Below are 57,671 nucleotides of genomic sequence, written 5' to 3'. Positions count from 1 at the left end.
AATTTCAGCCTGCCAACCAGCATTACACCGGGCTTTCGACCAATAGGGCACCTTATCAAAGCACGGTTCATTACGGCTGATCAAAAACCCATATTGCACTGCTTGATAGCGCGATAGCTGAACGCTACTGGTTTTCAATGCAGGCTGACCTGAGAACGCATCCGTTACAGGTGGCACCAAAGTATCAACCCGTGCCTTGCCTGAGAATTGATCCGTCCAGTGCATTGGCACAAAGACCGAACCGCTTCGTTGACGATCCGTAATCAGCGCACGCACGATAATCTCACCATTATCATTTGAAACTCGAACAAGGTCCGCATCCCCAATGCCAAGGCTTATCGCATCCTTTGGGTGAATTTCAACATAGGGCTCAGCCATATGTGACGATAAGCGTGCCGTTTTACCAGTTCGCGTCATAGTGTGCCAATGATCGCGCACACGGCCTGTGTTCAATATAAAGGGATGCGATGGCGTGCTATAATTTTTCGGTTCAGCGGCAACAGATAAAAAGCGACCTTTGCGATCAGGCGTATAAAAATCACCCTCAGCAAAAAAGCGCGTTTCCTTGAGCCCCTCCCCTAATGCTTGCGGCCATTGAAATGGTTCAAGCTCATGATAGTCTTTGGTATTGATTGCAGCATAAGCGCCAATATCAAAGTCTCGTTCACCCTCATTCTTGTAGGCGGAGAGCGCTGCAAATTCTCTGAATATTGCTGCACTATTTTCCCACTCAAAAGCCTCTTGAAAACCCATCCGTTTAGCGACTTCGGCCATGTGCCACCAATCTGCTTTCGCGTCTGCGGGAGCGCTCAGAAAAGATTTCTGATGCGAGATGCGCCGCTCTGAATTGGTCACAGTGCCATCTTTTTCGCCCCACCCCATCGCTGGCAATTTAACATGTCCATGACGCACCGTATCTGTGGTGGCCGCTACATCTGAGACAACAACAAAAGGACAATTTTTGATGGCTTCTTGCACACGGTCCGCATCCGGCATGCTATCAACCGGATTGGTCGCCATAATCCAAAGCGCTTTAATGCGACCATCCCCAACAGCCTTAAACATATCGACCGCTTTCAGGCCTTGCCTATCCGCGATTGTCGGCGATTGCCAAAATTCTTGAACCAAATCGCGATGATCCGCATTTTCAATATTCATATGAGAGGCCAGCATATTCGCAAGCCCGCCCACTTCACGCCCACCCATGGCATTGGGCTGACCTGTGATCGAAAACGGCCCCATGCCAGGCCGACCAATGCGCCCCGTTGCTAAATGACAATTGATGATCGCATTGACCTTATCGCTGCCACTAGAAGACTGGTTCACGCCTTGAGAATAAACCGTCACCGTCTTTTGTGTGGCGCTCACCAAGTCATAAAACGCATTCAATTCATCCAGCTCAAGGCCAGTGTGTTCACACAGTTGATCTGATGACATACCCGAAGCAGCGACCAAAGCATCTTCAAAACCCGATGTATGAGCCTCAATATAATCATGATCGAGCACGCTGCTCTTAGACAGATGCGCCAAAAGCCCATTAAACAAAGCAACATCGCCATCAGGCTTAATTGCCAAATGATGGTCGGCCAGATCAGCGGTCATTGTGCGGCGTGGGTCAATCAGCACAACCTTCATCTCAGGGCGCGCTTCTTTCGTCGCAGCAATACGCTGATAGATAACCGGATGGCACCACGCCAAGTTCGAACCAACCAGAATGATAAGATCGGCAAGCTCTAAATCTTCATAGGTGCCGGGAACCGTGTCTGTCCCAAAGGCACGACGATGTCCCGCAACCGAAGACGCCATGCAAAGTCGCGAATTAGTGTCGATATTGGCCGAACCAATAAAGCCTTTCATCAGCTTATTGGCGACATAATAATCCTCGGTCAGAATTTGACCGGAAACATAAAAGGCAACGCTATCAGGCCCATGCTCGGCAATCGCTTTAGAGAACTTATCGGCCACAAGATCAAGCGCTTGATCCCAAGAAGCTCGCTCCCCGCTTATTTCCGGATAAAGCAGACGTCCTTCCAAATCGAGCGTTTCGCCAAGGGCTGAACCTTTCGAGCACAAACGCCCAAAGTTGGCGGGATGATCCGGGTCGCCTTTGATGCTGACAGAACCATCCGCTTCACGTGTCGCAAGAACTCCACAACCAACGCCGCAATAAGGACAGGTGGTCTTCGTAGTGGTCACCGAATGACCCCCATATCAAGCAAGATCGTGTCGCCATCCATCTTGATTGGGTAGCTCATCGTCGCGCCTTCATCAGCACCTTGTGCTTCACCCGTTTTCAGAGAGATCACCCAATTATGCAGCGGACAGGTAACGCATCCATCATGCACGATACCATTGCTAAGCGGTCCTGCTTTATGCGGACACTTATCTTCTAGCGCAAAGACTTGATCTTCTGCTGTCCTAAAAATCGCAATTGTAATTTCACCCGCTTTAACACAGCGCGCACCAAGACGCGGAATGTCGGTTATGTCTCCAACACTCACCCAGTTTTCTGTTATTGCATTCATTTCAATTACCTCACCCATTATTCAGCAGCTTCTAAAGGCAAAGTCGCCATCGGGTTAAATTCATGTTTGTCCTTGCCTGAAACGCGCTCACTCCACGGATCGACCTGCGCAAATTTTTGGCTGAAGACAAAGCGCTCATAGTAAGCTTTGCGTTTTTCTGGCTGGTCCATAATTTGTGACCGGATTTCATCAAGACCAATACGCTTGGCCCATTTGTAAATCCGCTCCAGATAGAAACCCTGCTCTCGGTACATTTGGGCAAGCGCCACAACATGTTCCATCACCTCATCCTCGGTTGTCACATTGCCAAGAATCTCAGTGCCTTTAATGTCAAGACCAGCGGCTCCCGCGAAGTGAAGTTCAAAACCTGAATCCACGCAGATAACGCCAATGTCCTTGCAGGTTGCTTCCGCGCAATTGCGCGGACAGCCAGAGACGGCGAGCTTCAGTTTTGCAGGCGTCCAAGATCCCCACATAAACTTTTCAAGCTTGATACCAAGGCCCGTAGAATCTTGCGTCCCAAAGCGACACCAATTCTCGCCAACGCATGTTTTCACTGTGCGCAACCCCTTCGCATAGGCTTGGCCAGAAACAAACCCCGCTTTGCCAAGGTCAGCCCAAACACCGGGAAGGTCTTCTTTCTTGATGCCCAACATATCGATACGCATACCACCCGTACATTTCACAGCAGGGATTTCGTATTTATCAACCACGTCAGCAATGGTGCGCAGTTCATGGGCAGACGTCATACCACCCCACATACGCGGGACAACAGAATAGGTGCCGTCTTTTTGAATATTCGCATGCACCCGTTCATTGATGAAGCGTGACTGATAATCATCAGCATATTCATCCGGCCAATCACAGACCAAATAATAGTTGAGGGCGGGACGACATTTGGCACAGCCGTTTGATGTTGACCACTCAAGCTCTTGCATAACAGCCGGAATCGTTTTCAGCCCCTTTGCCTTGATCAAACGGCGCACATCACCATGGCCCAAATCAGTACAACCACACATGGGCTGCACCGCTGCGGGGTTGTAATCATCGCCCAAGGTCAATGACATAATTTGTTCAACAAGACCGGTACATGTGCCACACGAAGATGATGCTTTCGTGTGGGCGCGCACATCGTCAAGATTGGTCAGACCCATGTCTGTAATCTTTGAGACGATTGCGCCTTTACAAACGCCGCTACAGCCGCAGATTTCCGCATCATCCGGCAAGGCTGCAACGGCCGCCATAGGGTCCAGGGGGGCACTCCCCTGATAGGCTTGACCGAAGATTAATGTCTCACGCATTTCGGAGACATCGGTTTGTTTTTTAAGAAGATCAAAGAACCAAGGTCCATCTGCGGTCTCTCCATAAAGGACAGCGCCGATAATTTTATTATCCTTCAAAACAAGCCGCTTATAGACCCCGCTTGAGGCATCGCGCAGAACAATTTCTTCGCGCTCATTGCCTTCAGCAAAATCACCCGCAGAATAAAGATCAATCCCTGTTACTTTGAGCTTCGTAGCGGTTACCGAGCCTTCATAGATCGCTTCACCACCGATAAGATTTTCAGCAATCGTGCTGGCCATTTCATAAAGCGGCGCGACAAGCCCATAACATTGATCACGGTGCTCGACGCATTCCCCAAGCGCATAAATATCAGGGTCAGATGTGAGCATATCATCGCTCACTAAGACCCCGCGATTGGTTTCAATACCCGCCTCTTTCGCCAAATCCATGCTCGGGCGAATACCAACAGCCATCACCACCATTTCACAAGATAGCTCTGTACCATCCTCAAGATGCACCGCAGAAACTTTGCCACCCTTGCCGATGATCTCTTTGGTGTTCGCCTCAGTAATCACTCGAATTCCAAGATCATCAAAGGCCTTTTCAAGCAAATAGCCTGCCGCCGGATCAAGCTGGCGCTCCATCAAGGTTGGCATCAGATGCAACACCACCACATCCATGCCTTGCGCTTTCAAACCGGCCGCCGCCTCAAGGCCTAAAAGACCGCCACCGATAACAACAGCAGTCCCCTCGCCTTTGGCAACCGTAATCATGCGCTCCACATCATCCAAATCGCGATAGGTGAGAACACCATCAAGATCATGACCGGGGAGCGGAATGATAAAGGGGTTGGAGCCCGTTGCCACCACCAGTTTGTCATAGAGCTCTGTAACCCCAGCCTCAGACGTCACCGTCTTTGCCTCACGGTCAATTTTTGCAATCCGCGCCGCCTTATGAAGCGTCACATTATGCTCTTCATACCAAGCATCATCATGCGTGATGATATCTTCATATGTCTTTTCGCCAGAAAGCACAGGCGACAACATAAGACGGTTATAATTCACACGTGGTTCAGCATTAAAGATAGTGACATCATAGGCTTCAGGCGCTTTATCGAAGAGATCTTCAAGCATCCGTCCAGGCGCCATGCCGTTGCCGATTATTACAAGTTTTTGGGCCATTATTCTGCAGCCTCCGTAACAGCCATACGCTGACGCTCGATGCGAGCTGCGCGCTTGGCTTCAATCGATTTAAGTTGATCCTCGCTTGGATCAGCACCGCCTTCATACGCTTCAAGAAAATCAAGAAGCTCTTCGCGGTAGGCGTAATAATCTGGGTGGTTCAACAATTCCTTGCGCGAGCGCGGACGCGGTAAATCGACTTCCATAATATTGCCGATTTTAGCATTCGGACCGTTCGACATCATCACCACACGATCAGCCAATAAAATGGCTTCATCCACATCGTGGGTGACGCAAATAGCCGTCACCTGTGTGCGCTTCCACACATCCATCAACACATCTTGCAGCTCCCAACGTGTCAGGCTATCAAGCATGCCAAAAGGCTCATCAAGCAGAAGAAGTTTTGGCGACAAAGCAAAAGCACGGGCAATACCCACACGTTGCTTCATACCATTGGAAAGGTCAGATGCTGCCTTTTCCATGCTGTCACCAAGGCCAACTTTTGACAGATAATATTCGCACACATCACGCTTTTCAGCCTTTGAGGCATCCGGATAAACTTTATCCACGCCAAGCGCCACATTGTCATAAGCGCTCAACCAAGGAAGTAGGCTAGGTGCCTGAAACACAACAGCCCGGTCAGGCCCCGCCTTCGTGACATGTTTACCATCCAAAATGACCGAGCCTTTAGTGATTTCATTCAATCCCGCCACCATGGAAAGCGCTGTCGATTTACCGCAACCAGAATGGCCAATCAAGGTGATAAACTCACCCTTTTTCATCTTCAAATCAACATCTTCAATCACCGTCAACGGACCTTTTGGCGTTGGGTAAACCTTGGTCAGTTTAGAAAATTCAAGATATTTATCTTCCGCAATAGTTGGCGCTTCTGCCACGTCTTTATAGGCTTTTGGCAAATCGTCTTTACGGAAAAACGGCGTCACATTCGGCAGCGTAATATCTTTGTCGAGATCAGCACCGCGCTCCAGCCCAACTTCCATCAAATAGGCCGTCACATCTGCACGCAACTTCATAAAAGTTTCATCTGAATTCATCGCCCCGCGATCGCGTGGCCGCGCAAGATCGACTTTGAATTCTGGTCCAAAGGTCGCCTTAGGACCTGGCGTCAATGGAATGATCCGATCGGCCAGCAAGATCGCCTCATCCACATCATTAGTGATGAGAATGATCGTCTTTTTCTCTTTTTGAGAAATGTCCGCAAATTCATCTTGCAGTTTCGCGCGGGTCAGCGCATCCAATGCCGACAGGGGTTCATCAAGAAGCAACACCTCAGGCTGGATCGCAAGCGCACGGGCAACCGCCACACGCTGGCGCATGCCGCCGGAAAGCTCCGATGGCATCCTGTCTGCCGCATGACTTAAGCCCACCATATCGATATATTTATCGACGATCTCTTTGCGCTCAGCTTTTGGTTTTTTCTTAAAAACCTCGGCCACTGCCAAATCCACATTGCCGCTCACGGTTAGCCACGGCATCAAGGAATATGACTGGAACACCACACCACGATCAGAACTTGGTCCGTCGATTTCTTTACCTTTGAAAATGATGCCACCACGATCAGGTGTGATGAGGCCCGCCAGCGCGGAAATTAACGTTGTTTTACCTGAACCAGAAAATCCGACGATGGCAATAAACTCGCCATCCTCAACTTTAAGATTTATGTCGCTTAAAACATCAGTGCGGGCAGCGCCCTCACCATAATGTTTAGAAAGGTCTGTAATTTCTAATAAACTCATGTCACAGCCCTCAACGGTTCGCAGAAAAGGTAAAGGCGCGCTGCAGAGCAAACATCAAGCGATCCAGCATAAAACCGATGATCCCGATGGTCAGAACAGCCACCATGATTTTGGCAAGCGAACTTGAAGAACCATTTTGGAATTCATCCCAGACAAATTTGCCAAGACCCGGATTTTGCGCCAGCATTTCAGCCGCAATCAGCACCATCCAGCCCACACCCAATGACAGCCGCAGACCCGTAAAGATCAGCGGTAATGAAGACGGCAGAACAAGCTTGGTAATCGTCTTCCATGTGGGCAGTTGAAGCACGCGCCCGACATTCATCAAATCCTTATCAACAGACGCCACACCGAGGGCTGTATTGATAAGGGTTGGCCACATCGAACAAAGCGTCACGGTCACAGCTGAAATCAACAATGATTTTGGCATCCACTCCCATGGGCTTGCATAGGTCGCAGAAATAATCATCGTAACAATAGGCAGCCACGCAAGTGGCGAGACCGGTTTAAAAATTTGAATCAAGGGATTGATGGCGCCATTGAAAGTGCGCGATAAACCAGACGCAATGCCCAAAGGCACAGCAATGGCTGTCGCAATGATGAACCCAAGCGCCACAGTGAACAATGACGTAACGATCTGGTCAATATAGGTCGGCTTACCTGTATAGCTACGCTGTTTTACCTTATCTGCTTTACCCGCAGCAATCAGCTTTGCGTTACGCTTTTCTTGCCGCTCAAAGAACTTCTCAGCCTTCTCGCGCTCACGCACATGGTCTTGCCACAAATTGCCAACCTGCTCCCAAACTTGCACGGGGCCGGGCACAGAACCGAGCGACGTCTGAACTTTTGGCGCAAGCACACCCCAAGCCAGCAAAAACACCATAATGCCAACAAGTGGGATCACAAGCACACGCTTTAATTCGCTGAGCTGCTCTTTCGGGCTATCACCAGCCGCCATTTTTAACATGGGCGTCAACCATGAAAAACCGAGCGCCTCTAACCAGCTGCTCGCTTTATTAATTGCAGTAAAAATTTTCTCTCGTCTTTCCGTCTTTTCAGCAGAAAGAGTATTGGATGTATCGGCCATTATTTTGGTCCTATGTGTCGTCAGTAGTTAAGTTATGAAAATGGAACTATGGGATATGAAGAGAGCGGAGTGAGGCCAGTAGCTTTCTGGCCTCACCCCTGTTTGCCGTTAGCCTTAGCCTCCGACGACCTCGCTACCTTCAACCTTTTGAGCACCCTTCAAGCCAATATTCAGGCTATCGATATAGGCGTTTGGTTTTTTACCATCATAAGGAATGCCATCAATGATATCGCCAGCAGGCGTCGGCTCTTTGTAGCCATCCGAATCCCATGGGAACTCCGCCTTATCGGCATGACCATCTTCAACCACTAGCTCGGCTGCTTTCAGGTAAATATCCGGACGATAAACAGATTTAGCGACTTCATCATACCAGCTATCAGGTTTGGCTTCCGAAATCTGACCCCAGCGGCGCATTTGTGTCAGATACCAAATGGCGTCTGAGTAAAACGGATATGTCGCGAAATAACGGAAGAAGACGTTAAAGTCTGGAACCGAGCGCTTATCACCTTTTTCATATTCAAAGGTACCCGTCATAGAGTTGGCGATCACTTCTTCATCAGCACCAACATATTCAGAGCGAGCAAGAATTTTCACGGCCTCCAAACGATTGGCATTATCATTTTCATCAAGCCATTTACCCGCCCGTATCAACGCTTTGGTCAAAGCAAGCGTGGTGTTTGGATTTTCTTCCGTGAATTTTTTGGTCAGACCGAAAACCTTCTCCGGATTATTCTTCCACATTTCATAGTCAGTGATAACCGGAACGCCGATGCCCTTAAAAACAGCAGCTTGATTCCATGGTTCACCAACGGAATAACCAAGAATTGTTCCAGCTTCCATGGTGGCTGGCATTTGCGGTGGCGGCGTTACAGAAAGAAGCGCGTCTGCCTGAATTTGGCCAGACACATCTGTTGGTGAATAATATCCAGGGTGAATATTACCGGAAGCCAACCAATAGCGGATCTCATAGTTGTGGGTCGAGACTGGGAAAACCATACCCATATTAAACGGCTTGCCTTCGTCTTTAAATTTCTCAACCACAGGCTTCAAAGCATCAGCCTTGATCGGGTGAACCGGCTTGCCATCTTTATGAGGAATATGCGGCTTCATTTGCGCCCATATATCATTGGAGACGGTGATCCCATTACCATTCAGATCCATGGAAAACGGCGTTACAATGTGCGCCTTTGTGCCGAAGCCAATCGTTGCTGCAATCGGCTGACCAGCCAACATGTGCGCGCCATCAAGCTCGCCTGTGATCACGCGATCAAGCAGCACTTTCCAGTTTGCCTGCGGTTCAAGAGTGACGAAAAGCCCTTCGTCTTCAAAATAACCAAGCTCTGCCGCCACCGCGAGGGGCGCCATATCGGTTAATTTTATGAACCCTAATTTGAGTTCATCTTTTTCTACATCAAGTGGCTCTGCATGTGCTGGCGTGAACACAGTGGTGGCAAATAAAATTGCGGCCCCAGCCATTAACATTGTTTCTTTTGTTCTTTTCCAAAACTTCATCCTGTGTACTCCTATTTACGGCAGCATGAACTGCACTAAAAAAGCCGCTTTTGCGCCCTGATGCCAAAGAGAGGGAGGTGGCAAAGGAACGTAAAAGCGGCTGCGCTTATGATTTGCCCGTCATTAGGCAAAAGTTGTAAGGGCTTCGATAAAAGCTTAATAAAATGTTGCAATCATTGTGCCAGTTTGAAAAAATTAGATAAGGCATTGAAATAAATAGCTATTATTGAAATAATATTATTTCTCAATATTCTTATTTTTGAATTTGACTGCTTTATAGGCAGGCATAATAGCTGTGCTGATTTATTGTGCGGTGCATATAATATCTATTTGGCAAAACACTTTGTATAAACATCCAATAGCCAGAAAAAATTACCGCGTGATATTATCCAGCAAAGCTTAAGCGCTTACAGATGATATAAAGAGACATATAATCGCAACGGCTATTTGCTCGTTCAACGGACTCATATTCCTATGGCGCCAACAAATTTTTCGCCATAACCAAACCTTCAGCGACCTCGTGAAGTTTGCGATTTTGGTTCATCGCGGTCTTGCGCATCAAGGCATAGGCCTCATCTTCGCTCAACCCTTTAGTGGTCATAACAATGCCTTTAGCACGGTCAATCACTTTGCGTTCTTCCAATGCAGAACGCGCATCTTCCAGTTCTCGAGCCATGCGAGAATAAGCATTAAAACGACTAATCGCCATCTCTAATATAGGTGTGACGCGTTCTTTCCTCAGCCCATCAATGATATAAGCCGAGACGCCGGCTTCAATCGCAGCTTCCGTTGTGGCTTCGTTCGTATTGTCCACGAACATGGCAATTGGTTTTTTTACCGCGCGGGAGAGTTGAAACGTGTTTTCCAGCATATCCCTATTTGGATTGCCAAGATCAATCACAATAACATCGGGCTTCACAGTATCTATCAGTTTGGCAACGCCAGCCATATTATTCGCAATAACTAACTGCTCATAGCCAGCCTCACGTAGGCCAGCTTCAATGACAGCACTGCGGACAGAATCAGAATCAATAATGAGAATGGTAAGGCTCTTTGATAGCATGGCACAATTTCACCCATGCAGATAAATTGTGCAATGCAAAATATTGGGCACAAGGTGCTTATTTCTTAGGCAGTTTTCAACTGTATGTCGCAAAAGCAAACATGGTCCACGTTAAAACTAATCAAAATAGTTTCGACGTGAACCATAATATAGCCTGACTATATGTCAGCCGGAGACTTTGAGTATTAAGAACGACGTCTTTTATTAAAGACGCTGTTCAGTTTTCTTATCAAAGAAATGCACTCTATCTTGTGCCGCCTTGAAATGAAGTTGAGTGCCCCGTTTCGTTGATGAGAAAGATTCTGCCTTAGCAATAAAATCAACGCCATCATCTGTAACCATATGCGCGATGATATGGTCGCCAAGTTTTTCAACCAAATCAAGTTTAGCGCTAATAATTGAATCTTTCTTATCGCAAGCCGTCAGATGTTCTGGGCGCAAGCCAACATACATTTCATCAGAAGAACCACCTTTCGGTTTGGAAAGGGTTTTTGTTCCACCCAATGAAATTCCCTTAGCCGATGCCTTAACCTCAAACATATTCATTGCAGGGCTACCAATAAACTTGGCAACGAATAGATTGGCTGGCATGTTGTATAAATCCATCGGCGCACCAATTTGCTCGACCAATCCGTCGCGAAGGACAACAATCTTATCAGCCAATGTCATCGCTTCAACCTGATCATGGGTCACATAAATCATGGTCGCGTCAAGACGCTCATGCAGACGAGCTATTTCAAGCCTTGTTTGTCCGCGCAGTGCGGCATCAAGGTTGGATAAAGGTTCATCAAAAAGGAAAACTTCTGGTTCACGGACAATAGCACGACCAATTGCAACCCTTTGGCGCTGACCACCGGACAGAGCACGCGGTGTACGCTCCAGGTAATCTTCAATATGCAGAATTTTAGCAGCCTCATTAACCCGACGCTCGATTTCATCTGGCGGGGTTTTGATCTGTTTCAAACCAAAAGCCATATTGTTATATACTGTCATATGCGGATAAAGCGCATAGGTCTGGAACACCATAGCAACACCACGCTTGGATGGTCCCACATCATTTACAACACGGTCCCCGATGGATATTTCACCACCTGAGATATCCTCTAGGCCTGCTACCATGCGGAGCAATGTGGATTTACCACAACCTGAGGGGCCAACAAAGACGACAAATTCACCGTCCTCAATATCTATATCGACACCATGCATTACTTTTGTATCACCATATGATTTGGATACATTTTTAATTGTTAAACCTGCCATTTGTCGTCCATTTCCTTAATAGCTGAAACAAGATTATCTATAAAATTTGAGTATTGTTCTGGAAGATCCGCCCATAATTGTTTGTTGCGCGCAAAGTCTTCTTCAGCTCCCATAGCCAATAGAGGCTCGAGCTGATCCCAGTAGGGTTCTTGGTAGTCAATTGGCATCTTTCCCGCAGCAAAATGACGTGCATATACATACCAACTTGCAATACATTCATAACAATATTTTGGTACTATATTTTGCCGCAAACAAGATTCCAGCGTTGGACGAATATAAATGGGTATTTTAGAATACCCATCCATACATATCCGTTCCAACTGATCTGCTATTGCCCTATTTGAAAAGCGGTCAACAACATCAAGAAGGTAATCACTCTTATTAAAAGGCAATGAGAGATCAAGACCAGGCAAAACTTCTTTTGTTTGAAAATTATCAAAAAAAGCTTTTAGCGACGGGTCACGAATCGCCTGATCAAATGTTTTGTGACCCGCAAGGGCTCCAAGATAACAAATGCCTGTATGCCCACCATTGAGAATACGAATTTTAGCCTCTTCATAAGGATCAACATCAGCAACAAACTCAGTGCCAACCTTAGGCAAATCAGGCATTACTGCTTTGAAGTTATCTTCAACTACCCATTGTTTAAAAGATTCGCTGTTGATTGAATTGAGGCCGACAGCTCCGAAAAGTTCAGTTATTTCCTGAGATAAAGCCTCACTGGTGCGCGGTGTGATCCGGTCAACCATAGAACAGGGAAAACAAGCATTCTCGTCTATCCAGCCAAGCAGATCATGTTCACCCGTAACCTCAAGGTATTTCTTGAAGTTACGTTCCAGCATCTTGCCATTCGAGCGGATATTATCGCAGCACAAGATGTTAATCGGCAAACCATTTGCTTGATACCGCGCACGCAAGGCAAGTGACAGATAAGCATAAATCGATTGTTGGCTAATACCTTCAATTTCCTTGGCAATGATTGGATCATCTATATTCAAAGTGGCATCATCATTGAGATAATAACCGCTTTCGGTCACTGTAATCGTAATCATATTAACGGATGATCGCGCGACGATATTTTCTGCCTCTATGGCATTTTTTGACCAATCCAAAAATTGACAATGTGACCTGACTAGGCGCATCTCTCTCACATCATCAGGAGTTGTTGTCGTTAGTAAATATCCATTTTCAACTTTTTGTACTTGCTCAAAAGAGCCCGCTTCAGAAGCCCTCAAATTAACCGCAGCGATACCCCATCGCAAATCGTTAGTGCACTGCATATAGTCATCAATATAAACCGCCTGATGTGCTCTATGGAATCCGCCATAACCCAGATGCACAACGCCAATGTCGCACTTCGCCCGATCATAATTGGTCGCGTATAGCGCCTCATTGTTTTGACTGATGGATGCCAGCATCATGCGCTTACCTGATTTTTTGGTGCCAACTCACTAAGTGCCAGATCACGGTACTGGGTAGGTGTGACTTTTTTTGTTTTTAAGAAATGACGGTTAAAGTTAGCTAGGTTTTGAAAACCAACAGCAAAACATATCGTCGAAATTTGGTCGTCAGTTGAATAGAGCATCGAACAGGCTTGGCTGATACGAACACGATTGACAAATTCAACGAATTTATTGCCCGTCACTCTTTGAAAGTTTCTTGAAAAAGCCGCTGCACTCATACCGGCCATATCGGCAGCAAGTGTCACCGAAATATCTTCTGCGTAATGCTCCGTGATATAATCGATCACATTGGCAATACGCGCTTGTTTGGATGTACCTTCAGGTTGGATCATGCCAGCAAAAGACAAAGGTCTTTTTTCCGCATGCTCATTCACACGCACAAGGAATCTAAGGAAAGCGGCTATGCGTTCTGCGCCTTTAGTGCTTCTGATACGTTCAAAATGACCACGAGCAAATGTTGGGTTAAAGCCAGTAAATTCAACCCCCGATTTAGCCAGTTCAAACATCTCATCCATCTCTTTGAACTCAGGAAATGCTTTTGAGAGTTGATCAAGACTTTCTTGGCTGAATTGAACCAGCATATCGCGCATTTCGACCGGCTCAGGATGAGCAACTTCATCTGTCGTCCAATTATGAGGAACATAAGGTCCGATTAGATATAAAGATCCCGGTATAAATTCGCCTATGTAATCACCGACAAAGGTCTTGCCTCGCGTCTCGACGACAAGATGCAGTTCATATTCTGCGTGACTATGCCAACGGCACAGATCAGTCGGCCAGCCATGCTGAAGATAGCGTATCGTCTCGGTCGCACGGTCAACATACTCAAACTCGGGTTGGATTATTGACATCGACTACCTCAACACATTGCCACCATCCACACTCAAAATTTGAGCGGTGATGTATTGAGACTGCTCGTATGCGAGAAACGCGGTAACCCGCGCGACTTCCGCGGGTTTACCCATATAGCCTAGAGGAACGGCTTCACAGGCGTCGCCATTGGCACCGGTGATAAAACAGCGCTTACCGGACAAATCCGTTGGAGCCGCACCCGAAATCATTTTACCGCACCGAATGTCAAACCTTGAACCAACTGCTTTTGCGTCAGCCAACCGAAGATAACAATTGGGGCACAAGCCAGCGTCGAAACTGCTGACAACTTCGCCCAGAACAAGCCCTCAGGACTTGAGAATGAAGCAACAAGCGCCACAAGCGTTCCTGCATTTGATGAGGTCAAATTGATGGACCAAAAGGCTTCATTCCATAACAGAACAACCGACAACAAAGCGGTGGAAGCAATACCACCCCAAGCCAAAGGCATAACAACCTGAGTGATTTCACCATAGGTTGAAGCGCCATCCATACGGCTTGCTTCCAAAATCTCTTTTGGAATCTCTTTGAAATAATTGAAGAGGATCAACATTATAATAGGCAGGTTAATCATAGCATAAATGACCACCAGCGCGGTTTTTGTATCGAGAAGTCCAAACTTTTGGCAAATCAAATAGATCGGCAGCAAAACACCAACAGCTGGCAGCATTTTTGTGGATAGCATCCATAGCAAAATGTCTTTTGTCCAGCGCGTCGTGTTGAATGCCATTGCATAGGCCGACGGTATTGCAATCAGCATGGCAAGAAGAGTTCCACCAATACTCGTTACAACCGAATTCCATGCAAACTTAAGGTAATCAGTACGTTCTTCAACTAATACGTAATTTTCTACTGTTGGCTCAAACACGAACAAAGGTGGCACAGCAATAGCTTGAAGCTCCGACTTGAAGCTCGTCAAAAACATCCAAAATATAGGAAAGAAGAAGAGTATTGCTACAGTCCAAGCACCGAAAGTTGAAAGGTTGTTTAAAAATTGCTTTTTTTGTCTATCTGTCATGATTACACCGTCAAACTCTTTCCAACAATTCGGATAAGGAATATCGCCACAATATTTGCAAGTATGATCGCGAACACACCACCTGCAGAAGCAACACCAACATCAAAGCCTTGCAGGGCCTGAGTAAAGATCAAGAATGCCAAGTTGGTTGATTGAACCCCTGGCCCACCAGATGTCGTAACAAAGATCTCTGCAAAAATAGACAGATGGAAAATCATCTGGATCATAATCACAATAGCAATAGGCCGCGCCAAATGCGGAATGGTTAAATTGAAGAACTGAGCCCAGAATCCAGCCCCATCAAGCGTGGCAGCTTCTTTTTGCTCTCTATCCTGACTTTGCAATGACGTCATGAAAATAAGGATCGCAAAAGGTGTCCACTGCCAACTAACAATAATAATAATGGAAAACAGAGGAAAATCAGAAAGCCAATCTATGGGATCTAAGCCAAACGAAGTCGAAATAAAGGCAAACAAACCGTATATCGGGTTCATCAGCATGTTTTTCCATACTAACGCATTGACTGTCGGCATGATGAAAAATGGAGATATCAACAAGACCCGAACTATACCCCTACCAAAAAAGTCGTGATTGATGAGAAGAGAGATCGCAAGCCCCAAAACAACCGATATCAATAAGACTGAACCAACCAAAATGAGTGTGTTGAGAATAGCGGGCCAGAATGAGGGGTCCGTATAAAAGAATTCGTAGTTAGATAATCCAATAAAGCCAGTTCGATCTTGATAGAGGAGATGGTATCGAATGGTCGAAAAATATATCGTCATCGATAACGGCACTATCATCCACAGTAACAATAATATTACACTGGGCGCCTGAAGCCATTTAGCGAGTGTCGGGTTCATCGCAATTCACTTTTCTGAAATAAAAATAAATATGAAATAGTGTGAGATTCGCTCCTGAATAAACAGGAGCGAATCTCCGTCTCTTGGGAGGTCTTAGTAGTAACCACCCTTACGCATTTCGCGATCAGCAGCTTTCTGAGAAGCAGCAAGTGCGTCCTCTACAGAGATACTACCAGACAATGCCGCAGTCATTTGCTGACCAACAGCAGTACCAATTGCCTGGAATTCCGGAATAGCCGCGAACTGAACGCCTACATATGGAGACGGGTTCAAGGTTGAATCTTCCGGGTTAGCAGACAAAATAGCCTTCAACTCAGCTTCATCAAATGTAGCAGCTTCCTGGAATTTAGGATTGCTGTATGTTGAAACACGTGTACCAGTTGGAACACTTGCCCAGCCATTTGTTTTAGCAACAAGCTCAATGTAAGACTTAGATGTAGCCCATTCGATGAACTTCTTAGCATCACCGGCCTGCTTAGTGCCTGCTGGAATTGCCAAAGACCAAGCCCATAGCCAGTTTGCACCTTTAGTTGTCGCTTTTTGTGGCGACTGTGCAAATGCCATTTTGTCAGCAACTTTCGACTGTTTTGGATCAGTTACAAAAGACGCAGCAATTGTAGCATCAATCCAAATTCCGCATTTACCTTCGTTGATAAGCGCAAGAATTTCGTTGAAAGAGTTGCCTTCAGAACCTGGAGGTCCGTATTTAGTCAACAGGTTAACATAGAAGTTAACTGCTGCATTCCATTCTGGGCTATCAAGAGCTGGTGTCCAGTCTTCATTAAACCATTGAGCACCAAATGAGTTCGCCAAAGTTGTGATGAACGCCATGTTGTCGCCCCAACCAGGCTTACCACGCAAGCAGATGCCGAAAACGCCATCGTCTGGCTTGTGTAGAGCCGCTGCGACTTTTTCCATATGATCCCAAGTTGGGTTATCTGTAATGGTCAAGCCAGCTGCATCAACCAAGTCCTTGCGGTACATGATCATGGAGCTTTCACCATAGAATGGCGCAGCAAACAATTTGCTATCATAGCTCAAACCAGCACGGATTGATGGAAGAATATCATCAACATCATAAGATGCATCAAATTCCAACGGTACAAGCCAGTTGTTTTTACCCCAGATAGGAGCCTCGTACATACCAATTGTCATAACATCAAACTGACCACCTTTTGTGGTGATGTCTGTTGTTACACGACTGCGCAAAGTACCTTCATCCAAAGTAACCCAGTTCACTTTAATGTCTGGATTGGCTTTCTCAAACTCAGGTGTGAGTTTTTGCATTTCAATCATGTGACCGTTATTCACAGTCGCAATTGTAATCTCACCAGCATTTGCTGATAGAGCAGTAGTCGCACACAAGGCCATAGCCAGTGCACATTTGCGGATAATTTTCATATTTTCCTCCCTAGAAATTAAAGGCAATCCAATCGCCTATGGTAATAGTCAATAGATCAAGCCAACTAGTCTAATACTTTTACCTCGAATTAATGTACATTCCCGCCTACCGTGCATAAAATTTATACAAATAATATGACTTTTGTATCGGAATTATATTAATTCAGATAATTTATATTGGCCTGAATATTTCAGATCGTCTTGAAATCGTTACTCCCGTCACAACGAAATGGTCTAAAATATGACCAATGATAAGCCTAAAAAATTATCATATGCAAGACACTTAAGCGCACTTAGTGGTTTTCATTATAAAATTGATTAATTCACAGGCCACATGATTCTATCATTTATGAAGGCCTAAAAGGCTCCTAGAATTGGCTCTTCTATTGGCTTGTATAAGGATATGAGCGGCTCATTGAGCCAGCCGTCGGCCCTCTTGTCCCGCGGTACAATGATCCGTCTGTTGTGCAGGTGGCGGGTATCTCTATTTCATCTGCAATGGTGCGGGCCAATGTATTAGCGTCTTTGTTTGCGCGTGCATCAACAAGACCAATAACGCAGCCAATGCCTTTATTTTCTTCAGTGGCAACAGAGCTGACAACTAGAACCTGTCCTTGTAATTTCTTACTTGCCCCACCCGTTTCAGGGTCAATGTTATCAAGAAAAGCGCGGTGAATTACAGCCATCGGTTTGCCCTTTTTAAGGCGCCATTCAAATGTGGTGCTTGCCGAATTCCAGACATTAAAACTTTCCCACGCGCTATCAATGAACGGCTGGCTTAAATTGCCAAAATGAACGCTTTCACGCAGATCGCCATATTTGATGTAAATAGGATATGTGCCGTAACCTTTACATCGCAAGATCCCGCCCTGTTCGGCCTCTTCTTCGGTAATCCCATCAAGAAGCATACAATCAGTATCTAAATTTAACTTGGTGTAGGTGGACGTGACTTTATCGCTATATGCATAAGCGGTGAGCGCTAACAAAATGATTAATGCTACTGGTATTTGGCGTATCTGAGTCATTTTGAGCTCCAAGACAGTTTGATGAGCCTATTTTAAATGGTTTCTACTTTCAAAGGACGGGAAAGAAGTTGCGTCATTGCTTCAGTAATATCTATTTTTTGAGATAGAACACTGTCAACTGCGTCGATAATTGGCGCATCTATATTGGCATCGCGGCATAACTGAGCTGCAATGCCAGTCGTGTGCACCCCTTCTGCGAGCTTCATAGAACTCAAGTTATCCCCCGCACCCATAGCCATACCATAGGCAAAATTGCGCGATTGTGGGCTTGAACATGTGAGCATCAAATCGCCGAGACATGACAGACCCATTAATGTCTCCGGCTGTGCGCCGAAATATTGTGCGATGCGCGCAAGCTCCGCAAAGCCGCGCGTTGTAAGGGCTGCCTCTGCACTAGCGCCAAGCTTTTTTGCGCGTGCAATACCAATGGCAAGGGCAATAATGTTCTTGAGAGCGCCACCAAGCTCCACACCGATTATATCATTTGATGCGTAAAGCCGTAATGCTGGGCTTGAAATAGCTTCAGCAAGCCTAGCTGCCACCTCAAGGCTAGGGGCCGCCAATGTAACCGCCGTTGGTAAGCCACGAGCAACATCATCGGCAAAACTTGGGCCTGACAGCACAGCAATAGGATTATTCGGCATAACTTCGCGCGTGATCTCGCTAACGCGCTTGCCTGTGGTGCTTTCAATTCCCTTAGCACAAAGAACCAATGTTGCAGTTGGTTTAATTATCTCACGAAATTTCTCAAGGATGCTTCTAATTGCCTGTGCTGGAATAACCACAAGTAAAATATCAGCTCCAGCCATGTCAGCAGGGTCTGCTGTCGGCTGAATACCCGCCGGAAGTGGAATGCCTTCTAAAAATTTTATATTTTGGTTTTGTTGGCGTATATCTTCAATAACACTGGTGTCACGCGCCCACAAAGTGGGGTTTTGACCTTTACGCGCGATACTGGCGGCAAGAGCTGTCCCCCATGCGCCGCCCCCAATAACAGAAATATCAGTCAAACTTTTGCCCCTCGTTTGCCGTGTCCTACCAGTGCCTCACTCATTGTATCAAGGGGCCAGCGCGGGCGTGGTGTAAAGTCCATATCACCCTCATTGCCAATAGCAATATGCTCAGCAGCAGCCCATGCAATCATCGCGGCATTATCTGTGCAAAGCGCAAGAGGTGGTGTTGAGAGCGCCCAGTTTTCTTTTTCACATATCAGTCTAAGGCGCTCAGCAATCATTTTATTTGCTGCCACACCTCCAGCTACAACCATCGTGGGACTTTTAAGATCTGGAAACTCATCTCTAAAATGTATGAAGGCTCGCGCAACACGGTTTTCTAAAACATCCGCCACAGCAGCCTGAAACGAAGCACAAATATCGGCAACATCTTGGTTATCTAAAGGCGCCGCTTTTTCTGCCGCCAGTCGCACAGCCGTTTTTAAACCTGAAAGAGACAAATTAAGCGTTTCATGGTTTTGCATCGGACGAGGAAACTTAAATCGTTCTGCATCCCCCCTTAATGCGGCTTTCTCAACGGCTGGACCGCCGGGATGATCAAGACTCAGCATTTTTGCAGTCTTATCGAAGGCCTCCCCTAATGCATCATCAATTGTCGTGGCCAGCCTGCGATAATGCCCTACACCGTGGACAATCAAAATTTGAGTATGCCCACCAGAGACCAAAAGCAACAAATAAGGAAAGGCAATGCCATCGGTTAGGCGGGCGGTAAGGGCGTGACCTTCCAAATGATTGACAGGATAAAAAGGCTTGCCGAGTGCTTTGGCCATCACCTTAGCTGTCATTGTAGCAACAAGCAGTCCGCCGTTTAATCCCGGGCCACAAGTAGCAGCAATAGCATCCACATCATTGGCTTCCAATTCTGCCTCACTCATTGCCGCGCGAACAATGCCGTCCATCGCATCAACATGGGCGCGTGCAGCAATTTCTGGCACTACACCACCATAAGCCGCATGTTCATCAATTTGACTATACACAATATTGGATAAAATTTCGCCTTCACCATCACCAATCCAGCGCACAACACTTGCCGAGGTTTCATCACAACTTGATTCAAGCGCTAGCACAAGGCGCTCACTCGGCGTGGCGCTTGAGGCAACATTCGTTCTTTGGTTTTTATTTTCTATCATGACAGACGTTGAACCAGAGCGATAAATGGGTAAGGTGCGGCATTCTATCTTCGACTATCACCTGAGCAGAACTTTTTGCAAATGAAACCTCATCTCTTCTCCAATGAAAATCCAATCAAAATTGGCACGCGCGGCAGTGATCTCGCCTTAGTACAAGCACATGAGGTGAAAAACCTCCTAATGCGCGCTCATGGACTGGATGCAAATGCGATCTCTATCAAGCTCATAAAAACGACCGGCGATATCGTGCAGGACCGCCCTCTCTCAGAAATTGGCGGCAAAGGACTTTTCACGAAAGAAATAGAACAAGCCCTAATAGAGGGTGAGATTGATATTGCCGTTCATTCATCAAAAGACATGCCGACAGTGCTGCCTGATGGATTGGTGCTTGATGTGTTCTTAGAGCGCGAAGATGTGCGCGATGCTTTTATTTCCAATGAGGCGGAAAACCTTGGCGCGCTATCCCATGGCGCCACGATTGGTTCTGCTTCCTTGCGCAGACAAGCGCAACTGAAACGCTTTCGCTCAGACTTCAATGTCATTATTTTTCGCGGCAATGTACAAACACGTCTGCGCAAGCTGAATGAAGGGCAAGCCGATGCGACTTTATTGGCGGCCGCTGGTTTGAGCCGGCTTAAAATGACGGATATTATTGCGGACTATCTCGACCCAGATATTTTCCTTCCTGCCTGCGCCCAAGGTGCCATTGGCATTGAAACGCGGGGCGGCGATGATACAACCCATGATTTCATTATGCCATTGCATGATAGCATTACCGCAGCGGCAATCCATGCCGAGCGGGCATTTTTGAAAGTCTTGGATGGCTCGTGCCGCACGCCCATTGCTGGCATTGCTAAAATTGACAGCGGTAAGCTTATTTTCAAAGGCGAGGTCCTGCGACCCGATGGCAGCGAAAGCTTCGACATTGAGGGCGTTGGCAACATTGATGATGCGATTGCTATTGGTGAAGAGGCAGGCTTACGGTTAAAGTCACGACTGAGTGCAGACTTTCTGGAAAGCCTGCATCAGCGATAAGCGAGAACGGCCATGCGCCTTTTGATGACACGACCACAACCAGATGCCAGTATTTCTGCTGACAGATTGCGTCAGCTTGGTCACGAGGTAATTGTCAGCTCCGTTTTAAATGTGACTTTTTCAAACAACCCTCTCTCATGGCATCAAGACATGGGCCTTGTGGTTACAAGCCGCAACGGAATAAGAGCACTTTCAACGCTTTCCACGGATGAAATGCGGACAAACGCAACTTTATTTACCGTCGGCGATGCAACAGCAGCACTTGCAAAAGAAGCCAAATTTAAGAATATAATTTCAGCATCTGGTGCCGTCGATGATCTTGCTTCTTTAATTGCAGACAAAAAACCAGCCAGCACACTCTATATTTGTGGCCGTGACAGAAAAAGCGAGCTTGACACTAAACTTCAAACACGAGGCATTCCCGTTGAAATAGCGGAACGTTATCACGCAGATTTTGCCACATCCCTCACGAAGGAAGCAATAAACGCGTTTGAAAAACAAACCATAGACGGTGTACTTCATTATTCAGCAAGATCAGCAGAAGCCTTTATTCTTCTCATGAAACAGCAAATAGTTAGTTATTCAACTAAACAAATAACACATTTCTGCCTTGCAAAAGCCATATCATCTGTGCTGGATAGAAATATTGGGATACACGCTGTGGTTGCGGAGCGTCCTAATGAGCAATCTTTGTGTGATGCCATTGAAGCCTCCGCAAAGAGGTATCGAAATTGAATGCTGACTGGTTCGGCCTTTTGTGCTGAGCCTACTAAGAAGTGAGTGCTTATAATGACGTCTAATGGTAATGATGACAAACCTCAAAATACACAAGGCTCGAAGTCGTCAGGGACAAAGCGAGGAACAAGGCAGAGCGCCCGTGCGCGTGCACGCAATGCAAAGAAAAACGTCACCATAGATCTTGAAGCCAAAGATGTGACGACAAAATCTAAGACAACGAGCACAAAACCAGCGGCGGCATCTACAAGCAAAAAAGCAGAAACAAAAACCAGCCCCACTCAATCAACTAAACCATCGCCATCAGTGATTGGGTCAACCTCGCCAAAAAATACGACAACATCAAAGGCGTCTACCAACACAAACGAACCGTCAACAGCCAAGACACGCACCACATCTGCAAAACCAAGTGAGGACAAAACGCCCGCGAAAAATAACAACGGGATTTTCAAAACTCTGATATCTGCGATCATTGGCGGCGTAATCGCGATACTTGGCTTTCTCCTGTTACAGTTTGCAGGATTGATCCCCTCTATGACCGCCACATCTGATGCGCCTGCTTTAGATGCTCTTGAACAACGCCTCGCCATTGTCGAAAATTTGCCGACGCCAGAAGGTATCGACCCAACTCAAATCGAAGGCCTCGCAAAGCGCATTGGCTCCGTTGAAACAGCACTTGATACACCAAATATCCCTGAAGAAGTGGCGGCACGATTAACCGCACTTGAAACACGCCTCTCCCAGATGGAAGCATCAAGACCAACGAATTCAAAAGAAGTGACGGCGGCCATCGCCAGTGCGGTACCAGCTGGTTTGTCCGACCGTCTAGCCGCGATCGAGACGCGCCTAAGTGCTGCAACAGAAAATAGTGGCGAAGGACAAACGACGAGCGAAGAGACCAAAGGTATTATTACTGGGTTATCCGCAAAGCTGGAAACGCTAAAATCAGAATTTGACGTTTTAAAAGGCAACAGTACTGAATTTGTTTCACAACTTTCTGCACTCTCGAAGAAAGTAGACACCACAGAAAAATCGCTCGCCAAACAAAGTGACTCAAGCAATGTACTGCGCAACGTTGCGCAAACCGTCGCGCTTGATAACCTAAAGCATGTTGCTCAATCAGGAGCACCATTTGCTGAAGCGCTTCAAGCATTGAAAACGACAGGTTTCCCATCGCAAAGCATAGCGCTGATTGAACCCTATGCTGATCAAGGCTTGCCTGATACAGGCACCCTGAAAACACAACTTGATGAGCTGATCGGCACGGCCACAGCACGAGCCGAGCCAGTTGCACAAACCACTGAAGCACCTCAATCAGCTCTTGAAAAATTATTGAGTAACGCACGGTCTGTCATCAAAATTAGAAAAGTGGACGCGAACAACACACCCGCTGAAGGTGCACTGAGTGACATGCAAGAAGCATTTGGCGCGAGCAATCCTGAAGCATTTAAGAAAGCCATGGATGCCCTAGAAGATGGACAAAAAGAGTTGTTTTCAAATTGGGTAACCAACTGGCAAGCACGTCTATCTCTCAAGACACTTCATTTAACGCAAGAAAAGGCGGAGAAAAGTCCTCCCCCTCAAGGTTCAGATGAGCCTGCTTCTTCCGACAATAAAACGAAATAAGGAATTTTTTGATGTTTGGTTTAATCATTTTTCTCATCATTGTATTCCTCATGGCTGCAGGCTTTGCATGGCTTGCTGACCAACCTGGAAGCTTGCTTATCTTAAAATTTGGCGGATTGGAGTTTGCGGAAGAAAATCTTGCCGTCATCGCCGCCATCGCCTTTGCTATTTTACTCGCAATTATCTTCATCTGGATTATCATTACGATGGTGTGGAAGACGCCGGGCAATATTGGCAGTTTCTTCAAAAACCGTCGTCGAGAAAAAGGATGGCGAGCAATCGCTGATGGCGTCATTGCCGTTGGGGCAGGTGACATCTCTGCCGCGAGACGCGCCGCTAAACAATCCAATAAATACTTGCCAGAAGAACCGGTCGCGGGGCTATTAACAGCTCAGACCGCACAAATGGATGGCAAACAAGATGTCGCACGACAAGCTTTTGAGACGATGCTGGCCAAACCTGAAACCAAGGTTCTCGGTCTGCGAGGGCTTTATATGGAAGCCGAAACAACAGGTCAGAAAGAAGCTGCTCGCCTTCTAGTCGAGCAAGCCGTTACCGAACAACCAGGTCTTGAATGGTCGGGTAAAGCGCTTCTATCAATGCAGGCTGCCGATGGTGATTGGGACGGTGCGTTGATAACCCTCGATCAAAATGCAGACGCAAAATTATATGACAAGAAAGAAGCAAAACGTCTTCGCGCGGTTTTACTTACAGCCTCAGCACTTCAGCTTGAAACAAGCAATCCACAAAAAGCCAAATCACAAGCCTTGGAAGCGCATCGTCTCGCTCCAGACTTCGTGCCAGCGGCTGCAACCGCGTCGCGGGTTCTAGCCAGATTAAGCGAATTACGCAAAGCGACAAAGGTGGTGGAAACATGTTGGAAGTTAACACCGCATCCAGAATTAATGGACGCTTATACGCATGTTCGTTCAGGAGATTCAGGGATAGATCGTCTCAAACGAGCCGAAACCTTGAGCAATCTACGACCTAACCATGCAGAAGGATTGATGGGTGTTGCCCGCGCAAAAATGGACGTGCAAGATTGGGATGGCGCAAGGCTGACCCTTGCAAGTTTATTGAACTCTGCACCAACAGAACGTGTTTGCCTGATGATGTCCGAAGTGGAAGAGGGCCAATATGGAGATCGGGGCCGTGTGCGCGAATGGTTGTCTCGTGCCGTACACGCACAGCGCGATGCTGTATGGACAGCCGATGGATATATAGCAGATGAATGGGCGCCAATTTCACCTATTTCTGGCGAGCTAGATGCTTACGAGTGGCGCGTGCCCGTTGAAAATCTTGGTGAAGATCGCGATTTACTATTGGAAGAAATACCGGAAGGACCGCGTGAATTGCCTGTCGTTACTATTGCCGAAAGTGCTGCGACGCTTGCCACGACCATCAATGAAGACAATGTAACAATTCTAAGCGAGCAAACAGATGATTTGGCTGAGAGTGATGACCCCTCACCTGCCGACAGTGAAGTTGTAAGTGACGAGAATGAAACGGATGTGGCATCTAAATCAGCCAATGAAGACGCTCCAAAAGTCGAGGTTATTGCTGATGATCAATCCGCCTCAGATAATGTAAAAGACGTTGGAGACGACCCCATCACTCAAGGCGCAATTGATGATCCCGGCACCAAAGAAGCCGAACCTACCCGAAAACGATTCAAACTCTTTTAAGAGTGACAAGAGTCGTTTCCCCATAAAAAAACCACCGGATAGTATTCTGTCCGGTGGTTTTTAATTTTAATATCGTATGAGATCAACCAATCACAACGAGACGTGCTCCAACATTAACACGCTTGTAAAGGTCAACAATGTCCTGATTCCATAGTCGGATACAGCCGCTTGAAAGTGATTTGCCGATGCTGCTTGGGCTGTTTGTACCATGGATGCGATACAATGTGTCGCGACCACCTTGGTAGATATAGAGCGCCCGCGCACCAAGTGGATTTGTTAAGCTTGGCGGCATGCCTTTAGCCCATTTTTTCAACTGAGGCTCACGGCGGATCATCGCAGCAGGCGGTGTCCAAGTTGGCCATTCACGTTTAAAACCTATGCGTGCACGTCCTGACCATCCAAACCCTGCGCGGCCAACACCAACGCCATAACGCAACGCTTTTCCATTGGCTTCCACGAGATAAAGGTAGTGGTTATGCGGCTCCACAACAACAGTTCCAGGTTTTTCCTTCGTCTTATAATCGACGCGCTGACGCAGTAACTTCGGATCTATTTTCCCCGTATCAATCAGTGGTAACGGGAATTTTTCATCTGGTTTTGCCGCATATGCAAGCGCATGATATCTCTTTGAACCGACTACTGCCGGTCCTTGAGCTGTTAAATTCGTCGTTTGGCAGCCAGCTAAAACGGCTACTGATGCTAAACTACCACCAGCAAAAGCACGGCGTGATAGTAGGCTAATTTTCTTAGTATTTGACATATATCCCAAGCCCATCTTCCAAGATCACAACGATCTTGATATTAAAAATAGATCATTTCGATCTTACAAATTCAATCTTCTCTTGCCGCCGAATCAGAAAATACAACTTTCAGGTGCAAGCATTCATTAACCATGTGATAGCTATTTGTTAGTTTACATACAATTAAAAGATCAGGAAAAAATGCGTAATGATTTGCAGTTGTTGCAAAATAATCTCTATTTTGAGGCCTAAGTGACCTTTTTGTGATCGATTTGATGTTTCGAGGTTATTAATTTGACGCCTTTTGCATCAATCTCGTTCAAACAATGACCGTTCAAATGAATCAATCCCAAAGGCTATCCATCAAAATAGGCGACCACCTATTAATTCTATAACCGTAGGTGCCGCCCTGACGATAAACGCGGTTAAAAGCGTTGCTCGGTTACGCGCCTAGTAAAATTTCCAAGTTAAACGGGTGATCATATGATGCAGGTCTATTAAGCAGCTCCCAAATTCGCTGCATTTTCTCAAACCCTATGAGAGCACCCACCTTGTTCATAATTTTTTCTTCACGCACTTTATAATCTAACAGCTGATCGAGATCATGATCTCGCCGCAGGTTTTCGCCTGAATTCAGTTGGATAGATACGCCCGCCGCTGTCTCCGGTAGGGTATCATCCGTCTTAACCATCACTTTTTCAGCAATTTTTAAAATCTCAGGCATCGAGCACAGCTCATCTGAAAATGTGTCCAAAGCACCCGTGTTGTAACCAGCAAGTTTCGCGGCCGCCGTAACGCAATAACTAAACTTAGCTTCCAGTCCTGTTGTCGGCTTTTTAATATCGCAGACCGTCAGCCAGCGAGAATGTACGGTGATTTCGATGTTCGCGATTTTGTTTAAGTCGATAGTATGTTGAGCAGCGAGCGCATCAAGTGCTTCCAATGTCGCGTGCGTGCCATGACAGCAGGCATGAAATTTATGTTGAATAGAATCGAACACAAAACTATTTCGCGGCTCATCGAAGGATTTATTTTCACCAGCATGGGTTGGACCAAAACCTTGCGGCCCTTCCAATCCATCAACTTGAGATATAAATCCACCCTTAGCCAGAAGTGCAGCTTCAACTCCGTTTGATGCTGCCATGCCCGCATGGAAGGGTTTGCCCATGGTGCCAAATTGGGATTTCAAACCTGACGCGCGGGTGCTAGCAAGGCCCAGCGCATGTTGTATTGTCGCATGTGATAAGCCAAGCAACCTTGATGCCGCGATTGTGGCTCCAAAAGTACCAGCACTCGCCGTTTGATGAAACCCATGTTGATAATGATCACGCCCAAGCCACATCCCAATACGGCAACTGGCTTCACAGCCAACCAATGCGGCCTCAAGAGTTGATTGTCTACTTGCTCCGATCATTTCTGCAATAGCGAAGGCAGCGGGTAGTATGGCAACGCTCGGGTGTCCAATATGGGCAAAATGCGTGTCATCATAATCAAGCGCGTGCGAAGTAGTGCCATTCACAAGGGCGGCAGCGCGAGCGGGAAGTTTATGGCGCGTACCTATCAAACTTGCTTGCGAAGCACCTGCTTCACTAAGTGCAAATTTTCTAATATTCCGGCTCACAGGCTCATCCTTACCCGCTAACGCAACACCTAACCAATCAAGCATAGACAAGCGCATGACGGCGATGCTTTCAACGGGAATATGTTTCATATTAGTCAACTGAATGATGGATTCGGTTATCGATATGTCATGCGTCATCAGAAAAAACCGCCGTGGCCCTCATAATCAATCGCCCCTCCTCCCCTCGCGCCTCAAGCGATAAACCATGATCCGCTTTACTGGCAATCAATCGCAAGGGACGCCCACTAAAAGCAGGACTTGCCCCACGAAATTGAAAGCTCAAAAGCCTGCGCCCTGGTTCACACTCAATTGCAAAATGCATCAAAAAAGTCGCAATCATCGGGCCATGAACAACAAGGTCAGGATAGCCCTCATCATTCGTCGCATAAGGATAATCATAATGAATACGGTGTCCGTTGAACGTGAGAGCTGAATAGCGAAACAACAACACCGAATCTGGATAGAGGGTTCGCTCGCTCAATATCTCAGGCTCTGCGAGCATGGTTGGTGTGCCAGCACCACTGCTATCCTTATAAACGAGTGTTTGCGTCTCGTATAAATATTCCTCTTCACCCGAGGTGAATTGATGCCCAACATCAACAAAGATCAACGGGCCTGCAGTCCCGTCTTTCAATTTAACATCGAGAATTTCAGAACAACGGCTGACGGGTTGATTAAGAGGGAGCGGTTTTTGAAAATTAATTTTTCCTGATGCCCACATGCGATAAGCCAAGGGAACAGGCGGCAGAAACCCCCCTCTTTTGGGGTGCCCATCTTCTCCAACGTCACTGATAGAAACCGTGGGTGGGGATAAGCACCAATGAATACCTGCTGTCGGTGCACCACTTATTACCTCATCCCGCAAAAGCGTTTTGTTGAAGCGATCGAGCAAACCCTCAGTGATAAGATCAAGCGCTGTCTCTTTGCGCCCTATCCAGCTTTTGAGATATTCAATATCCATTTTCAGCTCCCTCTCAGCCTTGACCTAATATGATCTTGGCAGGCCCAAAACATGTTCCGACAGATAGGATAAAATCAAATTTGTTGAAATAGGAGCTACTTGATAAAGCCGCGTTTCTCGAAATTTTCGCTCGATATCATATTCTTCAGCAAACCCAAAGCCGCCATGGGTTTGTACGCACACATTCGCCGCCTCCCAGGCAGCATCTGCTGCCAGCATTTTTGCTATATTGGATTCTTCACCGCAATCCTCACCAGCTTCAAACAATTTGGCGGCCTTATGAACCATTAATTCTGCTGCCCGCAGCGCCGCATAAGCTTTTGCAATAGGAAACTGGATGCCTTGATTCTGTCCGATAGGGCGATCAAAAACCTTGCGTTCATTTGCATAATCCGTCGCTTTTTCAATAAACCACTTTGCATCTCCGACGCATTCCGCCGCGATTAAAATTCGTTCAGCGTTCATACCAGATAAAATATACCTAAAACCTTTGCCCTCGACACCGACAAGATTTTCAACCGGTACTTTCACCTCATCAAAGAAAACTTCGGTGGTGGCGTGATTCATCATTGTACGGATAGGGCGAATGGTCATCCCGTTATTTTTGGCTTCATTCATATCGACTATAAAGACTGAAAGCCCATCAGAGCGTTTCACTGTCTGGTCTTTCGCCGTGGTGCGGGCAAGCAGCAACATCAGGTCAGAATATTCCGCGCGGCTGGTCCATATTTTCTGACCACTGATGATATAATTATCACCCTCTCTACGCGCAAAAGTTTTGATCGACGTAGTATCAGTGCCGCTTGTTGGCTCAGTGACACCAAAGGCCTGCAAGCGCTTTTTGCCGCTAGCAATATCTGGAAGATACCGTTGCTTTTGTTCCTTACTGCCATGACGAAGCAGAGCGCCCATGATGTACATTTGAGCATGGCATGCTGCACCATTAGCGCCTTGCAGCTGAATTTCTTCCAAAATTGCCGCAGCCCCACTTAAGGGAAGTCCAGCACCGCCATATTCTTCAGGTATTAAAGCCGACAAGTAACCAGCACTGGTCAGGGCCTGTACAAATTCCTGCGGATAAGCGCGTTCACTGTCCAGTTTCCTCCAGTAATCACCTGAAAATTTTTGGCAAAGTTTTGCAACTTGCATGCGAATTTCATGATGTTCGTCTTGGCTATTTTCAAACATTCAACTGCTCCCCAACTTGTGGGATGCAGCCTATCCAAGCGACAGCCATTTTGAAACTGAAATCGTTAGAGGTTTTTACCTATATCAAGGAACCGATCACGACGATGCTGACGCAGCTCATCAGGGGAAAGACCTGAGAGTTCTTTTAAAGACGCCTCAATCGCATTACCAACTTGATGGATCGTCTGGGTTGGCTCGCGGTGGGCGCCCCCAATTGGTTCAGAAATGACGGAATCAATAACACCAAGAGAGGAAAGATCCTCCGACGTGATTTTCATTGTGCTTGCGGCATCTTTTGCGCGTGCAGAATCGCGCCATAAAATAGAAGCCGCTCCTTCTGGGGAAATCACACTATAAATGGAATTTTCAAGCATCATAACGCAGTTGCATGTGGCAATAGCAATCGCACCACCAGATCCACCTTCTCCAACGATCACGGCTATATTGGGAACACCAAGTGAAAGGCAAGCATCTGTTGAGCGAGCAATCGCTTCTGCTTGGCCACGTTCCTCTGCGCCCACACCAGGGTAAGCACCCGCCGTATCAACGAGAGAGATAACAGGTAAAGAAAACCGGTCAGCCATTTCCATAATCCGAACTGCCTTGCGGTAGCCTTCAGGACGGGCGGAGCCAAAGTTATGGCGAATACGGGTTTCTGTATCGTGGCCACGCTCATGGCCCATAACAGCTACAGACTGGCCACGGAAACGGCCAATCCCTGCAATAATAGCTTCATCATCACCGAATTTCCTGTCGCCAGAAAGAGGCATAAAATCTTCGATTAAGCCAGCTGCATAATGAGAGAAATGTGGCCTATCAGGGTGCCGCGCGACTAGAGTCTTTTGCCACGGTGTAAGCTTTCCATAGATATCAGCGAGCGCCTGATCTGCTTTTGCTTCAAGTCTTGCGATCTCATCTTTGATGCCAACAGCATCGCCATCATCACCAAGGGCAAGCAGTTCTTGTACTTTACCAGCAAGGTCTGCGACAGGTTTTTCAAATTCGAGATATTTCATCATTGCATTCTCTTAAACAAAAGACGCTTTTCGTTCAAGCGCTGTAATGTGCTGTGTCATTTCAGTAGCAAGACTTTGTGTCAAGAAAATACAGAATGTAAATAAAAATCATAATCCATATGCAAAGAGGTGCGAGTAATCCTCACACCTCTTTGTTCTAAGGGTTTTTAATGTGCTTAAAGCAAGCCTAAAATAGAAAGGCCAATAGCTATCTGACACATCCAGCTTACAGCAAATGTGAGTGTGCGTGCACCAGGAATACCAAAAACATAGACCACAAAATGAGCAAGACGCGCTAAGAAATAAATCACTGCAGCACCCTCTGTCACAGCATTTGAAACACCGACAGCATGTCCTGCCAGTATAAGGGCTGCAAATATAACCAAATTTTCAACAGCATTTGTGTGAGCAGCCAAGGCTCTTTCAGCCCAAGGCGAATGCGGCTTATCTGTCGCTAATGGATTGCCCATTGCTCGTAATAAACCGCGCACAACGATACGGTTCAAAACATAAGGAAGCCAGAAAATCGCTGTCATTAATGTCGTCAGAATAAGCCAATAAATTTCTGTGGTCATTTTTAGTATCCTTTTGAATATGATGGATTGATGGCAGGAAATGCCCTGCCATCAAAGTTATATTTTATTTAAGAGCTGCAACGCCAAGTGGGACGTCGAATTGTGAGCACCAAATATAAAATTCGTTGAAGTCGGCCGGATTAATGTTTGCAGGCACAGCATAGACTTGTAGACCATCTTTTGATGCCAATTTAGAAAATTCTGCTGCCTTGTCATAGGCGCCATCTTTACCAAAGCCTATTGTTGGTGCTGGTGCACCATCAAGACTAAAGTCTTTTTCTAAGATTACAACATAACCAGTATTCAGCTTCACAACAGAAACGCCACCCGTTGTTATATGATCGCTGCGGCCTTCAAATGTGCCGGACTGTTCCGCTGACGTTGCCTTTTTTGCGAGGGCAGGTTCGGTGGATGCACCAATTGAAACTGCGCTGACACCAATGATCAAAGCGATTGCTACGATAAGTTTCTTAAACATAATTTTCTCCTACTCGCTATTTTTGATAGCGTAAATGTGAATTGTATATTCTTGAACAATAGGTCAAGAACAGGTCATGTAGAGCAATAATGGAACGTTTGGTCAAGAATTATATAATCACATAAATGTGAAGAGGAAACAGCGATGGCAAGGACGAGAGAATTTGATGCATTGGCTGCTGTAAGCGCTGTTGAGGGTATTTTCTGGGAAAAAGGGTATGATGGAACTTCTTATGCCGATTTGACCAAAGCCACAGGGCTTGGCAAAGGCAGTATTTATGCCGCTTTCGGCAATAAAAAATCTCTCTACATAAAGGCGCTTGAAAATTATATCATGCGCGAAGTTGAGGCGCTTGGCGCCCTAATCTTACAAAAATACGAAAATGACCCGTCACAATGGCGTGCATGTTTGATGGATTTTTTCAATGTCGCCATTGATGCCGTTCAAAAACGACAAGACCGTCGCGGGTGTTTTCTGTGCAATGCTGCCGTTGATCTCGCGCCCTATGACAAAGAAGTCGAAGCAACGGTAATGGAGGCATTGGGCAAAGTTAAGTCGGCCTTATCTGTCGTACTGGAACACAACGTCGAAGAGCAAAAGCGAGACGGGATAGCTGAATATATTCTCTCGATTTATCTTGGCATGCGTGTGATGGCGAAAGCGGGCACCACGCCAGCGCAATTAACGGTGGTGCGCGACACAACAATAGCCAGCCTCTAAAGGGATGAATCACTCAAGGGGTGATGGCCCTCAACCAAAGCCCGCAGGCGCTCATCAAGAACATGCGTATAAATTTGCGTTGTTGAAATATCAGCGTGGCCTAGCAGCTGCTGAACCGCTCGCAAATCTGCTCCGTGATGCAAAAGGTGGCTTGCAAAGGCATGACGCATCACATGAGGCGATACTTTCGATGGCTCAATGCCAATGCCGATTGCAAGATCTTTCAAGTCACGACCAAAAGCCTGACGGGTGAAATGGCCACTTTTACCAGATGATGGAAACAGCCATTTTGACGGCGCTTTACGATACATCTGTACGCGCTCCAAATAATGCCCCATTGCATCACGCGCACTATCGGTTAGAGGTACCATGCGCTCTTTTGAGCCTTTGCCAACAACAGATAAAAACCGATGCTCTCGCCCAACCGCACGCGCTGGTAGGCTAACGAGTTCACTCACCCGCAACCCAGTCGCATAAATCACCTCTAACATTGTATAAAGCCGCGCTTGGCGCAATTTTTCTGCGTCACTGCCCTTTGATTGTGCAGCAAGAGATTGTGCACCCTCAATAAGCGCTGTCACCTCTTCTTCCGATAAAATTTTAGGCAGAGGGCGCCCTTGTTTAGGGGCATCTATTGGTCCGGTCGGATCATCTTTTCGCAATCCTTCTGCGAAAAGAAATTTATGCAATTGTCTAATCGCAGACAACCGCCGCGCAACCGAAGAAGCCGCTAACCCTTCATCAGAACAAGAAGCAAGATAAGCGCGAATATCCTCGCTTCCTGCTTTATCCATGATCGTGCGTCTCGCTTTTAAAAAGCCGCTATAGGAGCTTAAATCGCGAGCATAACTTTCAAGAGTATTTTGTGCAGCACCTCGTTCAGCGCTGAGCATTTCGAGGAATAATTCCACTCGGCTGCTGTCCGTCACGGATTAATCCGTTTAGCAGGAACAGAAATTGTCATATTTCGTTCATTCGGCTCAACCAAATAAGCAAGAGCAATCATGCTGGCATAGCCAATCCCAGCCAGCAAAAGAATAGTAAAAAGGAACTTAAAAAGACTAGGCATAATCTCTTGATCATGGTTGAAATTGAATTCAAAGCCAAATGGCACTCAATCGCGCACTTCATTGCACGATCCTATATTTATTACAAATACAAGAACATGTCTGCACTATATTATAAATTCCATAGATAGAAAAAACAATGTTGTTCTGTGTTTGCGCTCTCTTCTCGTTGGGCCTTGCTCTCATGCGGCGCCTATTCTAGGGTCGCGACTGAAATCAGGGGGCGAAACAAGAAATATCGATGAAAAAGTGTATTGATCCAAATGACGCTTATCGTGTGCGCAGCGCGCTTAATGGGCGTAACATTGTGTTTGTCGGTATGATGGGTTCTGGCAAGTCAGCGATCGGCAAGCGCTTGGCATCCAATCTAGAATTACCCTTTATTGATGCTGATTCAGCTATTGAAGAAGCCGCAGGCATGTCTGTTGCTGATATTTTTGAATCTTACGGCGAAGTTTATTTCCGTGAGGGCGAACGCAAAGTCATTGCACGTTTAATGAGTGAAGGCTCTACGGTATTATCAACCGGCGGCGGGGCTTTCATGAATGATGAAACCCGTACACTTATTAAAGAAAAAGCGACCTCGATTTGGTTGAAAGCCGACTTTGATACATTAATGGAACGCGTAAGCCGCAAAGATAACCGCCCTCTTTTAAAAACCGACGACCCAGAAGCAACAATGCGCACCCTGCTTGCAGAACGCGAACCCTTTTACGCCAAGGCAGATTTAACCGTTGAATCACGCAATGAAACGCATGAAAAAGTCGTCGAAGCCGTCAATGATGCGCTCCTTGCTCACCTTGAATAGGTAAAACCGCAGACATTTCCACATACTATGAATTATTTAGAAGTGCATGGTTCATCATTGCGCATGAAAAAGCTACAAAGGCTGAATGAGCCATTGATTGCTCTACTATAATCTATAATCAGGTGACCTAATGACCATACAAAAAGTTGCACTTCTCACAGCCGGCGGATTAGCGCCATGTCTTTCATCTTCAATCGGGCATCTGATCCAACGATACACCGAGGTTTCTCCACAAACGGAAATAATCTGCTATTTCGATGGCTATAAAGGCTTGCTCTTGGGAGACAGCGTTGCGGTATCTGCCGAGATTCGGGCAAATGCTAAAGTCCTTTTCGAACATGGCGGAAGCCCCATAGGGAACAGTCGGGTAAAACTCACCAATGTTAAAGACTGTGAGGAACGAGGACTGGTCAAAGCAGGAGAGAACCCACTGGAAGTCGCGGCCAAGCAACTCGTCAAAGACGGCGTTGAGGTACTACACACAATAGGCGGCGACGACACGAACATGGCCGCTGCCAGTCTTGCTGATTATTTGGCAAAAAATGATTATGCCCTTCATGTGGTTGGGCTGCCAAAAACCATCGATAATGACGTCATTCCCATCAAACAAAGTTTAGGGGCGTGGACCGCCGCCGAAGAAGGGGCACGATATTTCACAAATGTGGTGGCCGAACATGGCGCGAACCCACGCATGTTGATCATACACGAAGTGATGGGCCGCCATTGTGGCTGGCTGACGGCATATGCTGCAAAGGTTTATCAAGACGACCTAAAGAAACTAAACTTTTTGCCCCAAATTGGCTTAAGCAAAGAACGCCGATCAGTGCATGCTGTCTTCGTACCGGAGATGGAAATAGACATTGCCGCCGAGGCTGCGCGCTTGAAACAGGTCATGGACGACGTGGGCAACGTCAACATCTTCATTTCTGAGGGGGCCGGTACAGAAACGATTGTCAAAGAAATGGAAGCCGCAGGTGAAGAAGTGCCACGCGACGCATTTGGACATGTCAAATTGGATGTTGTTAATCCTGGTGCTTGGTTTGGAAAGCAATTTGCCAATATGCTTGGCGCCGAGAAAGTACTCACACAAAAATCAGGCTACTATTCACGGGCAGCGCCGTCCAATGAGGTTGATTTGAAACTCATCAAAGCGTGCTGCGAAAAAGCTGTGGAATGCGCCATGGCGGGCATTAGTGGCGTGATTGGTGAAGACGAAGACCAAAATGACGAACTACGTGCAATTGAATTCGCGCGCATTGCAGGCGGCAAACCCTTCGAGATTGATGTTGCATGGTTCGATGATTTGCTCGCAGACATTGGCCAGCCCAAGCTCAACAAAGTTAAAACCGCACATTAAAGCATCTCACCAAGCGCGCCCTTTAAAAACCTGCTAATCTCAGCTAAACATAGCGCCAATGTTTGCAAGAAAGGGCTCTGCGCTCAGCTTAGAGCCCTTTTTCTTTTCTCATAACCCGCTTGCCAGACAATTATTGTTAGAATATTGATATCCTAAAGCGGATTTGAACTATCAATCTAAGCGTGTTTTGATGCCCCAAAGGCTTGTCAATAATATCTCAATGGAAAAATCATGAGTTTATACAGCGACTACCTCACCGAAATAGATGACCGTAAAAAGCAAGGGCTAAGCCCAAAACCGATTGACGATGGCGCCTTGGTCTACGAGCTGATCGGGATTATCAAAGATAGCGATCATGAGCATCGCAAAGATGCACTTCATTTTCTGATCTATAACACCCTGCCCGGTACAACCAGTGCCGCTGGTGTCAAAGCTGAGCTTCTCAAAAAGATTATCCTTGGTGATTTTCCAGTAGAAGAAATATCCACCACTTTTGCTTTTGAACTTTTGTCCCATATGAAAGGCGGCCCATCGGTTAAAGTTTTGCTTGATCTCGCTCTAGGGGATGACGCGACAATTGCAAACGCTGCGGCTGACGTTCTGAAAACCCAAGTATTTCTCTATGATGCAGATACCGATCGCTTGAAAGAAGCTTTTGAATCAGGAAACCAGATCGCAAAAGACATTCTGACAAGCTATTCAAATGCCGAGTTTTTCAACAAGCTTCCTGACATTGAGGAAGAGATTGAAGTGGTCACATATATCGCCGCTGAGGGTGATATTTCCACTGACCTTCTTTCTCCGGGCCATCAGGCGCACTCACGTTCAGATCGAGAATTGCACGGCCAGTGCATGATGTCGGAAAAAGCACAAAAAGAAATTGAAGCGCTCAAACTGCAACACCCAAACAAACGGGTAATGCTGATTGCTGAAAAAGGCACAATGGGTGTGGGTTCTTCACGTATGTCCGGCGTGAACAATGTCGCGCTTTGGACTGGCAAACCAGCTAGTCCCTACGTTCCTTTCGTTAACATTGCCCCCGTTGTGGCTGGTACAAATGGTATTTCCCCGATCTTTTTAACCACTGTCGGCGTAACCGGCGGCATTGGTCTTGATTTGAAGAATTGGGTCAAGAAAGTAGATGCTGATGGCAAGACTATATTAAACAATGATGGTCATCCCGTATTGGAGCAAAAGTACGCGGTGGAAACCGGTACAGTTTTAAAAATCAACACCAAAAAGAAGAAACTCTACAATGAAGATGGCTCACAAGAGCACGCAGACCTATCCAATGCTTTCACGCCACAAAAAATAGAATTCATGAAGGCTGGTGGGTCCTATGCGATCGTCTTCGGTAAAAAGCTTCAGACGCTTGCCTGCGAAATTTTAGATGTTGAATTGAAATCTGCTTTCGCCCCATCCAAAGAGATATCGCATGAAGGCCAAGGCCTCACTGCTGTTGAGAAAATTTTCAATAAAAATGCACTGGGAGCAACACCCGGCAAGGTCCTGCATGCAGGGTCCGACACGCGGGTCAAAGTCAATATTGTTGGCTCACAAGACACAACCGGTTTGATGACGTCACAAGAGCTTGAAGCTATGGCTGCAACCGTTCTTTCCCCAACCGTCGATGGGGCTTATCAGTCCGGCTGTCACACTGCCTCAGTGTGGGATTTGAAAGCACAGGCCAATACGCCACGACTTATGGCTTTCATGCATAAATTCGGCTTGATTACGGCTCGTGACCCCAAAAATGTCTATCACTCTATGACAGATGTGATCCACAAAGTATTGAACGATATTACGGTCGATGATTGGGCCGTTATTATTGGTGGTGACAGCCATACAAGAATGTCAAAAGGCGTCGCTTTTGGTGCAGACTCCGGCACAGTGGCGCTCGCACTGGCCACAGGTGAAGCAACCATGCCGATCCCAGAATCCGTCAAAGTCACGTTTAAAGGTGAAATGGCAGATCACATGGATTTCCGTGATGTGGTTCACGCAACCCAAGCGCAAATGCTGGATCAATTCGGTGACAATGTATTCCAAGGCCGCATCATAGAAGTCCATATCGGCACACTATTGGCTGACCAAGCATTCACTTTCACAGATTGGACCGCAGAAATGAAGGCTAAAGCCTCCATCTGCATCTCAGAAGACGAGACACTTATACAATCGCTTGAGATCGCCAAATCGCGAATTCAAGTGATGATCGATAAGGGCATGGACAACGACGTGCGTATGCTCAATGGATTGATCGAGATCGCTGATAAGCGTATTTCTGAAATCCGTTCTGGTGAAAAACCCGCTCTCACTCCAGATGACAACGCAAAATATTTCGCCGAAGTTGTCATTGATCTTGGCCTGATCAACGAACCAATGATCGCCGACCCCGACGTCAATAATGTCGATGTTTCAAAGCGTTATACTCATGATACGATCAGACCTATTTCTTACTACAATGCCGAGAAAAAAATCGATTTAGGATTTGTTGGGTCGTGCATGGTGCATAAGGGTGATATGAAAATTGTCGCCCAGATGTTGCGCAACATTGAAAACGAAAACGGCAAGGTCGATTTTAAGGCACCCTTGGTTCTTACTGCCCCAACCTACAATATTATTGACGAGTTGAAAGAAGAAGGCGACTGGTCTGTTCTGCAAAAATATTCCGGCTTTGAATTCGACGATAATGCGCCAAAACAAGAAGCCCGAACTGAATATGAAAACACCCTTTACCTTGAAAGACCCGGCTGCAACCTATGCATGGGCAATCAGGAAAAAGCTGAAAAAGGGGACACAGTACTCGCCACTTCAACGCGCCTGTTTCAAGGTCGAGTGGTTGCCGATTCTAAAGAGAAAAAAGGTGAATCACTCCTTGCTTCAACGCCCGTCGTTGTGCTGGCAGCAATTCTTGGAAGAACGCCGACAATTGATGAATATAAAACGGCCGTCGATGGCATCAACCTGACCCAATTTGCACCGCCGGTTATAAAGCCTATTGATACAAAATCAGTTCACTTCTAGGCCGTTGAAAGTTTCTAGGCGGTGTTGACCTCAATCAACACCGTCCGTGCAGCTTAGAAGCTGCTCTATGCTCGCACGTAGCGCCAACCGGCAATCTGCATTTCATCAAGCGCAACGATTGCTGCGGGAATTGTTTTTATATAAGGCGGCGCTTTGAGATTTTGGGCGATCAAGCTATTTTCGCAAAGCAGTAAAGCGCCATCCGTTTCCTGATCTGGCACGTCAACAACAGTTCTTGCTGCTGGCCCATTGGCCACAATGACAATCTCACCATCTGGATTCAACTTACGATAATTGCGGTAGTTGGATCGCGCACGTTTCAATGCGCCCTCAGTTGGAGCGTGGATAATTAAACCGGTCATTTAGGACTCTAAAAATTCGATTAAGCGATAGCCTTCGTCGCGTAATATGATATCGCGCCGATCACGCGGCCGTGGCACTGAGACCACTGTCTCCTCAACAATACCGGCTGGTTGTCCACCCAGCACAATCACACGGTCAGCCAGATACAGCGCCTCATCAATGTCATGCGTGATAAATATAACAGCAGCTTTTGTTTGCCGCCAAATCAGTGCCAGTTCAGTTTGCAAGCTATGGCGTGTGAGAGCATCTACTGCGCTGAAAGGTTCATCCATAAGTAAAACAGCAGGTTTTACCGCTAGAGCGCGCGCAATGCCAACACGTTGGGCTTGCCCACCAGAGAGCTGATGAGGCCAACGATCCGCATAATCGTTGAGTTGGGTAAGCGTCAAGACTTCTTCAATACGAGACGCCTTTTCTTCAGGGCTGATGGTCAAGCCTTCCAACCCGTAGGCTATATTATTATACACATTGCGCCATGGCATCAGGCGACCGTCTTGAAAAACGAGCGAGCGTCGGCGCTCCCCAGGCACTTTTTCTGCATTCACTGAGATATTGCCTGCAGTCTGTTCTAAAAGTCCGGCTATAACCCGCACCAATGTCGATTTACCGACACCTGAACCACCGACCAAAGCGACGAACTCATTTGGTTGCACTTCGAGTGACACGTCTTTCAGCGTCCAATTATCCGCTCCGGGATAATGTACACCAAGGTTTTCTATTGTGATGATGGGCGCCAACGCAAAATCCAGTTCTCAATAGCAGCAAAAATCATATCGGATACGGCATAGACGGCCGAGATTGCCAACATATAAACCACAACGGCCTCATAAGCACCGACGCCTGCTGCAGAATTCATTTCTTGTCCCATGCCAGGCACACCCAAAAGTTCTGCGGCGATCAATGTCATCCAAGCTTGCCCAACCCCTGTACGTGCACCACTTAACACCCCCGGCGCTGCGGCTGGAAAAGTTACCTTAAACGTACGATTTAAATATCCATCTCGGCCAAAAGCCTTAGCCAATTCATAGTAGCGCGGATCAACGTTTCGCACCCCACTGTAGGTTGCAAAATAATTTACCCAGAACACACCAATGGCAATAACAAACGCGGCACCAGCATGACTTACCTGAAACCAGGCGATTGCAAAGACGACCCAAGCGAGCGGTGGAATTGGTCGTAGAATACGCGCTAAATAAACATGAAGCTCATCCAAAAATCGCGTTGTTGCCGCGCCTGCGCCAACAATAATGCCAAGAAATGTACCAAGTCCTAGTCCCCAGAAGTAATGGATGAGGCTTGATCCGATAGCTGGGAAAAATCGGCCCGATGCGATCTCATCCCTCATGGCGCTCGGCACTAAAAACGGGTCCGGCATAGTCCCACGCCGAAACCATTCAAAGGAGTGCGAGGCTTTCCATAGGCCAATGAAAAGCACTAAGCCCAAAAGGCCAAGCCCAATCTTTCTAATATTGAAAGATTTTAGACGATCCAAAGATATGCCCCCGATTAGACGTCGTCTTATTTAATAGCCTCATAAAAAGACAGATCAAACAAGGCATCTATATCGACTTTAGCTTTCAAAGTACCAATTTCCTCTTGGAAATCGTGCATCGTGCGGGTGCCATCCAAGATAAAATTAGGGTCAGCGACGAAATTGTCTTTTGAGCCTGCGATCGCTTTTTTGATCAATTCTTCGGATAGGCGACCGCCGCCAACATATTTCTGTACCGCTTTCACAGTCGATGCATCTTCATTATTCAGCATTTGGGTCGATTTTTTATGAGAAGCAACAAGCGTTTTTACCAAATCTGGCTTGTCGTTGATCAGCCCTTCGCGCACAGCAAGGATTGCACCAGGTTGACGTGGAAAGAGTTCCGCCCCCCGCGCCACAACTTTTGCATCACTGTTTTTCGATGTGACGATTGTAACAGCTGGCTCGAGAATAGCGGCACCATCCACTGCTCCAGTCAAAAGAGCCTGTTGAACTTGTGCGGCACCTTGATAAATGATGTCGATCTCATTTGGATCAATGCCCAACTGCTTACGTAGCCAGTATTGCAGAACAGTTTCCGGCACAGAGCCAACAGGGAAAGTTGTGATAACCGGTTTTCTACCCGTATCAGCTTTGAACCGTGCAAAAGCGGTTTTATGATCGCCATTTTCAAAATACGGAGCAAGCTTTCCAAGCGTAACGATGCTGATCTGCTCTACAATCGAAGACGCAACGACTTTGATATCCGCACCCTTCCCTCTCGCTACCATGGCAGGGCCAATACCGAAATGAGCAACATCAAGCTGACCACCCAGTATTGCTTGAACCATTGCTGGCCCATTTTGAAATTGGACAAGCTTCAGTTCAACATCGAGCTCATCCAGAAACCCTTGATCCAAGCCAACAAATAACTGCGAGACCGGCAAGATCGGCATATATCCAATCTCAAGCGTATCTTTTGCGTAAACTTGACTAGAAATTGTTGCTGCGAGCAGAACAATCAGGACGCGAAAGCGTGAGAAAAATGAACCTAACATCGAAAAATCCTTCTATTTTTATAGCACAGTAACACGATTTTAGATAAATGTAACATGCATGCGCTCGGCGAAACACAGCGTTTTTTCTAAGCTTGCAATCGGATGAAGAAATAATTTTCACCTCATTGCCACCTGACACGCATCTGAGTGTTGTTGACATTTTATCGACACCATCGGAACTTAGTATTCTATGTTTCAGAGAGGGTATTATGCTTTTTTCAAAAAAAATCCGAGGACATGTGCTGCCAGTGGTCGTTACTGCCCTTGGTTTGGCAGGCTTTACATTTTCACCGCAAGAAGTATCGGCACAAAAAGTTGAATTTCAGATTGGCGCTTCTTCAGGGGCTGCAAAACGTAGTCTTGTTGCTAATGGATATGATCAGATTGAGATTTATCATCAGGGTTTTAAGTCTATAAAAGCGCGCGCTTGTAAGAGTGGCAAACGTTTTGATGTTAAGCTTGGTGCGCGCGGAAATTTAAAATCAGCACGACCGATTGGTAAATGTCGTTCAACTTTGTCAGGCAAAGCGATTGGGCAACGGTTATCTAAATTAGGTTTAGAGCGTTTTTCCCTTGATGAGCAGAATGGATATTATGTTGCCGTTGGTTGCTTGAAAGGTGAACGTGTTCGATTGGTCGTCAATCAATTTGGTGAAGTTGAACGACGGCGTGGGTTTGGACAATGCGATCGCATTTTTGAACCAAGTGATATTCGTCCACTTTTGAATAAGGCAGGCTACAACAGGGTCATATTCAAAGATCGGCAATTGCCTTGGTATGCGGCGCACGCTTGCAAGAATGGCCAGCGGGTCGAACTTCTTCTTACTCGTTTTGGCGAGATAAAGCGACAAAGGAAGATTGGTCAATGCGCACAGCCCCTCAATCCGGCGCATATCGAAGCACATCTCAAAAATAGCGGATATAATGGTATTTATGTCTTTGACCGGAAGCTGCCCGGGTATCGCGCGGAAGCCTGCCAAAACAATCGACGCTTCGAGGTTGTTTTAAACCGGTTTGGCGAATTGAAAGGGCGCAATCCTTTAGGCCCTTGTGCTGTATCCTTGTCTGAAAAAGATGTCACAAAACATCTGCACAAAGAAGGTTTTAAACGCATTCGCATTGTGAGGGCAGGAAAAACCGCCAGTTATAAATTTAATGTAGATGCTTGCCTGAATGGTCGTCAGCATGAACTATCGCTTTCTCAATACGGTGATGTTTTGAATGATGTTGATCGCGGACTATGTCGGTCACATCCTGTTGCAGACATTAAAAAACGCCTTGAAAAAAGAGGCGTACGCGGTGTCAGCTTCTTTGCTGATGGATGCTATCGCGGAACGAAGTTTCGCTTTCAGTTTGATGAATATGGCGATCGTATAAATCGTAAGAAAATAGGCAAGTGCTAATAGTCTGCTCATGCTATTAAACGACGATAGTACATCAGCCATAACGGGCTTGCTGACTTCAGGTATAATTAAGTCTGCGTTATTGTCATTCGAGAGGAGTATTGCAACTCCATATCGAATGTTGGCTTTCGGAAAATTGAGGTCGAACAAGCAAGTTTAAAATGAGCTTCATTTTTTCGTCTTTAGGATTTTTTTTCGCCACCTATTAAATGAGTCTCAATGGCGAAATCAGGAAGAACTTCGCTGCGCCTTTCGGGATTTTCTAAAACTGTTTGCACCCTTCTTCTCTAATAAATCGCGTGGTGATAGGCTTTATTGATCTCCCGCATAGCCAATGTTACGAATTAAACTATTAATTAGGGGGACGCGATGTCATTTGATCAACCGACTTTATTGATTGGTTCTATCACAATCATTCTCGGGATATTTTCATTATTAAATTCCTTTGTGGTGGCCTTCATAAGAAGAAGAATTGATCGCCATTCGCGCGTTGCTGATTTATACAACGAATACTATTCAGCCGATAATTATCGAAGGGTCGTATTACCGATAACAAGAATTGCGCTGAAATGGCGTTACTTACCCAAGAAAAAACGCGAAGAGTACAGGAAGGCTATCAGGCGCGGCTGGCTGATCGATGAGACAGACCCTACGCAGCTTTTAAAGACATTCGTGAGTCCAGCTGAATTAAATCTTGAACCGACCAAAGCACATTTTCATGAAACCCATTCAAGTAGTGCATATACCGAACATGAAGCACTCACCGTCTTTCTATACTTCTGGACAAGATTATACGAAATGACCCGCTCAGATTTGATTGATGAGAAAAAAGCGAAACGCTTATTGAAGCGGTCGTATGGTTATACTCAAGAATTTGTCCAAGAATTCCGTGAAGACATCAAAAGCCATGCCGAAAAAGGGCAAGAGCCCGTCTGGGTACATGCAACGATAGAATTAGAGCGGCTTTTTGATTAAAGCCATCTCGCTACCTATGAAACTGGACACTCATTGAACGAAGAAAAGAGAAGTAGCTCAGTAACATTTATAGTTCTCGTGTTGTTGACCATCGGATGGTTGATCGCACTTGGTTATTTCACGTTCAAGATAGTGCCGAACGGGCATGAACCATTTTTGGATCGCTTCCTAGCTGAATTAGACGCCAATGAATTAGGTGACTATCTTGCTGGTGCTTTTGCGCCCCTAGCTTTTATTTAGCTCGCGGGTGCCGTTCTTATTCAATCTAAGGAGCTTCAGGCACAACGTGATGAATTGCGTGCGACTAAAGAAATATACATTCAAGAGATTGAACTGATAAAGGCTCAATCGGAGGATATGAAAGCCAATACTGAACTTATTCGACTACAGGTAAGTGCTAACGAAAGATCTACAAAAAGAGCGGATGATCAAGCACATGAGGAAGACTTTAAGAGAGCGATCGATCTTTTTGCGGCTTGGTTAAAAGAAAACTGCCCTCATGAAGTTTCATGGACACCAGAAGGTTCAAATTCCTACGTGCGTCGAAATTTTGGGAAATGGGGTGATGACGGCATGTCTTGCGTTGCTAAATTCACGAAGATGGTCAAATATATCTTGCAGAAAAACCTGTAAAATGGACGTCGGCATCACTTTTCAGAAGTGAGGACGCGTTAATACTCAATAACCATTTGAAGCGGGTTCTGTCATATGATGAGTCAGGTTTCTTGGATAAAGATTTAATTTCATGGCTGAGGATGGCTGAGGAGATTAACGAAGAGGTCCGCGCTGAAATGTATTGATCATAGAATACCATTTTCGCATAAAATCTCACTATTAAACACGCAGCAACTGCCGCGTAGCTTTGCTGCTTGGCATGATTTTCTAAAATTGATTCACTGGATCAATTTTTCGGCTATCTCTCCGAAAATCATGGCCCCCGCCGGAATCGAAAGTTTTTCATAGTGCTTTGAATTTATGTAATTTTCTTAATTCGATTTTGGAAAGAACCAACAAAAAGACCAACAAATTTGGTTTTCAACAAATTACCATGAAAACAAGTTACTAAGCCATCAAACCTAATATTAGCAGACACAACCAACCAGTTTAAAATACTAATTATTTGAAACATAATACCGAAAGACGCTCCATTGTGTGCTTGGTGACATTATTGGAATATAATAAATTAGGGGGATACATACTTAACTAGCCAAAAATAACTTGAAATGTTTGGCTAGTTATCTTACATTAGTGTTGTAAGGAGCAATACTAATGACTGACACCCTATCTAAGTTTGAGTTTTTCCAAAAATTCCCCAATGAGGAATCAGCGCGTCATTACTTTGAAGGTAAACGTTGGGGTGGTGAGGCTGTTTGCGGTCATTGCGGTTCTACAGATGTATCAGAGTGTAAAGACCACAAGCCTATGGCTTATCGCTGCAAATCGTGCCGCAAGCATTTTAGCGTTCGTACTGGCACTGTATTGGCTGAAAGCCGCCTTCCACTTCAAAAGTGGTTGCTAGCCATTTTCATGCTTACAAGCGCTCGCAAGGGTATCCCTAGCACTCAAATGGCCCGCGAACTTGGTATTACTCAAAAATCAGCTTGGTTCCTCGCTCAGCGCATCCGTGAAACTTGGATGAAGAGCGGTTCTGACAACGATATGGATGGTCACGTCCAAGTGGATGAAACATACATTGGCGGGAAAGAAGCTAATAAGCATTCATCTAATAAATTGAGAGCGGGCCGTGGTGCTGTTGGTAAAACGGCGGTTGTTGGTATGCGCGATCAAACTGGCAACGTCTATGCATTGCCAATCAATAATACCAAAGCATCGGCTTTGCAGGGCTTTGTGATGCAACACGCACCATCGGGCGCAACGGTTGTGACTGATAACTTTCCAGCTTACCGTGGCCTTTCAAACCGTGGCTATAAGCACATCACCATCAATCATTCTGTTGGTGAGTATGTAAAAGAAATGGCGCATACAAACGGTATCGAAAGCTTCTGGTCACTGCTTAAGCGCGGTTACATCGGCATCTATCACTTTATGAGTGCAAAGCACTTACACCGCTACGTGAATGAATTTTCATTCCGCCACAACACTTCGAATTTTGGAACAATGGATTTTATTGGCGCAACCATTGCTCGAATGGGAGGCCAGCGCCTCACATATAAGGAACTAATAAATGGATAAGAAAAAGGGCATGATTGCGCCAATCGACGGAACATTTGATGATGTAGTTGGGTCCATCGCCCCCAAAGAAGAAGGAAAGGAAATCACTATTTTAGATAGAAAAATCAATAGACTAGCTAGAGTTCGAGGCAAAAAGGAAATCACCAAAGAACAAGGTGTTTTAGACTTAGGTATTGACAAAGAAAGAGATGTAGAGGGCATCGGAATGGGCGTGCTCTCAGATGGTACTCCCTACCTCAATCAACGAGGCCTTGCCGCTCTTTGTGGCGTTCAAAACGCGCACATAGGCACAATTAGTAGCCAATGGACTGACGAAGTCCAGAAGCCTCGGATAACAACCATTAAGGGTATTTTGAGTGAGGGCGGAGTTGAACTAGATCTCCCGCATATAGAGGTGGCCCACAAAGGGATTACTCATTTTTGTTACCCCGCAGAAGCTTCTCTCGCAATACTTGAATATTATGCACTTGATGCTGGCAACAATATAAGACCTGAAGCTCGTAAAAATTTCCGACTTCTCGCGGGTTCCAAACTTCGAGAGTTAATTTACAGTCAAGTTGGATATGACCAGACGGGTTCTATAGAAGAGCCGCTTCGTAAGTGGCACGAACGTATCGAGCTAAACCATAAAAGCGCTCCGAATGGTTATTTTAGTATTTTCAATGAGGCTCATACTGTACTTTATGAACTAATCATGGCGGGAGCTGATATAGGCGAAAAAATGGTGCCTGATATTTCTATAGGTCAACATTGGGCGAAGCATTGGGACGCTAATGATTTCAACACTAGGTTCGGTGATAGAGAAAAATTTCCCCACCGCTATCCAAAAGACCACCCGCAAGCTAGATCCAACCCTCAGATAGCAAACTGTTATCCACTTGATGCATTGGGTGAATATCGCCGTTGGCTTCAGGAAACTTATTTAGATGGCGGGAAGTTCAAAAACTATTTGAAAGGTAAGAAAGAAATTCCACCGTCAGTGGCCCAGCTCGCGATAGAAAGATTATCGCCAACATTAATAGATAGGAGCTGACCTATCCTTCTGTTCCCTGTCATGGGCGGCTCAATGCCGCCCAATTTCAACATAAAAGGCTAATGGCTAGCTAAATATATAGCCCCCATAAATTAATTTAAATTGTCTGACGTCAGCGCCTATGGGTCCAAATAGGGTAAATTGCTAAGAGAGTGTTCTTGGCTCATCGTAACCACTGAGGAGTGGAAGATGAGACAAACAACTGGAACACGTAAAAGCCCTGGCGAAAAGATAGTCAAAGACATCAAACGTGCGACGCGCAAGCATTATTCGTCCGAAGAGAAGATCAGGTTTGTTTTGGACGGGTTGCGTGGCGAAGACAGCATAGCTGAGCTTTGTCGACGTGAGGGCATCTCTCAGGGCATCTACTACAAATGGTCCAAGGATTTCATGGAAGCTGGCAAACGGCGGCTTGCCGGTGATACAGTGCGTGCAGCCACGACGGACGAGGTCAAAGACTTGCGCCGTGAAGCGCATGATCTGAAGGAAGTTGTGGCCGAGCAGACGCTGGAATTGCGCCTTCTCAAAAAAAGCATGACAGGGGATGGGGGCGACCACGAATGAGGTACGCTGCATCTGAAAAGCTGGAGATCATCGATCTGGTCGAAGGGTCACATCTGTCAACGCGTCAGACACTGGCCAAGCTGGGCATTCCCCGCACCACATTCTACCGTTGGTATGATCGGTATCTGCAACGTGGTGAGGCTGGATTGCAAGATCAATCCCCCAAACCAAAACACGTGTGGAACCGTATCCCAGACGAGGTGCGTGCGAAGGTCGTCACACTTGCATTAAAGGAAGCAGAGTTATCACCACGGGAGCTTGCGGTGACATTCACAGACTGAGAGCGCTATTTTGTATCAGAAGCTTCTGTGTATCGGATACTTAAGGCCCATGATCTGATCACCAGCCCAGCCTTCATCGTGATAAAAGCCGCCAGCGAGTTCAAAGACAAGACCACAGCTATCAATCAACTTTGGCAGACGGACTTCACCTATCTCAAAGTGCTTGGCTGGGGTTGGTTTTATCTCAGCACGATCTTGGATGACTACAGCCGCTACATCATCTCGTGGAAACTCTGCACAAACATGAGAACCCAAGACGTGACGGACACATTGGACTTGGCTTTAGATGCATCAGGATGCGATCAAGTCCACGTCGTTCACAAACCTCGCCTCCTCAGTGACAACGGTTCTAGCTACGTCTCGGGGGAATTAGCTGAATGGCTGCAGGACAAAGGCATGAAACACTCTCGAGGTGCGCCGTATCATCCTCAAACCCAAGGCAAAATCGAACGGTGGCACCAAACCTTGAAGAACCGCATACTGCTAGAAAATTACTTCCTGCCCGGCGATCTCGAAGCCCAGATCGAAGCCTTCATCGACCATTACAACCATCAGCGTTATCACGAGAGCCTGAACAACGTCACACCCGCCGACGTCTACTTCGGACGGGACAAAGACATTCTACAACAACGCGAAAGGATCAAACGGAAAACGATCGAACAGCGGCGCTTGCATCACAGACAATATGCCGCATAATGAAACCAACAAGATGAGCCGAACTCTCTCTTAGTTTAGGCAGACCTTGGTTCCAAAAACCCTGACGACGGACAGTGAGGCTTGTAAAATTTAGAGTTATTTTTAAATGTTAATATAATGATCTATAATTAACTAACAAAAATTTTCCCTTAGAAAAAGATGACACGGTTTTCAGATTTCGAATGAACAACGAAACCATCAGTAAAACGCATTTTATGCAATATTTAAATTGCTCTAAATCGCTTTGGCTGATGTTGAATAAATCAGATCAATATCCGCATGGTGAGTTCTCTGAATACGCCAAGAAGCTTGCTGCTGAAGGATATCTCGTTGAAGCCTATGTTCAGCGATTGATATCTAGTTTTTCAAATACTTCTCATTACTCATTCCAGCAAGAATTTGAAACTGACGGTGGTCTTTATGCAAAAGCTGATATGGTTTTACAGAATGAAGATGGATCAATTGATCTATTCGAAATCAAATCTTCAACAAGCGTCAAAGATAATAATCCGCACAATCAACTAAAAGACGCCGCCTTCCAAACTATTGCAGCCAAACAAACAGGCAAGAATGTACGAAATATTCTCATCGTCCATTTGAACGGTAAATATGTAAGGCGTGGTAAGATCGAACCAGCAGAGTTCTTAACGTTTGCTGACGTTACCGTTCGTGTTAAAGCGCTAATACCAGAAACTGAAAATGAAATTGCCAACGCATTATCACTTTTAAAATTAGATAAGATCGATGAAACTGGATGTACCTGTTTGCATCTCAGCAAGTCACATCATTGCGACAGCTTTGACTATTTCAATCCACAAATCCCCAAACCATCAATTTACAATTTGCCCCGGTTGTCAGCAAAAAAGCGGGAGGCATTTGTTGCTGAAGGGCGGTTCAGTTTGAATGATATATCTATTGACGAAGTCACAAGCTTACAGCGCCCCGTTTTGAAGTCCCATTTAGCTGGTGAACCATATGTAGACTTAGCAGATATTGAAAACTTCATAGGCGTGCTCACATACCCGCTCTATCACCTTGATTACGAGACCTATGCATCAGCAATTCCCATTGTTGATGGTACTAGTCCCCAAGCTCAGTTACCCTTCCAATTTTCTCTTCATGTTCAGCAAGAGGATGGCGTAATCGAACATCATGAGTTTTTGGCAAACCAACCAGAACTCCCATTAGCACTGATCGAGAAAATGCAAAATGTAATCGGACCCACAGGTTCCGTCATTGTTTGGAACAAAGGTTTTGAAAACAGTCAAAATAAGAAAATGGCTGCTCTCTATCCTGACAAGGCAGAGTTTTTATTCAACTTAATCGATCGAACTGTAGACCTAATGGATGTCTTCAAAACGGGCTATGTCGATAGTAGTTTTGGCGGATCAACCTCCATTAAAAAAGTTCTTCCAATTGTGGTTCCTGAATTATCGTATGAAGGTATGGATGTTGCTGACGGCACTTCGGCGATGGATGCTTGGAAAAAGATGTTAGACGAAACTGATCAAACAAAACGCAAGGCATTACGGAACGCGTTATTAGAATATTGCAAGCTTGATACACTGGCCATGGTTTGCATCCTTAGATTTATTGAGCAGACCAATAATGCAGCTTGATGGCATAAAACCAAATGAGCCAAACTCTCGCTTAATCTAAGCTGCAATCCATCCATAACCCTCTGAGGACGGACTAACTGATTATTCGCCACTTTATTACTCATGCCATTTATTGTTTATGGTAATTTTTATGTAATGCCCAGACCCAAATTTTGTGGATTCGGCCTACATAGATCATTGCCAAATTTAAAATAGGTAGATTTTCATCACAGCTTAAAATTTTCCTTGTTAAAGTCATTCTTTTCATTGCCGACAACATCCAGATGCATAGTCGCTCGCGTCATACCGCAAAATAGGGCATTCATTGACCATGAGCGGTCAATATCAGGTTCCACATCAACTAGGATAACAAACGGAGCCTGCTGGCCTTTGAACCTTCGAATGGTTTCAAAGGTAATATCCCCTTGTGTGTAGACCTGTTCACCCTCAGCATATTGTCCGTTAAAGCGCCGAATGGTGTGTTTGCCAAGTTCTTCTATATCCTTGAAACTACTACTGCCCATGCCCTTTAAACTGACGATTGCGATATCTTGCGGTTTAGCGCCAGATGCAGTGTGTTTCTTGATGATGGCTTCAACCATCGAGATTTGATCTTCGGCTTTTTTGTAGCCGTGCAAGCCATAACCCAAGCCGGGCAAGGAATTGCCAAGGGTCGTGCGCTCAGGGAAAACCCGATCAATGAGTTGAAAAACAGAAACAGGACTTCGATAGTTTCTTGTAAGGCTGATGCTCACAAAATCATCCCTTAGAAAGGGCTTACCAAAAGATTGCCCTAGATTTTGATCTAGATCTTCCAGCCAAACGATATCGGCATCGTCTTTTATAAAAAGATTGATGAACTCGAACCCGTCAATACCAAGATCTTGTCCTTCATCTACAATTAGGAAGTCAAACTCTTCATGTTCATCATTGGTATTGAGAACCACTTCATCAATCAGCATACGCCATTCTTCATTAGTTTTGTTGCCAGGCTTATAATCAATATCAACATCATCACGGCTGCAAAATTCATGGATTAAGCCATGCATTGTCTTCATGGAAATCCGCTCATCCATCAACGTTGCGATGTGGTCTTTCAAAGAATGATTGTAACAAACAAATAAAGGCTTTTTACCCGTTTCAAGAGCGCGTTCTAAAAAACGCATAGCCATTTGGGTTTTGCCGCACCCAGCCGTTCCGTTGACCTTTAGCCGCAACGGCGTCATTTCAATAGATTCGACAATTTCTAGCGCTTGACCTGAAAGTTCAACAAAACGATTTTCATGTCGTGCCTGCATCGATGAGACATCGGGTGACATGGTCATGGTTTGTTTGAAAAAACGTATAGCCTGTTTGCCAAGATCGTTTGACTGATCAGCTGCGCCACCTAATCTATCCGTGATCGTTTTAGCGAGCTGACTGCGTCTGCTCCCATCCACGATATTGTCACGTTCAATGGCTGATGCATTCAACGATTGAATGTGGTGGTTCGGGCAATAGAGCAGGTAATCAAGGCGTATGTCATGGCCTTTATTTTGTTTCTTAAATTGCCCGCGAATACCATCGCGACTATCGTGAATCTGTGTTGCAACATCTTTGACATTGCCACCGTAATATTCTTTGTAAAGCTCACCGCCGCGCTCAACTAATTGTCCCATTTTTTGTTCAATCAATAAACAGCGGCCGTTGGAATTGACCACGATAAAATCAGTTTCTCTAGCATGCAAACTTTTGCCCAGTCGCAAATTCCAATGCACGCTGTGAAAAACAACAAAATGAGCGGGCAGACTGTCTCGAAGGAAAACCAGTGTCTCCAGTTCAGCAATTTGACCATGGGGCATAGCTGGGCGCGAAGCAGGCCAGCCATCTAGAGCGTTGGAAGGGTAAATTCGTGCCATGTATTTCCGGTGTTTGGTTGTGATTTGGAGTTCAGCCTATCAATTTCATAGGGGTTCTTCTAGATACCAAGACCATGCTTGAAGTGTTTACTATTAGCTCATTAAATTTCAATATCGCAACGGGTGCTTGTTTTGCTTTGTCTTTTGTAGGGCGAGAGGCGTGACCAATTTAGTGATTTTGAGATTTCATTCATTGCAACTAATAGGTGGGAGTAGAAATAATGAGCACATAATTTCATTGTTACCGTAAATGCGCTTGCCTCATGCTTACGATAACGGCATTCCTATAACAAAAGTAAATTAGACTAGTATCTTAAAGAAATTGAGGTGTCTGTAATGAACTCATATGATAATTTACCAGATGCTACTTTGGTGACTTTTCCGGAAATATTCGGTGAGAATCGAAAATTTCATATTCCCGATTACCAGCGCCCCTACAATTGGGAAAATGACCAAAGAGCTGATCTATTAACTGATATCGACAAACTTGCGTTGCTCGTGAAAGAAAATGCAAACGCGTCTCATTTCTGCGGAACAATAATTTGCACGATGCGCGATGAAAATCAGGAAGATTTTTATGTGGTTGATGGCCAACAGCGCCTGACAACTTTAACATTATTGCATTCTTGTCTTTGTCGAAAAATCGGCAAAAAAACGTTCCTAAGCACTCTTGGTTCTGTCCGGTTCACTCCCCAGTCCATGGATGCAGAAACATACACAGATCTATTAAATAACGGATTGCGTAGTGATATTAAAACCATTGCTCAACAAAACTATGATGATGCAGTTAAGCAGATAGATAAATGGATCTTAAATAACACCTCAGACGCTAAGGACCTGCTCACGCTCTTAGAAAAGCATTTTAAGTTTATCCTTTTCATCCTCCAAGATGAGAATGAAGTCGCTAAGGTTTTTGAAACAATCAATAATCGTGGCAAACCTCTAACCCAGATGGATTTGGTTAAAAACCATTTGATCTATGTCGGGGCAGTCAACAAATGGAAATCGCCAAATGTGAATGAAATTTGGCGTAAAATTCAGCAAATTGCAGGAGATGCAGAGTTCACTGACGCTGATACTGACGCTGTTTTACGTGCCACTGTTGTAGCTCAATTTAAACCGGGTCGTAGAAATGCAGGGGAGACTGATTTTACAATTGTGGCCCGTGAATTACCAGCTGAGGAAAACAAATATGAAGAATTCCAAACCTTTGTAAAGTTTTTGGAAGCCAACTTTCAGACCTATCAAAATCTTCGGAATGCAAGTAATACGGACCCAAAAAACCCAATATTGAGAGCGCTTACACTTCTTAATCATCATGAGAGTATCACAGGTGTTCTTCCGCTGATTTTTGCGCGACAGTTTAGGCGGAAGGATGACCACAAAGACGCACCTGTTTTGACTGCAATAGAAAAAACAAATTTTCGTCTTTATGGTCTACCAGACCGAGCTGCACGCTCAGACAGTTACAATGTCAGGCTTCATACGCTTGCTTATGATTATTTTCGAACTAAGCAAACAGATCAACAATTGATTGGGGATTTAACGGAGCTTGTCACCAATGAACAAAAAGATGGATTGTCGACTATTGTAAAGTCACTAACCCTAGATGATGATGCGAATTATGATTTCTATACTTGGCCATGGCGTCGATACTTCCTTGCTTGTTTTGAAGAATCCTTACTTGACCGCCAAAGCTTTGATTTTGGGCGTCTATCGACAAAATATGCAAAATCAGATCGTACCAATGACTATTTATCAATAGAGCATATTTGGCCGCAAAAGGCGGACGATCACTCTGTAAAAACGTATCGCGATAGTCAACAAATTCGGCGGCTTGGCAACTTAATGTTACTACCGCATGCCCTGAATATTTCTTCCGGCAAAGACACACTAGACAAAAAAGCACATAAATTAAAAAACGCAGACATAACGTTACTTCGACAAAATGAAAAACTACCAAGCCTTATAAATAAGGCTCAAGATTTTGTAAAAACACTTCAAGAACGCAATGATAAAAGATTTGGAGCCACTAGAAACAGATTTAATAAAAACACGATCGCTCCAAATGCCTCCATTGCTTTGATAAAAACTGTATGTGACTTGCGTGAAGAAGCTATGATTACCTTCGCTCTTAGGCAATGGCGCTTGGAAGGCGAGACTGAACAAGGACGAGGGTTTGCTGGTATGTTTTCCTTTAACCATAGTGGTGAAACTTTTGAATCCAATAAAGAAACGGCATCTACCAAGTCGAACAGTAACTTCGTAGATATTACAAAAGATGCCAACGAAACTGACCATCGCAAACGACTACAAGCACGCAACGAAGTTATTGAGGGTGTAATTGAACCGTACTACTGGACGTAACTCTATCTCACACATCCAGCACGCAATTATCATCTCGCCAAACTAAGAAAATTGGATAATTCCCCTCAATTATTTATCCTGTAGTTGACCCTGATTAGCGAACAAAGTAACCACCTAGTGATAGGGAGATTTTGATGCGTGATCAGATGCTGGATAATGGTTTGTGGGTACAGGCGAAGCGTGAAGGGCTTGGCCTAACTCAAAAAGCTTTTGCAGAACTACTTGGCATGCCAGAAGCAGGTGAACGCACTGTCCGAGGATGGGAATTGGGTGAACATCGCCCCACCCCTGCCAAACGAATGCAGATTGAAAACCTTCCTGATACAGCACTTCTACGAAGCCCTTATGGCTCCACCCCTTCACAGGCTGACTTCACGTTTATTGATTTATTTGCAGGAATTGGAGGTATTAGATACCCATTTCAATCACATGGTGGACATTGTGTATTCACCTCCGAGTGGGACAAGTTTGCTAAGAAAACCTATGCAGCTAACTTTGGCGAAATTCCACACGGTGATATTACGAAAATAGCAGCAGAAGACATCCCAAAGCACGATGTGCTGTTAGCCGGTTTCCCCTGCCAAGCATTCTCTCAAGCAGGATTGAAGCAGGGCTTTAACGACACCCGCGGAACCATGTTTTTTGAGATCCAACGAATTCTTGCTCATCATCGCCCAAAAGCTTTTTTGTTAGAAAATGTAAAACAGCTCAAAGGCCATGATAAAGGGCGTACTTTAAAGGCTATTTTGGCTATCCTTGAGGGCCGCGCAACTCCTGATATTCCAGAGACTGTGCCAATGTCCGAAGAAGCCAGACAATCACTTGGAACCAAACTAAATTATCGCGTGGGTTACAAGGTGCTGAAGGCTGCTAACTTTGGAGTTCCTCAAAACCGCGAACGCGTTTATATCATCGGTTTCGATCGGGATCAGGTCAACAAAGCAGGCGCAACCGATATCAGCACTGAAATTCTTGATCGCCTTGGGCAAATCACGGCGAAAACTAAGGTCGGTGATATCTTAGAAAATAATTCCGAAGTTGATCCGAAGTACACTATTTCTGACAGACTTTTGGCAGGCCATAAAAGGCGTTTACAAGAGCATAAAAGAAAGGGGAATGGCTTTGGCTATAGCGTATTCACGCCTGACAGTTCTTACACCAACACAATAAGTGCAAGGTATTATAAGGACGGTAGTGAAATATTAATTGACCAAAGTGACATTGGAAAGAACCCGCGCAAATTAACTCCGCGCGAATGCGCTCGGCTTCAAGGGTTTCCAAAAGAGTTCAACGTTGATGCAGTTTCAGACGCTCAGAACTACAGGCAATTTGGCAACTCAGTCTCTGTCCCAGTGATTGAGGCAATTGTTTCAGAGATGAAACCCTATATTTCAGGTTAAGCAGCAGCAATCATAATTTCCTAAATAGCGCATAGCCATATCTGTCAGTCACGGACTTTTTTGGTGCGTCTATTCCTCTGCACTGCAATCAAAAATTATTTACACTCATTTTTTAGATTAACGACTGAATATATTCGAGTTTAATTATCAAATAGTACATCATATGAAAAATTTGTAATTTAAGGTGATTCTCTTTTTCTATGGCTTCAAGTAATGTCTCAAAATTTTCCGACGGATTCTAAATCAGCCCTATACACAGTCTGCTTCTTTCTGGCTCAATCAGGCGAACCTCATGTGGAACTGGGTTTCGAAACCCAAACCGCTGCGTTTGAAGAAATTGCTCACAAATTTGGCGTTCCAGCAAACACAGTTAAAAATGAAAGAGATGCGTTTGATAATTTCACCGACAGTAATCGAACAGGCTGGAAAAAAGAACTAGCTCCTCGGTTAACAAATATTTTCGAAACACATTCGAGCACACCTCGTGAAATGCTCAAGGAATTAACAACCAGCATATTGAGCCAAGATTGGATAAATAGCATGCCTGAAACTCTTCTCGACTTGGAGGATTGTCAAAATGCAAGTCAAGAACGGGTATCGAAAATACCACTTCATGAACCGTATACTCCAACAAACGAAATTTGGAATATAATTTTAGATTTGTATAAGGCAGCTAACAAAAATGACAAACCAGAAGTCGTTGGGGGCACTGCTTTAGTTATCACAACTAAAGAGGGGCATTTTCTCACCATAAGCGCTCAAGAAATACCTAGGTGTTGGGCTGTCCGCCCTTATGTTCATGGAATAATTCCATATTATAAAAAATTACATGAACTAGCAAAAGCACTTGGTTTCGAAAAACCTAGGACAGGCCGTGCAAAAGAAGAAATATTCAAACCTCTCCCTGATCCAGATTGGGAAACAGTGCTCCACGCAAACGATGTTGCCTCAATTAAAAATGCGATCAAGGATGATCTGCAGCTCAATCAAATTGAACAAGAAAGATTTCTTCGATTTCTAAGTGATAAAACTTGGTCTGGTGTAGGTAAAACCTTAGAGCGTACTGACTGGTCAAACAACGCAATCTTATCAACAGGCGGTTGGCTGGTGAATGCGGCTGACCGCCGCGCAATGCTTGCAATTACTATGGCTGAATCAATTGAATTTGAGGAGCTAATGGCACGCGATTTAATGCAAAAAAAGGAAGGGCCCAAATTGGGAGCTTCGCTTGGACCTGCAGCTTTTAAAGGTGGGGAAAACGTAATATTCTATGGAGCCCCCGG

General features: G+C 45.6%; 49 protein-coding genes and 1 pseudogene (2 of these 50 cut by a window edge). 19 read left to right on the top strand and 31 right to left on the bottom strand.

Annotation, left to right across the window (positions count from 1 at the left end; genetic code table 11):
- The 17 genes from ABJ081_01540 to tsaD form a co-directional block, all read right to left on the bottom strand.
- On the bottom strand, nucleotides 1–2,196 hold the 5' portion of the coding sequence (locus tag ABJ081_01540) for a molybdopterin-dependent oxidoreductase (GenBank protein ID MEP6355347.1). The gene continues 459 nt to the left of window position 1, outside the view; the window shows 2,196 of its 2,655 coding nt (coding positions 1–2,196); it begins with the start codon at nucleotides 2,194–2,196; its stop codon lies off the left edge, out of view.
- On the bottom strand, nucleotides 2,193–2,525 hold the full coding sequence (gene nirD / locus ABJ081_01535; GenBank protein MEP6355346.1) for a nitrite reductase small subunit NirD: 333 nt from the start codon (nucleotides 2,523–2,525) through the stop codon (nucleotides 2,193–2,195). Before nirD ends, ABJ081_01540 begins: the two co-directional genes overlap by 4 nt.
- Nucleotides 2,526–2,542: 17 nt before the next feature.
- Nucleotides 2,543–4,990, bottom strand: a complete 2,448-nt coding sequence (gene nirB / locus ABJ081_01530; GenBank protein MEP6355345.1) for a nitrite reductase large subunit NirB — start codon at nucleotides 4,988–4,990, stop codon at nucleotides 2,543–2,545.
- Nucleotides 4,990–6,747 (bottom strand): nitrate ABC transporter ATP-binding protein, encoded by a 1,758-nt coding sequence (locus ABJ081_01525; GenBank protein MEP6355344.1) that lies wholly within the window; start codon nucleotides 6,745–6,747, stop codon nucleotides 4,990–4,992. Before ABJ081_01525 ends, nirB begins: the two co-directional genes overlap by 1 nt.
- A 10-nt stretch (nucleotides 6,748–6,757) precedes the next feature.
- A complete protein-coding gene (locus ABJ081_01520) occupies nucleotides 6,758–7,834 on the bottom strand; it encodes an ABC transporter permease (GenBank protein MEP6355343.1) in 1,077 nt (358 codons plus the stop codon).
- A gap of 114 nt (nucleotides 7,835–7,948) precedes the next feature.
- On the bottom strand, nucleotides 7,949–9,310 hold the full coding sequence (locus tag ABJ081_01515) for a CmpA/NrtA family ABC transporter substrate-binding protein (GenBank protein ID MEP6355342.1): 1,362 nt from the start codon (nucleotides 9,308–9,310) through the stop codon (nucleotides 7,949–7,951).
- A 508-nt stretch (nucleotides 9,311–9,818) separates the two neighbouring features.
- The gene (locus ABJ081_01510; GenBank protein ID MEP6355341.1) at nucleotides 9,819–10,409 is read right to left on the bottom strand and encodes an ANTAR domain-containing protein; all 591 of its coding nucleotides are present in this window, start codon (nucleotides 10,407–10,409) and stop codon (nucleotides 9,819–9,821) included.
- 204 nt (nucleotides 10,410–10,613) lie between these two features.
- The gene (ugpC, locus tag ABJ081_01505) at nucleotides 10,614–11,669 is read right to left on the bottom strand and encodes a sn-glycerol-3-phosphate ABC transporter ATP-binding protein UgpC (GenBank protein ID MEP6355340.1); all 1,056 of its coding nucleotides are present in this window, start codon (nucleotides 11,667–11,669) and stop codon (nucleotides 10,614–10,616) included.
- Nucleotides 11,657–13,090: a mannitol dehydrogenase family protein gene (locus ABJ081_01500; protein ID MEP6355339.1), complete on the bottom strand. Its 1,434-nt coding sequence runs from the start codon at nucleotides 13,088–13,090 to the stop codon at nucleotides 11,657–11,659. Before ABJ081_01500 ends, ugpC begins: the two co-directional genes overlap by 13 nt.
- Complete coding sequence (locus ABJ081_01495; protein ID MEP6355338.1) at nucleotides 13,087–13,983, bottom strand: AraC family transcriptional regulator; 897 nt, start codon at nucleotides 13,981–13,983, stop codon at nucleotides 13,087–13,089. The genes ABJ081_01500 and ABJ081_01495 overlap by 4 nt, the downstream gene beginning before the upstream one ends.
- A gap of 3 nt (nucleotides 13,984–13,986) precedes the next feature.
- Complete coding sequence (locus tag ABJ081_01490) at nucleotides 13,987–14,193, bottom strand: SDR family oxidoreductase (GenBank protein ID MEP6355337.1); 207 nt, start codon at nucleotides 14,191–14,193, stop codon at nucleotides 13,987–13,989.
- Nucleotides 14,190–15,020, bottom strand: coding sequence for a carbohydrate ABC transporter permease (locus ABJ081_01485; GenBank protein MEP6355336.1), 831 nt, complete (start codon nucleotides 15,018–15,020; stop codon nucleotides 14,190–14,192). Before ABJ081_01485 ends, ABJ081_01490 begins: the two co-directional genes overlap by 4 nt.
- A 2-nt stretch (nucleotides 15,021–15,022) precedes the next feature.
- Entirely contained in the window at nucleotides 15,023–15,883 is an 861-nt protein-coding gene (locus ABJ081_01480; GenBank protein MEP6355335.1) for a sugar ABC transporter permease, read from the bottom strand.
- Nucleotides 15,884–15,976: 93 nt separating this feature from the next.
- Nucleotides 15,977–17,284 (bottom strand): sugar ABC transporter substrate-binding protein, encoded by a 1,308-nt coding sequence (locus tag ABJ081_01475; GenBank protein MEP6355334.1) that lies wholly within the window; start codon nucleotides 17,282–17,284, stop codon nucleotides 15,977–15,979.
- 383 nt (nucleotides 17,285–17,667) lie between these two features.
- Nucleotides 17,668–18,309, bottom strand: coding sequence for a hypothetical protein (locus tag ABJ081_01470; GenBank protein MEP6355333.1), 642 nt, complete (start codon nucleotides 18,307–18,309; stop codon nucleotides 17,668–17,670).
- 32 nt (nucleotides 18,310–18,341) lie between these two features.
- Complete coding sequence (locus tag ABJ081_01465) at nucleotides 18,342–19,319, bottom strand: NAD(P)H-dependent glycerol-3-phosphate dehydrogenase (protein MEP6355332.1); 978 nt, start codon at nucleotides 19,317–19,319, stop codon at nucleotides 18,342–18,344.
- Nucleotides 19,316–20,452: a tRNA (adenosine(37)-N6)-threonylcarbamoyltransferase complex transferase subunit TsaD gene (gene tsaD / locus ABJ081_01460; GenBank protein MEP6355331.1), complete on the bottom strand. Its 1,137-nt coding sequence runs from the start codon at nucleotides 20,450–20,452 to the stop codon at nucleotides 19,316–19,318. The genes ABJ081_01465 and tsaD overlap by 4 nt, the downstream gene beginning before the upstream one ends.
- A gap of 81 nt (nucleotides 20,453–20,533) precedes the next feature.
- Between tsaD and hemC the strand changes: the two genes are divergently transcribed.
- Genes hemC through ABJ081_01440 form a run of 4 tightly spaced genes read left to right on the top strand, consistent with a single transcriptional unit; the run spans nucleotide 20,534 to nucleotide 25,533 of the window.
- Nucleotides 20,534–21,487, top strand: coding sequence for a hydroxymethylbilane synthase (gene hemC / locus ABJ081_01455; protein MEP6355330.1), 954 nt, complete (start codon nucleotides 20,534–20,536; stop codon nucleotides 21,485–21,487).
- 24 nt (nucleotides 21,488–21,511) lie between these two features.
- Nucleotides 21,512–22,222 carry a uroporphyrinogen-III synthase gene (locus ABJ081_01450; protein ID MEP6355329.1) on the top strand — a complete coding sequence of 237 codons (711 nt, stop codon included), beginning with the start codon at nucleotides 21,512–21,514 and terminating at the stop codon, nucleotides 22,220–22,222.
- A 54-nt stretch (nucleotides 22,223–22,276) separates the two neighbouring features.
- The gene (locus ABJ081_01445; GenBank protein MEP6355328.1) at nucleotides 22,277–23,848 is read left to right on the top strand and encodes a hypothetical protein; all 1,572 of its coding nucleotides are present in this window, start codon (nucleotides 22,277–22,279) and stop codon (nucleotides 23,846–23,848) included.
- A gap of 11 nt (nucleotides 23,849–23,859) precedes the next feature.
- The gene (locus ABJ081_01440; protein ID MEP6355327.1) at nucleotides 23,860–25,533 is read left to right on the top strand and encodes a heme biosynthesis HemY N-terminal domain-containing protein; all 1,674 of its coding nucleotides are present in this window, start codon (nucleotides 23,860–23,862) and stop codon (nucleotides 25,531–25,533) included.
- Nucleotides 25,534–25,615: 82 nt separating this feature from the next.
- Here the strand turns inward: ABJ081_01440 and ABJ081_01435 are convergent, their stop codons facing one another.
- The 7 genes from ABJ081_01435 to ABJ081_01405 all read right to left on the bottom strand — a co-directional run bounded on the left by ABJ081_01435 (nucleotide 25,616) and on the right by ABJ081_01405 (nucleotide 32,112).
- On the bottom strand, nucleotides 25,616–26,293 hold the full coding sequence (locus ABJ081_01435) for a L,D-transpeptidase (GenBank protein MEP6355326.1): 678 nt from the start codon (nucleotides 26,291–26,293) through the stop codon (nucleotides 25,616–25,618).
- A gap of 422 nt (nucleotides 26,294–26,715) precedes the next feature.
- A complete protein-coding gene (locus ABJ081_01430; GenBank protein MEP6355325.1) occupies nucleotides 26,716–28,032 on the bottom strand; it encodes an MmgE/PrpD family protein in 1,317 nt (438 codons plus the stop codon).
- Nucleotides 28,022–28,855 (bottom strand): hypothetical protein, encoded by an 834-nt coding sequence (locus ABJ081_01425; protein ID MEP6355324.1) that lies wholly within the window; start codon nucleotides 28,853–28,855, stop codon nucleotides 28,022–28,024. The genes ABJ081_01430 and ABJ081_01425 overlap by 11 nt, the downstream gene beginning before the upstream one ends.
- A 24-nt stretch (nucleotides 28,856–28,879) precedes the next feature.
- Nucleotides 28,880–30,043 (bottom strand): acyl-CoA dehydrogenase family protein, encoded by a 1,164-nt coding sequence (locus tag ABJ081_01420; protein MEP6355323.1) that lies wholly within the window; start codon nucleotides 30,041–30,043, stop codon nucleotides 28,880–28,882.
- A gap of 65 nt (nucleotides 30,044–30,108) precedes the next feature.
- Nucleotides 30,109–31,062: an acetyl-CoA carboxylase carboxyltransferase subunit alpha gene (locus ABJ081_01415; protein ID MEP6355322.1), complete on the bottom strand. Its 954-nt coding sequence runs from the start codon at nucleotides 31,060–31,062 to the stop codon at nucleotides 30,109–30,111.
- Between the two features lie 173 nt (nucleotides 31,063–31,235).
- Nucleotides 31,236–31,634 (bottom strand): MAPEG family protein, encoded by a 399-nt coding sequence (locus ABJ081_01410; protein ID MEP6355321.1) that lies wholly within the window; start codon nucleotides 31,632–31,634, stop codon nucleotides 31,236–31,238.
- Between the two features lie 64 nt (nucleotides 31,635–31,698).
- The gene (locus tag ABJ081_01405) at nucleotides 31,699–32,112 is read right to left on the bottom strand and encodes a DM13 domain-containing protein (protein ID MEP6355320.1); all 414 of its coding nucleotides are present in this window, start codon (nucleotides 32,110–32,112) and stop codon (nucleotides 31,699–31,701) included.
- A 144-nt stretch (nucleotides 32,113–32,256) separates the two neighbouring features.
- On the opposite strand from ABJ081_01405, the gene ABJ081_01400 reads away from it, so the two are divergent.
- Entirely contained in the window at nucleotides 32,257–32,832 is a 576-nt protein-coding gene (locus ABJ081_01400; GenBank protein ID MEP6355319.1) for a TetR/AcrR family transcriptional regulator, read from the top strand.
- Here ABJ081_01400 and ABJ081_01395 read toward each other — a convergent pair.
- Nucleotides 32,829–33,761, bottom strand: a complete 933-nt coding sequence (locus ABJ081_01395) for a site-specific tyrosine recombinase XerD (protein MEP6355318.1) — start codon at nucleotides 33,759–33,761, stop codon at nucleotides 32,829–32,831. The genes ABJ081_01400 and ABJ081_01395 overlap by 4 nt on opposite strands.
- Nucleotides 33,758–33,901 (bottom strand): histidine kinase, encoded by a 144-nt coding sequence (locus tag ABJ081_01390; GenBank protein ID MEP6355317.1) that lies wholly within the window; start codon nucleotides 33,899–33,901, stop codon nucleotides 33,758–33,760. Before ABJ081_01390 ends, ABJ081_01395 begins: the two co-directional genes overlap by 4 nt.
- A gap of 239 nt (nucleotides 33,902–34,140) precedes the next feature.
- On the opposite strand from ABJ081_01390, the gene ABJ081_01385 reads away from it, so the two are divergent.
- The 3 genes from ABJ081_01385 (at nucleotide 34,141) to ABJ081_01375 (ending at nucleotide 39,088) form a co-directional block, all read left to right on the top strand.
- On the top strand, nucleotides 34,141–34,707 hold the full coding sequence (locus ABJ081_01385) for a shikimate kinase (GenBank protein MEP6355316.1): 567 nt from the start codon (nucleotides 34,141–34,143) through the stop codon (nucleotides 34,705–34,707).
- A gap of 130 nt (nucleotides 34,708–34,837) precedes the next feature.
- A complete protein-coding gene (locus ABJ081_01380; protein MEP6355315.1) occupies nucleotides 34,838–36,064 on the top strand; it encodes a pyrophosphate--fructose-6-phosphate 1-phosphotransferase in 1,227 nt (408 codons plus the stop codon).
- 231 nt (nucleotides 36,065–36,295) lie between these two features.
- Nucleotides 36,296–39,088: a bifunctional aconitate hydratase 2/2-methylisocitrate dehydratase gene (locus tag ABJ081_01375; GenBank protein ID MEP6355314.1), complete on the top strand. Its 2,793-nt coding sequence runs from the start codon at nucleotides 36,296–36,298 to the stop codon at nucleotides 39,086–39,088.
- 65 nt (nucleotides 39,089–39,153) lie between these two features.
- Here the strand turns inward: ABJ081_01375 and ABJ081_01370 are convergent, their stop codons facing one another.
- From ABJ081_01370 to ABJ081_01355, 4 genes are read right to left on the bottom strand one after another with little or no spacing between them, the layout of a single operon-like run.
- Nucleotides 39,154–39,450: a hypothetical protein gene (locus ABJ081_01370; GenBank protein MEP6355313.1), complete on the bottom strand. Its 297-nt coding sequence runs from the start codon at nucleotides 39,448–39,450 to the stop codon at nucleotides 39,154–39,156.
- A complete protein-coding gene (locus ABJ081_01365) occupies nucleotides 39,451–40,188 on the bottom strand; it encodes an ABC transporter ATP-binding protein (protein ID MEP6355312.1) in 738 nt (245 codons plus the stop codon).
- Nucleotides 40,167–40,943: an ABC transporter permease gene (locus tag ABJ081_01360; protein MEP6355311.1), complete on the bottom strand. Its 777-nt coding sequence runs from the start codon at nucleotides 40,941–40,943 to the stop codon at nucleotides 40,167–40,169. The genes ABJ081_01365 and ABJ081_01360 overlap by 22 nt, the downstream gene beginning before the upstream one ends.
- A gap of 26 nt (nucleotides 40,944–40,969) precedes the next feature.
- Nucleotides 40,970–41,980, bottom strand: a complete 1,011-nt coding sequence (locus ABJ081_01355; GenBank protein ID MEP6355310.1) for an ABC transporter substrate-binding protein — start codon at nucleotides 41,978–41,980, stop codon at nucleotides 40,970–40,972.
- Between the two features lie 209 nt (nucleotides 41,981–42,189).
- Between ABJ081_01355 and ABJ081_01350 the strand changes: the two genes are divergently transcribed.
- The 8 genes and pseudogenes from ABJ081_01350 to ABJ081_01315 all read left to right on the top strand — a co-directional run bounded on the left by ABJ081_01350 (nucleotide 42,190) and on the right by ABJ081_01315 (nucleotide 50,744).
- The gene (locus tag ABJ081_01350; GenBank protein MEP6355309.1) at nucleotides 42,190–43,383 is read left to right on the top strand and encodes a hypothetical protein; all 1,194 of its coding nucleotides are present in this window, start codon (nucleotides 42,190–42,192) and stop codon (nucleotides 43,381–43,383) included.
- A gap of 369 nt (nucleotides 43,384–43,752) precedes the next feature.
- A complete protein-coding gene (locus ABJ081_01345; protein ID MEP6355308.1) occupies nucleotides 43,753–44,358 on the top strand; it encodes a hypothetical protein in 606 nt (201 codons plus the stop codon).
- A 33-nt stretch (nucleotides 44,359–44,391) separates the two neighbouring features.
- A complete protein-coding gene (locus ABJ081_01340) occupies nucleotides 44,392–44,598 on the top strand; it encodes a hypothetical protein (GenBank protein ID MEP6355307.1) in 207 nt (68 codons plus the stop codon).
- A gap of 54 nt (nucleotides 44,599–44,652) precedes the next feature.
- The gene (locus tag ABJ081_01335; GenBank protein MEP6355306.1) at nucleotides 44,653–44,991 is read left to right on the top strand and encodes a hypothetical protein; all 339 of its coding nucleotides are present in this window, start codon (nucleotides 44,653–44,655) and stop codon (nucleotides 44,989–44,991) included.
- 630 nt (nucleotides 44,992–45,621) lie between these two features.
- Nucleotides 45,622–46,551, top strand: a complete 930-nt coding sequence (locus tag ABJ081_01330; GenBank protein MEP6355305.1) for an IS1595 family transposase — start codon at nucleotides 45,622–45,624, stop codon at nucleotides 46,549–46,551.
- Entirely contained in the window at nucleotides 46,544–47,584 is a 1,041-nt protein-coding gene (locus ABJ081_01325) for a hypothetical protein (protein ID MEP6355304.1), read from the top strand. The genes ABJ081_01330 and ABJ081_01325 overlap by 8 nt, the downstream gene beginning before the upstream one ends.
- 189 nt (nucleotides 47,585–47,773) lie before the next feature.
- A pseudogene (locus ABJ081_01320) lies at nucleotides 47,774–49,125 on the top strand (IS3 family transposase).
- A gap of 182 nt (nucleotides 49,126–49,307) precedes the next feature.
- Nucleotides 49,308–50,744 (top strand): DUF2779 domain-containing protein, encoded by a 1,437-nt coding sequence (locus ABJ081_01315; GenBank protein MEP6355303.1) that lies wholly within the window; start codon nucleotides 49,308–49,310, stop codon nucleotides 50,742–50,744.
- A 206-nt stretch (nucleotides 50,745–50,950) separates the two neighbouring features.
- Here the strand turns inward: ABJ081_01315 and ABJ081_01310 are convergent, their stop codons facing one another.
- Nucleotides 50,951–52,621, bottom strand: coding sequence for an AAA family ATPase (locus tag ABJ081_01310; GenBank protein ID MEP6355302.1), 1,671 nt, complete (start codon nucleotides 52,619–52,621; stop codon nucleotides 50,951–50,953).
- Nucleotides 52,622–52,957: 336 nt separating this feature from the next.
- On the opposite strand from ABJ081_01310, the gene ABJ081_01305 reads away from it, so the two are divergent.
- From ABJ081_01305 to ABJ081_01295, 3 genes are all read left to right on the top strand, one after another.
- Nucleotides 52,958–54,988, top strand: a complete 2,031-nt coding sequence (locus ABJ081_01305; GenBank protein ID MEP6355301.1) for a DUF262 domain-containing protein — start codon at nucleotides 52,958–52,960, stop codon at nucleotides 54,986–54,988.
- Between the two features lie 134 nt (nucleotides 54,989–55,122).
- Nucleotides 55,123–56,388 (top strand): DNA (cytosine-5-)-methyltransferase, encoded by a 1,266-nt coding sequence (dcm, locus tag ABJ081_01300; protein MEP6355300.1) that lies wholly within the window; start codon nucleotides 55,123–55,125, stop codon nucleotides 56,386–56,388.
- Nucleotides 56,389–56,601: 213 nt separating this feature from the next.
- Nucleotides 56,602–57,671 carry the 5' portion of an AAA family ATPase gene (locus ABJ081_01295; protein ID MEP6355299.1) on the top strand. It continues 898 nt past the right edge of the window, so only the first 1,070 of its 1,968 coding nucleotides appear in the window; it begins with the start codon at nucleotides 56,602–56,604; its stop codon lies off the right edge, out of view.

The sequence above is a fragment of the Hyphomicrobiales bacterium genome (genome assembly GCA_039989895.1).
GTDB lineage: Bacteria > Pseudomonadota > Alphaproteobacteria > Rhizobiales > JACESI01 > JACESI01.
This window is presented reverse-complemented; position numbering and strand designations above follow the sequence as displayed.

What these genes read in the sequence shown, in the direction of transcription:
- ABJ081_01475 (MEP6355334.1), bottom strand. Translation starts at nt 17,284, where the DNA reads ATGAAAATTATCCGCAAATGTGCACTGGCTATGGCCTTGTGTGCGACT.
- ABJ081_01415 (MEP6355322.1), bottom strand. Translation starts at nt 31,062, where the DNA reads ATGATGAAATATCTCGAATTTGAAAAACCTGTCGCAGACCTTGCTGGT.
- ABJ081_01435 (MEP6355326.1), bottom strand. Translation starts at nt 26,293, where the DNA reads ATGTCAAATACTAAGAAAATTAGCCTACTATCACGCCGTGCTTTTGCT.
- ABJ081_01370 (MEP6355313.1), bottom strand. Translation starts at nt 39,450, where the DNA reads ATGACCGGTTTAATTATCCACGCTCCAACTGAGGGCGCATTGAAACGT.
- ABJ081_01385 (MEP6355316.1), top strand. Translation starts at nt 34,141, where the DNA reads ATGAAAAAGTGTATTGATCCAAATGACGCTTATCGTGTGCGCAGCGCG.
- ABJ081_01425 (MEP6355324.1), bottom strand. Translation starts at nt 28,855, where the DNA reads ATGGATATTGAATATCTCAAAAGCTGGATAGGGCGCAAAGAGACAGCG.
- ABJ081_01490 (MEP6355337.1), bottom strand. Translation starts at nt 14,193, where the DNA reads ATGATTTCGGGTGCGGCTCCAACGGATTTGTCCGGTAAGCGCTGTTTT.
- ABJ081_01380 (MEP6355315.1), top strand. Translation starts at nt 34,838, where the DNA reads ATGACCATACAAAAAGTTGCACTTCTCACAGCCGGCGGATTAGCGCCA.
- ABJ081_01500 (MEP6355339.1), bottom strand. Translation starts at nt 13,090, where the DNA reads ATGATGCTGGCATCCATCAGTCAAAACAATGAGGCGCTATACGCGACC.
- ABJ081_01470 (MEP6355333.1), bottom strand. Translation starts at nt 18,309, where the DNA reads ATGACTCAGATACGCCAAATACCAGTAGCATTAATCATTTTGTTAGCG.
- ABJ081_01350 (MEP6355309.1), top strand. Translation starts at nt 42,190, where the DNA reads ATGCTTTTTTCAAAAAAAATCCGAGGACATGTGCTGCCAGTGGTCGTT.
- ABJ081_01375 (MEP6355314.1), top strand. Translation starts at nt 36,296, where the DNA reads ATGAGTTTATACAGCGACTACCTCACCGAAATAGATGACCGTAAAAAG.
- ABJ081_01485 (MEP6355336.1), bottom strand. Translation starts at nt 15,020, where the DNA reads ATGACAGATAGACAAAAAAAGCAATTTTTAAACAACCTTTCAACTTTC.
- nirD (MEP6355346.1), bottom strand. Translation starts at nt 2,525, where the DNA reads ATGAATGCAATAACAGAAAACTGGGTGAGTGTTGGAGACATAACCGAC.
- ABJ081_01420 (MEP6355323.1), bottom strand. Translation starts at nt 30,043, where the DNA reads ATGTTTGAAAATAGCCAAGACGAACATCATGAAATTCGCATGCAAGTT.
- ugpC (MEP6355340.1), bottom strand. Translation starts at nt 11,669, where the DNA reads ATGGCAGGTTTAACAATTAAAAATGTATCCAAATCATATGGTGATACA.
- dcm (MEP6355300.1), top strand. Translation starts at nt 55,123, where the DNA reads ATGCGTGATCAGATGCTGGATAATGGTTTGTGGGTACAGGCGAAGCGT.
- ABJ081_01405 (MEP6355320.1), bottom strand. Translation starts at nt 32,112, where the DNA reads ATGTTTAAGAAACTTATCGTAGCAATCGCTTTGATCATTGGTGTCAGC.
- nirB (MEP6355345.1), bottom strand. Translation starts at nt 4,990, where the DNA reads ATGGCCCAAAAACTTGTAATAATCGGCAACGGCATGGCGCCTGGACGG.
- ABJ081_01440 (MEP6355327.1), top strand. Translation starts at nt 23,860, where the DNA reads ATGTTTGGTTTAATCATTTTTCTCATCATTGTATTCCTCATGGCTGCA.
- ABJ081_01400 (MEP6355319.1), top strand. Translation starts at nt 32,257, where the DNA reads ATGGCAAGGACGAGAGAATTTGATGCATTGGCTGCTGTAAGCGCTGTT.
- ABJ081_01305 (MEP6355301.1), top strand. Translation starts at nt 52,958, where the DNA reads ATGAACTCATATGATAATTTACCAGATGCTACTTTGGTGACTTTTCCG.
- ABJ081_01410 (MEP6355321.1), bottom strand. Translation starts at nt 31,634, where the DNA reads ATGACCACAGAAATTTATTGGCTTATTCTGACGACATTAATGACAGCG.
- ABJ081_01325 (MEP6355304.1), top strand. Translation starts at nt 46,544, where the DNA reads ATGGATAAGAAAAAGGGCATGATTGCGCCAATCGACGGAACATTTGAT.
- ABJ081_01515 (MEP6355342.1), bottom strand. Translation starts at nt 9,310, where the DNA reads ATGGCTGGGGCCGCAATTTTATTTGCCACCACTGTGTTCACGCCAGCA.
- ABJ081_01315 (MEP6355303.1), top strand. Translation starts at nt 49,308, where the DNA reads ATGAACAACGAAACCATCAGTAAAACGCATTTTATGCAATATTTAAAT.
- ABJ081_01355 (MEP6355310.1), bottom strand. Translation starts at nt 41,980, where the DNA reads ATGTTAGGTTCATTTTTCTCACGCTTTCGCGTCCTGATTGTTCTGCTC.
- ABJ081_01480 (MEP6355335.1), bottom strand. Translation starts at nt 15,883, where the DNA reads ATGAACCCGACACTCGCTAAATGGCTTCAGGCGCCCAGTGTAATATTA.
- ABJ081_01510 (MEP6355341.1), bottom strand. Translation starts at nt 10,409, where the DNA reads ATGCTATCAAAGAGCCTTACCATTCTCATTATTGATTCTGATTCTGTC.
- ABJ081_01390 (MEP6355317.1), bottom strand. Translation starts at nt 33,901, where the DNA reads ATGCCTAGTCTTTTTAAGTTCCTTTTTACTATTCTTTTGCTGGCTGGG.
- ABJ081_01310 (MEP6355302.1), bottom strand. Translation starts at nt 52,621, where the DNA reads ATGGCACGAATTTACCCTTCCAACGCTCTAGATGGCTGGCCTGCTTCG.
- ABJ081_01430 (MEP6355325.1), bottom strand. Translation starts at nt 28,032, where the DNA reads ATGACGCATGACATATCGATAACCGAATCCATCATTCAGTTGACTAAT.
- ABJ081_01525 (MEP6355344.1), bottom strand. Translation starts at nt 6,747, where the DNA reads ATGAGTTTATTAGAAATTACAGACCTTTCTAAACATTATGGTGAGGGC.
- ABJ081_01445 (MEP6355328.1), top strand. Translation starts at nt 22,277, where the DNA reads ATGACGTCTAATGGTAATGATGACAAACCTCAAAATACACAAGGCTCG.
- ABJ081_01495 (MEP6355338.1), bottom strand. Translation starts at nt 13,983, where the DNA reads ATGTCAATAATCCAACCCGAGTTTGAGTATGTTGACCGTGCGACCGAG.
- ABJ081_01520 (MEP6355343.1), bottom strand. Translation starts at nt 7,834, where the DNA reads ATGGCCGATACATCCAATACTCTTTCTGCTGAAAAGACGGAAAGACGA.
- tsaD (MEP6355331.1), bottom strand. Translation starts at nt 20,452, where the DNA reads ATGATAGAAAATAAAAACCAAAGAACGAATGTTGCCTCAAGCGCCACG.
- ABJ081_01345 (MEP6355308.1), top strand. Translation starts at nt 43,753, where the DNA reads ATGTCATTTGATCAACCGACTTTATTGATTGGTTCTATCACAATCATT.
- hemC (MEP6355330.1), top strand. Translation starts at nt 20,534, where the DNA reads ATGAAACCTCATCTCTTCTCCAATGAAAATCCAATCAAAATTGGCACG.
- ABJ081_01450 (MEP6355329.1), top strand. Translation starts at nt 21,512, where the DNA reads ATGACACGACCACAACCAGATGCCAGTATTTCTGCTGACAGATTGCGT.